Origin of the sequence: Vreelandella andesensis, assembly GCF_003989795.1 — a bacterium.
Classification (GTDB): Bacteria; Pseudomonadota; Gammaproteobacteria; order Pseudomonadales; family Halomonadaceae; genus Vreelandella; species Vreelandella andesensis.
Genome location: NZ_RZHG01000013.1, coordinates 1 through 57671, shown reverse-complemented (window position 1 = coordinate 57671; position 57671 = coordinate 1). Strand labels below are relative to the sequence as shown.

General features: G+C 52.9%; 53 protein-coding genes (1 of these 53 running past the window's edge). 22 read left to right on the top strand and 31 right to left on the bottom strand.

Annotation, left to right across the window (positions count from 1 at the left end; all coding sequences use genetic code 11):
• The 3 genes in view from ELY33_RS07010 to frdD are tightly spaced (at most 32 nt apart) and all read left to right on the top strand, a layout consistent with a single transcriptional unit that may run on beyond the window.
• Nucleotides 1-410 carry the 3' portion of a succinate dehydrogenase/fumarate reductase iron-sulfur subunit gene (locus ELY33_RS07010; RefSeq protein WP_126945958.1) on the top strand. Its footprint begins 358 nt before the window's first position, so 410 of the gene's 768 nt are visible here — the last part of the coding sequence; its start codon lies off the left edge, out of view; the stop codon is at nt 408-410.
• 14 nt (nt 411-424) lie between these two features.
• Nucleotides 425-820, top strand: coding sequence for a succinate dehydrogenase/fumarate reductase transmembrane subunit (locus ELY33_RS07005; RefSeq protein ID WP_126945955.1), 396 nt, complete (start codon nt 425-427; stop codon nt 818-820).
• Between the two features lie 32 nt (nt 821-852).
• Nucleotides 853-1245: a fumarate reductase subunit FrdD gene (frdD, locus tag ELY33_RS07000; RefSeq protein WP_126945952.1), complete on the top strand. Its 393-nt coding sequence runs from the start codon at nt 853-855 to the stop codon at nt 1243-1245.
• A 143-nt stretch (nt 1246-1388) separates the two neighbouring features.
• Here frdD and ELY33_RS06995 read toward each other — a convergent pair whose 3' ends face one another.
• The 5 genes from ELY33_RS06995 to ELY33_RS06970 all read right to left on the bottom strand — a co-directional run bounded on the left by ELY33_RS06995 (nt 1389) and on the right by ELY33_RS06970 (nt 7048).
• Nucleotides 1389-3980 (bottom strand): MSCRAMM family protein, encoded by a 2592-nt coding sequence (locus ELY33_RS06995; protein WP_126945949.1) that lies wholly within the window; start codon nt 3978-3980, stop codon nt 1389-1391.
• Between the two features lie 5 nt (nt 3981-3985).
• Nucleotides 3986-4882 (bottom strand): fimbrial biogenesis chaperone, encoded by an 897-nt coding sequence (locus ELY33_RS06990; protein ID WP_126945946.1) that lies wholly within the window; start codon nt 4880-4882, stop codon nt 3986-3988.
• Nucleotides 4879-5217: a hypothetical protein gene (locus tag ELY33_RS06985; protein WP_126945943.1), complete on the bottom strand. Its 339-nt coding sequence runs from the start codon at nt 5215-5217 to the stop codon at nt 4879-4881. The genes ELY33_RS06990 and ELY33_RS06985 overlap by 4 nt, the downstream gene beginning before the upstream one ends.
• Nucleotides 5218-5534: 317 nt before the next feature.
• Complete coding sequence (locus ELY33_RS06980) at nt 5535-6140, bottom strand: hypothetical protein (RefSeq protein ID WP_126945940.1); 606 nt, start codon at nt 6138-6140, stop codon at nt 5535-5537.
• 698 nt (nt 6141-6838) lie between these two features.
• Entirely contained in the window at nt 6839-7048 is a 210-nt protein-coding gene (locus tag ELY33_RS06970) for a DUF1127 domain-containing protein (protein WP_126945934.1), read from the bottom strand.
• 250 nt (nt 7049-7298) lie between these two features.
• On the opposite strand from ELY33_RS06970, the gene ELY33_RS06965 reads away from it, so the two are divergent.
• Nucleotides 7299-8741, top strand: coding sequence for an aminotransferase-like domain-containing protein (locus ELY33_RS06965; protein WP_126945931.1), 1443 nt, complete (start codon nt 7299-7301; stop codon nt 8739-8741).
• A 19-nt stretch (nt 8742-8760) separates the two neighbouring features.
• Here the strand turns inward: ELY33_RS06965 and pcsA are convergent, their stop codons facing one another.
• The 3 genes from pcsA to ELY33_RS06950 all read right to left on the bottom strand — a co-directional run bounded on the left by pcsA (nt 8761) and on the right by ELY33_RS06950 (nt 10852).
• The gene (gene pcsA, locus ELY33_RS06960; RefSeq protein ID WP_422822286.1) at nt 8761-9483 is read right to left on the bottom strand and encodes a phosphatidylcholine synthase; all 723 of its coding nucleotides are present in this window, start codon (nt 9481-9483) and stop codon (nt 8761-8763) included.
• Nucleotides 9484-9599: 116 nt separating this feature from the next.
• Nucleotides 9600-10310, bottom strand: a complete 711-nt coding sequence (locus tag ELY33_RS06955; RefSeq protein ID WP_126945925.1) for an anti-sigma factor — start codon at nt 10308-10310, stop codon at nt 9600-9602.
• Nucleotides 10289-10852: a sigma-70 family RNA polymerase sigma factor gene (locus tag ELY33_RS06950; RefSeq protein WP_126945922.1), complete on the bottom strand. Its 564-nt coding sequence runs from the start codon at nt 10850-10852 to the stop codon at nt 10289-10291. Before ELY33_RS06950 ends, ELY33_RS06955 begins: the two co-directional genes overlap by 22 nt.
• A 185-nt stretch (nt 10853-11037) precedes the next feature.
• Here ELY33_RS06950 and ELY33_RS06945 point away from each other — a divergent pair, with 185 nt between their 5' ends.
• A complete protein-coding gene (locus tag ELY33_RS06945; RefSeq protein WP_126945919.1) occupies nt 11038-11589 on the top strand; it encodes a fasciclin domain-containing protein in 552 nt (183 codons plus the stop codon).
• Between the two features lie 346 nt (nt 11590-11935).
• Here ELY33_RS06945 and ELY33_RS06940 read toward each other — a convergent pair whose 3' ends face one another.
• From ELY33_RS06940 to ELY33_RS06930, 3 genes are all read right to left on the bottom strand, one after another.
• The gene (locus ELY33_RS06940) at nt 11936-13084 is read right to left on the bottom strand and encodes a histone deacetylase family protein (RefSeq protein ID WP_167470054.1); all 1149 of its coding nucleotides are present in this window, start codon (nt 13082-13084) and stop codon (nt 11936-11938) included.
• A gap of 39 nt (nt 13085-13123) precedes the next feature.
• Nucleotides 13124-14407 (bottom strand): DUF2254 domain-containing protein, encoded by a 1284-nt coding sequence (locus ELY33_RS06935; protein ID WP_208644213.1) that lies wholly within the window; start codon nt 14405-14407, stop codon nt 13124-13126.
• A 195-nt stretch (nt 14408-14602) separates the two neighbouring features.
• Nucleotides 14603-15151 (bottom strand): hypothetical protein, encoded by a 549-nt coding sequence (locus ELY33_RS06930; RefSeq protein ID WP_126945910.1) that lies wholly within the window; start codon nt 15149-15151, stop codon nt 14603-14605.
• A 375-nt stretch (nt 15152-15526) separates the two neighbouring features.
• Between ELY33_RS06930 and ELY33_RS06925 the strand changes: the two genes are divergently transcribed.
• Nucleotides 15527-15976 carry a GNAT family N-acetyltransferase gene (locus tag ELY33_RS06925; RefSeq protein WP_126945907.1) on the top strand — a complete coding sequence of 150 codons (450 nt, stop codon included), beginning with the start codon at nt 15527-15529 and terminating at the stop codon, nt 15974-15976.
• Nucleotides 15977-15995: 19 nt separating this feature from the next.
• On the opposite strand, the gene codA is transcribed toward ELY33_RS06925, so the two are convergent.
• Together codA and ELY33_RS06915 are read right to left on the bottom strand one after the other, a co-directional pair.
• Entirely contained in the window at nt 15996-17243 is a 1248-nt protein-coding gene (codA, locus tag ELY33_RS06920) for a cytosine deaminase (protein ID WP_126945904.1), read from the bottom strand.
• Between the two features lie 79 nt (nt 17244-17322).
• A complete protein-coding gene (locus tag ELY33_RS06915) occupies nt 17323-17937 on the bottom strand; it encodes a TetR family transcriptional regulator (RefSeq protein ID WP_126945901.1) in 615 nt (204 codons plus the stop codon).
• Nucleotides 17938-18084: 147 nt separating this feature from the next.
• Between ELY33_RS06915 and ELY33_RS06910 the strand changes: the two genes are divergently transcribed.
• From ELY33_RS06910 to ELY33_RS06900, 4 genes are all read left to right on the top strand, one after another.
• Nucleotides 18085-19182: an efflux RND transporter periplasmic adaptor subunit gene (locus tag ELY33_RS06910; protein ID WP_126945898.1), complete on the top strand. Its 1098-nt coding sequence runs from the start codon at nt 18085-18087 to the stop codon at nt 19180-19182.
• Nucleotide 19183: 1 nt separating this feature from the next.
• Entirely contained in the window at nt 19184-22228 is a 3045-nt protein-coding gene (locus ELY33_RS06905; RefSeq protein WP_126945895.1) for an efflux RND transporter permease subunit, read from the top strand.
• Between the two features lie 533 nt (nt 22229-22761).
• Entirely contained in the window at nt 22762-22893 is a 132-nt protein-coding gene (locus ELY33_RS18220; protein ID WP_279629873.1) for a hypothetical protein, read from the top strand.
• 197 nt (nt 22894-23090) lie between these two features.
• Nucleotides 23091-24809, top strand: a complete 1719-nt coding sequence (locus ELY33_RS06900; protein ID WP_340148108.1) for a putative bifunctional diguanylate cyclase/phosphodiesterase — start codon at nt 23091-23093, stop codon at nt 24807-24809.
• A 56-nt stretch (nt 24810-24865) separates the two neighbouring features.
• On the opposite strand, the gene ELY33_RS06895 is transcribed toward ELY33_RS06900, so the two are convergent.
• From ELY33_RS06895 to ELY33_RS06875, 5 genes are read right to left on the bottom strand one after another with little or no spacing between them, the layout of a single operon-like run.
• Entirely contained in the window at nt 24866-25900 is a 1035-nt protein-coding gene (locus tag ELY33_RS06895) for a CobW family GTP-binding protein (protein WP_126945892.1), read from the bottom strand.
• 3 nt (nt 25901-25903) lie between these two features.
• Entirely contained in the window at nt 25904-26911 is a 1008-nt protein-coding gene (gene moaA / locus ELY33_RS06890; protein WP_244208576.1) for a GTP 3',8-cyclase MoaA, read from the bottom strand.
• Nucleotides 26908-28161, bottom strand: a complete 1254-nt coding sequence (moeA, locus tag ELY33_RS06885) for a molybdopterin molybdotransferase MoeA (protein ID WP_126945889.1) — start codon at nt 28159-28161, stop codon at nt 26908-26910. Before moeA ends, moaA begins: the two co-directional genes overlap by 4 nt.
• The gene (gene mobA / locus ELY33_RS06880) at nt 28158-28853 is read right to left on the bottom strand and encodes a molybdenum cofactor guanylyltransferase MobA (RefSeq protein WP_244208575.1); all 696 of its coding nucleotides are present in this window, start codon (nt 28851-28853) and stop codon (nt 28158-28160) included. The genes moeA and mobA overlap by 4 nt, the downstream gene beginning before the upstream one ends.
• The gene (locus tag ELY33_RS06875) at nt 28850-29707 is read right to left on the bottom strand and encodes a formate dehydrogenase accessory sulfurtransferase FdhD (RefSeq protein ID WP_126945886.1); all 858 of its coding nucleotides are present in this window, start codon (nt 29705-29707) and stop codon (nt 28850-28852) included. Before ELY33_RS06875 ends, mobA begins: the two co-directional genes overlap by 4 nt.
• Before the next feature lie 146 nt (nt 29708-29853).
• Between ELY33_RS06875 and ELY33_RS06870 the strand changes: the two genes are divergently transcribed.
• The 11 genes from ELY33_RS06870 (at nt 29854) to ELY33_RS06820 (ending at nt 40537) form a co-directional block, all read left to right on the top strand.
• Nucleotides 29854-30294, top strand: coding sequence for a DUF3305 domain-containing protein (locus tag ELY33_RS06870; RefSeq protein WP_126945882.1), 441 nt, complete (start codon nt 29854-29856; stop codon nt 30292-30294).
• The gene (locus ELY33_RS06865) at nt 30291-30929 is read left to right on the top strand and encodes a DUF3306 domain-containing protein (protein ID WP_126945879.1); all 639 of its coding nucleotides are present in this window, start codon (nt 30291-30293) and stop codon (nt 30927-30929) included. The genes ELY33_RS06870 and ELY33_RS06865 overlap by 4 nt, the downstream gene beginning before the upstream one ends.
• 187 nt (nt 30930-31116) lie before the next feature.
• Complete coding sequence (locus ELY33_RS06860; RefSeq protein WP_126945876.1) at nt 31117-32835, top strand: 4Fe-4S binding protein; 1719 nt, start codon at nt 31117-31119, stop codon at nt 32833-32835.
• 4 nt (nt 32836-32839) lie between these two features.
• Nucleotides 32840-33466 carry a TorD/DmsD family molecular chaperone gene (locus ELY33_RS06855; protein ID WP_126945873.1) on the top strand — a complete coding sequence of 209 codons (627 nt, stop codon included), beginning with the start codon at nt 32840-32842 and terminating at the stop codon, nt 33464-33466.
• A 55-nt stretch (nt 33467-33521) separates the two neighbouring features.
• The gene (locus ELY33_RS06850) at nt 33522-33722 is read left to right on the top strand and encodes a twin-arginine translocation signal domain-containing protein (protein WP_126945870.1); all 201 of its coding nucleotides are present in this window, start codon (nt 33522-33524) and stop codon (nt 33720-33722) included.
• A 24-nt stretch (nt 33723-33746) separates the two neighbouring features.
• Complete coding sequence (locus ELY33_RS06845; protein ID WP_126945867.1) at nt 33747-36599, top strand: molybdopterin-dependent oxidoreductase; 2853 nt, start codon at nt 33747-33749, stop codon at nt 36597-36599.
• A 66-nt stretch (nt 36600-36665) separates the two neighbouring features.
• Complete coding sequence (fdh3B, locus tag ELY33_RS06840; protein WP_126945864.1) at nt 36666-37280, top strand: formate dehydrogenase FDH3 subunit beta; 615 nt, start codon at nt 36666-36668, stop codon at nt 37278-37280.
• 11 nt (nt 37281-37291) lie between these two features.
• Complete coding sequence (locus ELY33_RS06835; protein WP_126945861.1) at nt 37292-38392, top strand: formate dehydrogenase subunit gamma; 1101 nt, start codon at nt 37292-37294, stop codon at nt 38390-38392.
• An 87-nt stretch (nt 38393-38479) separates the two neighbouring features.
• Nucleotides 38480-38806 carry a DUF1244 domain-containing protein gene (locus ELY33_RS06830; protein WP_126945858.1) on the top strand — a complete coding sequence of 109 codons (327 nt, stop codon included), beginning with the start codon at nt 38480-38482 and terminating at the stop codon, nt 38804-38806.
• 11 nt (nt 38807-38817) lie between these two features.
• The gene (moaB, locus tag ELY33_RS06825) at nt 38818-39339 is read left to right on the top strand and encodes a molybdenum cofactor biosynthesis protein B (RefSeq protein ID WP_126945855.1); all 522 of its coding nucleotides are present in this window, start codon (nt 38818-38820) and stop codon (nt 39337-39339) included.
• The gene (locus tag ELY33_RS06820) at nt 39332-40537 is read left to right on the top strand and encodes a molybdopterin molybdotransferase MoeA (RefSeq protein ID WP_126945852.1); all 1206 of its coding nucleotides are present in this window, start codon (nt 39332-39334) and stop codon (nt 40535-40537) included. The genes moaB and ELY33_RS06820 overlap by 8 nt, the downstream gene beginning before the upstream one ends.
• Here the strand turns inward: ELY33_RS06820 and ELY33_RS06815 are convergent.
• The 13 genes from ELY33_RS06815 to ELY33_RS06755 form a co-directional block, all read right to left on the bottom strand.
• Nucleotides 40526-40936: a hypothetical protein gene (locus ELY33_RS06815; RefSeq protein ID WP_126945849.1), complete on the bottom strand. Its 411-nt coding sequence runs from the start codon at nt 40934-40936 to the stop codon at nt 40526-40528. The genes ELY33_RS06820 and ELY33_RS06815 overlap by 12 nt on opposite strands.
• A gap of 3 nt (nt 40937-40939) precedes the next feature.
• Nucleotides 40940-41530 carry a chemotaxis protein CheW gene (locus tag ELY33_RS06810; RefSeq protein ID WP_126945846.1) on the bottom strand — a complete coding sequence of 197 codons (591 nt, stop codon included), beginning with the start codon at nt 41528-41530 and terminating at the stop codon, nt 40940-40942.
• A complete protein-coding gene (locus tag ELY33_RS06805; protein ID WP_126945843.1) occupies nt 41527-43299 on the bottom strand; it encodes a diguanylate cyclase in 1773 nt (590 codons plus the stop codon). Before ELY33_RS06805 ends, ELY33_RS06810 begins: the two co-directional genes overlap by 4 nt.
• Nucleotides 43300-43353: 54 nt before the next feature.
• Nucleotides 43354-43710 (bottom strand): response regulator, encoded by a 357-nt coding sequence (locus tag ELY33_RS06800; RefSeq protein ID WP_126945840.1) that lies wholly within the window; start codon nt 43708-43710, stop codon nt 43354-43356.
• Nucleotides 43711-43735: 25 nt separating this feature from the next.
• Nucleotides 43736-45898: a hybrid sensor histidine kinase/response regulator gene (locus ELY33_RS06795; RefSeq protein ID WP_126945837.1), complete on the bottom strand. Its 2163-nt coding sequence runs from the start codon at nt 45896-45898 to the stop codon at nt 43736-43738.
• Complete coding sequence (locus ELY33_RS06790) at nt 45898-47262, bottom strand: CheR family methyltransferase (RefSeq protein ID WP_126945834.1); 1365 nt, start codon at nt 47260-47262, stop codon at nt 45898-45900. Before ELY33_RS06790 ends, ELY33_RS06795 begins: the two co-directional genes overlap by 1 nt.
• Nucleotides 47259-48326, bottom strand: a complete 1068-nt coding sequence (gene cheB, locus ELY33_RS06785) for a chemotaxis-specific protein-glutamate methyltransferase CheB (protein WP_126945831.1) — start codon at nt 48324-48326, stop codon at nt 47259-47261. The genes ELY33_RS06790 and cheB overlap by 4 nt, the downstream gene beginning before the upstream one ends.
• Before the next feature lie 10 nt (nt 48327-48336).
• Complete coding sequence (locus tag ELY33_RS06780; RefSeq protein ID WP_126945828.1) at nt 48337-50364, bottom strand: methyl-accepting chemotaxis protein; 2028 nt, start codon at nt 50362-50364, stop codon at nt 48337-48339.
• Between the two features lie 388 nt (nt 50365-50752).
• Nucleotides 50753-51607 carry a carbohydrate ABC transporter permease gene (locus tag ELY33_RS06775; RefSeq protein WP_126945825.1) on the bottom strand — a complete coding sequence of 285 codons (855 nt, stop codon included), beginning with the start codon at nt 51605-51607 and terminating at the stop codon, nt 50753-50755.
• Entirely contained in the window at nt 51604-52488 is an 885-nt protein-coding gene (locus ELY33_RS06770) for a carbohydrate ABC transporter permease (RefSeq protein ID WP_126946091.1), read from the bottom strand. The genes ELY33_RS06775 and ELY33_RS06770 overlap by 4 nt, the downstream gene beginning before the upstream one ends.
• A 62-nt stretch (nt 52489-52550) precedes the next feature.
• A complete protein-coding gene (locus ELY33_RS06765; protein ID WP_126946088.1) occupies nt 52551-53834 on the bottom strand; it encodes an ABC transporter substrate-binding protein in 1284 nt (427 codons plus the stop codon).
• Between the two features lie 10 nt (nt 53835-53844).
• Nucleotides 53845-54984: an ABC transporter ATP-binding protein gene (locus tag ELY33_RS06760; protein ID WP_126945822.1), complete on the bottom strand. Its 1140-nt coding sequence runs from the start codon at nt 54982-54984 to the stop codon at nt 53845-53847.
• 114 nt (nt 54985-55098) lie between these two features.
• Nucleotides 55099-56517, bottom strand: coding sequence for a sigma-54 interaction domain-containing protein (locus tag ELY33_RS06755; RefSeq protein WP_126945819.1), 1419 nt, complete (start codon nt 56515-56517; stop codon nt 55099-55101).
• 201 nt (nt 56518-56718) lie between these two features.
• On the opposite strand from ELY33_RS06755, the gene speB reads away from it, so the two are divergent.
• Nucleotides 56719-57669 carry an agmatinase gene (speB, locus tag ELY33_RS06750; RefSeq protein WP_126943425.1) on the top strand — a complete coding sequence of 317 codons (951 nt, stop codon included), beginning with the start codon at nt 56719-56721 and terminating at the stop codon, nt 57667-57669.
• Nucleotides 57670-57671 lie beyond the last annotated feature (2 nt).

Below are 57671 nucleotides of genomic sequence, written 5' to 3'. Positions count from 1 at the left end.
ACTTGGCGGCGGTGAAGCCCTACCTGATTGACGATAACCCGGCCAAACCTTACGACCCGACGGCGCCGGAAACCTATCAACAGTCCCCTGAGCAGCTGGCCCGCTACAAGCAGTTCGCTAACTGCATAAACTGCGGCCTGTGCTACTCGGCCTGCCCGCAATTTGGGCTTAACCCAGAGTTCCTCGGGCCGGCGGCGCTAACCCTGGCCCACCGTTACAACCTGGACAGCCGCGACCACGGCAAGAAGCAGCGCATGGCTGAACTTAACCGTCATGAGGGGGTGTGGAGCTGCACGTTTGTAGGCTTCTGTTCGAAGGTATGCCCAAAAAACGTTGACCCAGCTGCTGCGGTCAATCAGGGCAAGGTCGAAGCAGCCAAACACACACTCATCGCGCTGTTTAAAGGGTAAGGGGAGGAAAGGTTATGGATAAGTCATCATCGCACCGCCTGCTACCGCTGAAACGCAACTGGTGGCTCAAACACCGCTTTTTTAAGCTCTACATGTTGCGCGAAGCCACAGTGCTACCGCTGGTGTTTTTTATACTCTGTTTACTGGCTGGCATGGTCGCCCTATTGCAGGGGGCGGAAAGCTGGCAGGGGTGGGTTGACTTTATGGGATCGCCCATTGTGCTAGTGCTGAACCTTCTTGCGCTGGCCGCCAGCCTTTTCCACGCCGCCACCTTCTTTGTATTGTTCCCACGGGTAATGCCACTGCGTATTGCTGGTCATAGCCTGCCTGATCAAGCCATTGTGGCTGGGCAGTGGGCCGGTGTAGTAGCCGTTGCGTTGCTGTTTTTCTGGCTACTGGGAAGGGCATAAGCATGGAAAAAATAGCCACGAGTAAACCAGCCATGAATAAGCATAAACCACAGCACGAACTACAGCACAAACAAGCTTTTGACGAACCGCTCTGGTGGGGTCTATTCAGTGCGGGCGGCGTCTGTTTCGCTGTTTTGCTGCCCGCCGTGATTCTCTTTATTGCCGTGCTATTGCCCCTTGGGCTGCTGCCTGCCAACGCACTGAACTATGAGCGGGCATCTGCGCTGTTGTTCAGCGTTCCTGGCTTTCTGTTTGTTGGAGCGGTGATCTGTTTGCCGCTATTTCATGCCGCCCACCGCCTACGCCATGGGCTGTTTGATATCAGCGTGGGCAGTGATGCGCTCAACAAAAAGCTGATGTACGGCGGCGCCGCGCTGCTGAGCGTTTTCGCACTAGGGTTGGTAATAGCAGGCATGCTGAGTTGAATAACGCTTCCCTAGTTCGCTTAATCAGCCTTTTTGGATGTCGTTTAGCGCTAACCATGATTTTCGTGCCAAATCGCGCATGATTGGCCGTGCTTAGGGCTATCACGGGGTGAGCACTTCTGGGCCCAGGTAGATGCGTTTTTTTAGCTTCCCGATACCTCAAGATCTTGCTGGAACACAAACTCATCCACTAGTCGCAACGGCCGTTGCCCCATGAGTTTGTCACCATCATGAACTTCAATTTGGTAGTCGCCAGGGGATAATCCATCGGTACGCCAGTAGCCAAATGCATTCGTATTAGCATGTGCAATTGGCTGTTCATTGGCATCAATGATACGTACGCTAACGCCTGATAAGCCTTCTTTGTTAGCTCTATCAGTTATTTGCCCTGCAGCGCCGAGAAGGATCTCGCTATCGAATGCAACCGATGTTATTGCGCCTGCTGCTACTTCAGCATTGATCACTTGATTTTGAGCGGATAATGCCAGGGGAAGCCCCTCTTGATCTAAATCTACTTGGTAAATGCCGGGCTCGAGATTGGCAACATTAAAGCGGCCGTGTGCATCTGTTCGGGAGCGGACTTGGCCGTTTACTCTTATCGCTATATCAGATAAATCGAAATGGTTTGATGGTGCATTTAGCTGGCCGCCCAGGGAGCCACGGCCAGGGCGGCTGGAGCCAAAACGAGTTAAACCGCCGCCGGTTAGGCCGAAGTCCCAAGCCACAACCACGCTAGCCGTTGTATCTTGGGGGGGCAATGAGTGGTGATTATGGACGGGAGTGCGTGCTGCTTCGCCACGAAAGCGTAAACCCGGTATCAGCTCTCGACCAGCCTGCATAAGAAATCCAGCTTTATTATCACCATGAAGTACGTTCAGGTTCAGAACCCATCCAAATGGGTTTTGTTCTTGCCAGCGGGTGCCAATACTGCCTTGGGTTTGTGATGCATGGCGAGAGTGCGAAACCGACGCTGAGCTGCTCCATTGGGATGACCAGCGATGAATTAGGCTTAGCTGGTTAGCACTGCTGTCGTGACGTGCTCTCAGCCGGGTATTACGCTGAACTATCATGTGAGCTTCATGCTGGTAGTCACCAGCAAGATCTGGACGACTCGTTAGTGTCAGGCTGGAAGTAGGCCGATAACGCGCAGCAGGCAACACATAGGAAGTATGGCTACTGGTGCCAAAGCGCTCTCGACCTATTAGGGCGAGTTCCCAGTGAGGCCTGCGTACGCCAAATTGACCATAATGGTCGCGTTGATCAACATTAGTATTTCGACTGAAGCCATCATCGCTGTCTCTTAGGCTTGCGCGCCAAAACCAGTCGTTTTGATCGCCCTCCAGTGTTATCAGTGTGGCTTGTTTTCGATTGCTCTCGGCAATCGAGGCGCTGGCAATGCCAAGTGGTCCAAGTGCAGCGATAATGCCAGCGGCTGTCTGGTTTCCGTGTTGGCTATTTTGAGCGGCGCCCTCAAATGTGAGTGAAGCACCTAGCGCTTGGCGTACATTGAAAACGCTGCCACTGTCATGGCTGGTTATTTGGTTGTCCAGGGGGTTCCCTTCCTGCCCGAAGCCGGCATAAAGCCGAGTGGCACCGCTGGGAAGTATACTTTGACTGGTTCTAGCGCTGACATCGAGTGTTTTAACGGGAGTGTTGGGTGCAAAAGGCTCAAATAAATTAATTTCAACTTGATTCAGCCCAGCCCCAATCTCGATGTTGGTAAACTCAAATAGCCCATCCAATGAAATACGCTGTCTTTCTATCGTTGCACCATTGATCAGCAGCTCGGCAGTGCCGCCCGGCGGCCCTTCTCCTGCATAAGAGCGTATTGGGCTAAGGCTGTCATTAAAAAGCTGTGTAGCCCCGCTATGTGTTAGTAAATCTGGCCGGTTAGACCAGGCTGCTTGCGCGCCTGTTAAATGCATGACGGGCAATAATGAGTGACTGGATACTTGCTGATGACCGATTAAACTTGCCCAGTTATCTGATCGAGTCTGAAAATGGTAGTTAGTCAGGCGGTCTAGCCCTTGGGAGCTACGTTCATGGCGGGCCTGCCAGGTGGCGCGTTCGGCGCGACCAGAAAGCTCAGTGAAACTCCAGCGCTGAAATTCCTGGTTGTCATGCCTGAATCGAGCCTCTCCGCGAACCCGGGAAAGGCTAAAACGCGGAGGTAGGACGTCGGGTTCAACGGTTTCAAAAGACGTTGTCGCTATATTTCCGTTAGCGTCCCAGACTAATTGAATGAACCAAGCGAATTCGCTTGGATTCCATGTGATGCGGGCAGAAAGACGCTCTGCCAGTAACGAGGGTTTTATATAGTTAGCGCTGTCGTATTGATAGATCTCATCAGGGTTGAGTGTAACGCGGCCTTGTGGGGTTGTGAGTTTGACCGACTGCCCGGCGGCATCGCTGTCTATCGCCAATAGAGGTAACAGGTCATCTAAAGGTAACCGCCGTGTGTTGTCATCAAGCGTGATGTGCACAATGCCCATTGCTTGCTCGTTGCCGTTAATAAACAAGCCTGCCAGCTCTAGGGTAATGTCGTCTCTCAGACGATTAGCATTAGGCGTGGTGAGGCGATTGTGGGAGTCGACTTCATCGGCCCAAGACAGGGGGTAGGTCGAATCGTTGGCTAAGCTGTAAGGCGGTGCTGCTAGCAAAAGCAAAACACACCCACACCCTTTAGCTATCCGTTTTGCCCAGCCTTGAATAACGTGCTTAACTTCGTTGGTCATTGGTGTTATCGAACGGCTGATCCGACTTGTAGCTGGGTACTGATCTGTATGGGCGAGTCGCTGAGTTGGCCCTTGAGTTCTAGGTGGTATCGGCCAGGTTGAAGGCTCTCGCCAATGGGAATACGCAACCAGCGTTTGGCATTAGGCATCACAGGATTGGCGGATAACTGCCCATGCCGAGCTGGTGGCGGGGTAAGTGGATTAGCCTGTCGGTCACTATTTGTCAGCTCTAGCCAATCAAGCCACTGATTACCCTGTGTGGCGCTATACTGCGAAGCTGGCCATAAAGCCCAGTCACCTGAAAGTCGAACATGGCCGTTGCCCGTGTTTTCGACTTGGATCCATAGGCTGTTACCCGACAGCCGCACATCATGGTAATGCCCTGTACGCTCTACATGGCCGACGGTGGCATAGATGGCGGTCTGTAACCTAAAAAGCGATTTGAATACCATGCTGGCATCACTTGACGACGCGATTGGCAGCTCTTCTTCTGTTGTCGGCAACTGCTGAAAAATCATGGCGGTTCTATGTTCACCTTCGGGCAACGCAATGGCTGGCCGGATGGAGAAACGCACTACCTGTGAATCACCAGGGGGAATTGTTAATTCCAGTGGGTTTACGATGATCCAGTTTTCCAAGGATGTTTCGGTAGGAACGATGGGGACTACTTGGTTATCTTCATCGAGTTCGAATGACATTAAATCAACTTCAATGCGAATAGGACTCTGGCCCATGTTCATTAGGCGGTAAGCATGCACTTTTCCGGGGTTATCTAAGTCAACGATAAAGTTTTGCGGGCTGATACCCACCTGTCCCTTAAGCGTATTGCCAGCTAGCAAAGTTGAATAACAGAAAAAACAGAAAGCGATGCTAGAAATCGTTAAAAAGCGTCGAATAGTCATTGGATTAGCTCAATACGCAGTTCGCCGTTGATAGGAGTGGCTTGGTGCAATGCATCAGTGAGAAGACGAATAGCAGCACGACCTTCCCACACTTCACCAGACTCGCTTGTACTCACCCGCCAAGGGGCAGTTAATACAATTTCAGGGGCAGGCATCTCACTAGTTTGATAGCGTGTGTTAAGCGAGTGCCAGCTCGCTACTAAACGAAAATCTTGAACATGCTCATTCGGTTCAAGGTGTAAGCGCCACACTAGCGGGAGTTCTCGCTCGATATAGGCAGGAAGTGCGTTAATTTCCGGAGAAGGCAGGTCGACACGAAGCTGGTTGCCTTCCATATATGCGTTTCCATGTGCGTATGTTGGGGCAGTTGAGATGAAACCATCACGTGTAGACTGTTGCGTCAGCGCAAGTTCATGCAGGGTAATATCTTCCAAGTAAATAACTGAGTCAGATTGGTCGGTGAGATGGGAGCTTAAAGAAAGTTGAGCTGCTGTAGTCACACTAGAAGTGCATAGCAAGTAGCATAACCCTGACAGCTTAACAAGCAGGCTGGAGTTTAGCCTGCCCATGGAACAACCCGCCAATTACATACGATAATACGCCGAACTTCTTCTCGCATTGATAGTTCACTCAAGCGCATATTTCTTTATAATTAAAGAAGGTTAACGGTGAGAGTATAAGTGCTTTGGCCTCCGCCATCATAATTGCCTACAGCAGTAGCGTCGCTCAAGTCTAGATTAAGTCTAACGTCACCCTTAAAAGCGTTATTAGGATTCATCCCTGGGGCAGCGAAGGCTGCTTGAGGCACATTAGGGTTAGAAGTCACAATGCTGGCAGCACCATTAGTAAGTGTTTGCTGGTCACCCGCGGCTGCAACAACTTCGATATCTCCGTTATTAATACCCCGTACAGACCAGACGTTCTGTAGCAGTAGGGTAATGTTAGTAAAGTCGATAGTAGTGGGTTCTGTTACATCTATGGCAAAGTCTGCCTGAAGCTCACCAGCATTTTCAGTGGCAACGGCAGCGGCTGTGCCTTCTTCAAATGCCTGGGCATCCCCTGCTACTGTTCCACCAATTAAGGCAGTCAATGCCGCGGCAGGAATGTCAACTTCGACTACTTCGTTGTAGTTAAGAATAGCTATGCCAGGCATGCCAATAATGACTTCTACCCCAACTTGCGCTTGGCTATTTATAGGCAGCATTGTGCCTAAAGCAACAAACGATGCAAGAGTGATTTTATTTAATTTGGATTTCATATATTGTTACCTATAATTAACATAGCAAGATAATAGCTGTTAACCGATTTGTGTTGATATTAGCATGGCTTTTGTTTGTGCGTATGTGCGTTACTTTAGTTTTTTTTGCGAATGGGATGTAGATTTTTATGAGTAGTATTAAATAACGTTAAATTGCGCATTGGCTGATTTATAAGTCTATGAATATTGAATTTTTTTTATTAAGTTATTTTTATAATGTTTTATATTAACAATTGTTAGCGCGCTGTAGAGTGATTAGCGAAATGGCATAAAGGTTACTTATTGTTTTGGGTCTAGGGTATACGTGAAAATCAGTAACAAAGAGAGTGCGCTATCCACGTCAGCTTTTGGCAGGGAGTTAGGAAATCTCTGATTAACTATTGCGCTTGGTCATGCTGCGTTAAAAAATCGCCTCGTGCGCGAGTACGATCAAAATGTCCATTTACAATCCGTAAACTCCGCTTTTTCGTTGATTTTTGCCTGCCTGCTCTATCACATGCAGGTATATCTGATCCGCGCTGCTGGGCGCGACAGCCTTGGCCCAACTAGCCACTGAGATGCACACGCTATCTAGGGCGTCCTGATCTGCGAGTTCAATCAAGTGATAAGGTAACCCGCAGGAGGCTATCACAGGACCACCAACCAACTGATGGCTCTCAAGACCTAGCAATTCCACTGCGGCGGCCTGGTCATTGGCACTATTGATCATCATGGCAGGCTGGGCGGTGGTATTTGAAAGATGGACGTTGCCAAAACCGCTTATGCCCCTCTTTGCGTGCTTCGGCGCGGGTGATGCCGATATCCGCCAACAGTCGGTCATCGAGAGTTAGCAACTGGCGGCGGCTACGACGGCGCTGATGATAGTGGCGTAACTGGCAGCGAATCTGGGTGAGGCTGAAGCGTGGCATGGCGGTTCTCCTTGATGGCGATGTGCTCAACCAGATTACGCAGCCGTGCTTCAGCAATACAGATATAGACTTTTCTATTTTCAAGATACAGTTGGCCTGTGTAATGCCTCTGTATGCTTATTAGTGATGTGATCTGTATTGTTTGGGAGATTTTATTTAAAACTGTATTGTAGGCTATCTTTAAAACCGTCTTTAAGACTGTCTTTAAAACCGTCTTTACAACATCGACAGATAGACAGGAGTCAGGGAGATGACGCGCTACGAGGAAGTTGCTGGCATTTTGCGGGAGCGCATTGAGCACGGTATTTACCGCGTGGGCGATCGCCTGCCTTCTATTCGAGCGGTATGTCAGGAGCTTGACGTTGGTATCTCGACCGCTCAGGAAGCCTACCGGCAACTGATGGATGTGTCGCTGATTGAGTCGCGACCTAAATCGGGCTACTTCGTACTTCCCAGCAGAGTCCCTTCGGTGCTGCCTTCTGTCTCTCGTCCGGCGCAGTGCCCACTGGATGTATCCCAATGGGATCAGGTATTAGAGCTAGTCGCTACTCAACGCGATGACGCCCGGCTGCTGCTGGGGCGCGGTGTGCCGAACTTGGCCTACGAAACGCTTAAGCCGCTGTCGAAAATACTGGCGGGGCTGCATCGCAGCAATGATTTGAATGGTTTTAACTACGACAAGCTGAGTGGCAGCCCTGAACTACGTCAACAGGTAGCACGGTTGGCCATTGCGTCCGGCTGTTTGCTGCACCCTGATGACATCATCATTACCACTGGCTGTCAGGAAGCGTTATCGATTGCGCTGCGCACCCTTACCCAGCCCGGCGATGTGGTTGCCGTGGATTCGCCCAGTTTCTATGGCACCATGCAGATTCTTAAAGCCAATGGTCTAAAAGCATTGGAAATTCCCACTGACCCGCAAACGGGTGTCAGTTTGGAGGCGTTGGAAATGGCCCTGGAACAGTGGCCAATCCGTGCCATACAGGTCACCCCGACCTATAACAATCCGCTGGGCTACACTATGAGCGAGACGCGCAAACAGGCGCTGTTTAAACTCGCTCAACGCTTCGACGTGGCTATTATTGAAGACGATATCTATGGGGATCTTGCCTATACCCACCCTCGGCCACCTACGATTAAATCTTTCGATGACGATGGGCGAGTGCTGTTGTGTAGCGGTTTTTCGAAAACGGTGGGGCCAGGGCTGAGAGTGGGCTGGATGGCGCCGGGATGTTACCGAGATAAGGCGCTGCATATGAAGTATGTTTCTACCGGTGCCTCGGCCACATTGCCGCAGTTGGCGGTGGCAGAATTCGTTGCCAAAGGGCACTACGAGCGCCACCTCCGCTATGCTACTCGTCAATATCAGCGCCAACGGGACATGATGATCAGCTGGGTGCAGCGCTATTTTCCTAAAGGCTCGGGCATTAGCTATCCGCAGGGCAGTTTTTTATTATGGGTAGAATTACCCGCCGCTGTGGACTGTGTTCGCCTAAATGAACGCTTGGCTCAGCGCGCTATCCATGTGGCACCCGGCTCGCTATTTTCAGCCTCGGGCAAGTTTCGCCAGTGTTTGCGGCTTAACTATGCCTTTACGCTAACTCCAGTCATTGAAAGTGCCGTGCGCACCGTGGGCGAACTGGCCGCTGAGATGGTGGAAGAAGCCCAGCGGCATGAGGGGGCGCTGAAGTGAACGCCATGCTATCGCTGAATCAAAATGCTTCTTTAACGGTGCGCCATACGCACATACCAATGAAGTAAACGGATGCAATGCCCCAACCCCATAGTGCCCAGGCGGCGTGCTCGGGGCTTGAGAGGACTAACGACGTTGTGCAAATGCACCAGACTAGTGTGACGGCGATATTGAACAGCATGAACTGGCGCACCCGAAACGGATGAAGGAACTTCATCTTTGTCACGGTGAGGATCGCTAAAAAGACGATAGCGGCAAAGGTGATGAACGGCGGTAAATCGAGGATATAAAAATAGGCGGCGGCGATATTCCAGGCAGCAGGAAAGCCAACGAAGTAATTATCCTGGCTTTTCATGTTCGTGTTGCAGAAGCAGAACATTGAAGACAGCAGAATGATGAACACTGCCAATAGCCCAAAATTAGTCGGTAATTCAATGAAGTAATAAATGAAAAGGGCGGGAATGAAGGCCCACGTCAGATAGTCGATGACCATATCTAGCGTGGAACCATCGAAATGAGGCAGTAAGGCTTTTACGTCGTATTTGCGCGCTAAGGTACCGTCGACCCCGTCGATCATCATTGCGGCACCTAGCCAGAGAAGGCAGGCAACGGGGTTGTTGTCGACCAGCGCGAGAAGCGCCATCGTGTCGAGCAATACGCCGCTGGCGGTAAATACGTGCACGCTCCAAGCCTTACATAGTGAAGCGCGGGATTCTGTGTGCGAAGAGAGCGATTGGACCACGTTAACCCCATTGGGAACGTGATGTCCCCTTGCTGTTCGGTGTATAGATGCATGTGTAAAGCTTATACCCTACTACAAGAAGGCACACGGCGAATACGCAGATCGTCTAAGAAGTCTCACAAGTTGAGCGTGTTACCGCGCATAGGTGTCAAACGTCCGGAATCGATGATGGGGCCAGTGGGTTGACCTTCAGGTGCGCCGCCGTGTGGCTCAACACTAACGGCTAGGTCAGCAGTGAATAATTGTGCTCGTAGCGCGTCACTGGGGTGTAAGCGCTGGTTACCCTGGGCGGGTAGCAGGCCTAGCGAAACCGGCGTGCCATCGGCGATCAACCAGAGTTCGCCGGTCTGGTTCTGGCCGACCTGAGAGGGTTGGATCGTTTGGACAATCAACTCGCCTTGCTCGGTTGCGCTAATAATCCAGCCTGGCGTGCGCGATTCATCCTGAACCACAAATACCGCTTCGCCTTGAAGAGGTATGGTCAATTCAGCTTGCTGCCAAAGAGCGCCGAAAACTATTGCGACTACCCCAAAACCGGCAGCGATAGTTTGCCATGCGCCAAGGCGTTGCCACCAAGAGAGAGGCAGTGTCCCGGTTGCCTGGGTAATACGCTGCCAAACCTCTTTAGGCGGCGTTTTAGGATCCAGCTGTTCGTTGAATAACTGCAAATACTCCCGCCAACTATCCACGTCATTACGTAGATCGTGACTGACGGCTAACAGCGCTTCAAAGCGCGCTTTCTGATCGCGGTCCAACACCCCGAGGACGTACTCGCCCGCCGCTAGGTGGCGTTCATCAGGGTTGGTTAAATCCCATTGGTTAGACATGTTTTTAACCTCTCTAGTCCACGGCGGATCCAGCTTTTAACGCTGCCCAGCGGTTGGGACAGAGAGTGAGCAAGCTCGCTATGCGTTAACCCCTGAAAATAAGCCATCTCCATTAACTGGCGCTGCTGAAGACTTAGGGTGTCCAAACAATCATTAAGCCGATCATTTTTCTGGTGGCTGATACTGTCACCTTCTGGGTCTTCGGTACCTAACAGCGTTGCTAATAGGGGTTCATCAGTGGTTGCGTCTTGTGGCTTCTGTCGGCGTAGCCAATCGATGCCGGCATTGCGCGTCAGTGTTGAAAGCCAGGTCATCGGTTTGGCTCTGGTGGCATCGTACTGACTGGCAACGCGCCATATGTTGATAAAGACATGCTGTAGGCAATCCTGTGCGGCGCCCTCGTCTCTTACTATACGCATCAGTTGGGCATACAGATGCGCACTGGAGGCACGATAGAGCCTTTCAAATGCAAGGCGGTCGCCTTGGGCGCAGCCATTAAGCTGGTCAATAAGGTACTGTTGGCGTTGCGTGGCATCTTGCATTCAGACATCTCTGCGCGGTAAACCGAATTACCAGTCTTGGGTAGCGTGGCGTTGAAGGCAATAGACACCATATTCAGCGGCCCATAAATTTTTTGAAAAAAATGCATCCACCTGGGTATTCGCTCCGTAAGTGTTAATGAGCTCGCATTGTTGAGCCATTCTAATGACAACCAGGAGATGCCCACATGAAACTCAAACTTCTTACTGCTAGCCTTTGTGCCGCTGCCCTTTATGCAGGTACTGCCGCTGCTGATCATGGCTCTACCATGGTGGGCGGGGCCAACATGCTTCCCGAGCGTAATATTATCGAAAATGCCGTTAACTCTGGTGACCACAAAACGCTGGTGGCGGCTGTGCAGGCGGCTGAGCTAGTTGATGTGTTGCAAGGCGATGGCCCTTTCACGGTATTTGCCCCCACGGATGAAGCCTTTGCGGCGCTGCCCGACGGCACCGTTGATGTGTTGCTACAGCCCGAGAACCTCGAGCAGTTACAGACCATTCTGACGTATCACGTAGTGCCAGGTAACTTGACGCGTGAGGCCCTGTGGGAAAATGTCATGGAAAAAGACGGCACAGTAGCTTTTAAAACCGTGCAAGGAGAGCACCTCTCCGTCGTGCGCAATGGTAATAACTTGATGGTGATGGATGCCCAAGGCAACAGCGCTAACATCACGGTGATTGATGTAGCACAGGCGAACGGTGTCATCCACGTGATTGATAGTGTGTTGATGCCTTAACCAAGTACATCTGGCGAATTCATGATCATTCGCCCAATGTTTGGTCATCCCACCGCCTGGAGCTTTCAGGCGGTGGGCTTGTCTAGGAAGTAAGGTCGATGGAAAAGACGATGGGTAATATTCATTGAAAACGCATAATTCGTTCAAATAGCTCTATCAATGCTTATGAATAATAAGCTGTGTCACAAAGGTCGTCTAACGGAACGAAATTACTGCCGAACGAGTTCGGCAACGTTCAACTCACCATAATTCGCTCGGGTGATGAATTGAGCTCATACCCAACGCCTTTACGCGTAAGTGCAGGAAGCTCTCCCTTCGAGAAATAAACGTTGCGATATTTCCGATATCATCGTGAAGGTTCGATCTTAAGAATGCCCCGTGCACGCTGAATGTTCAGCTCTTGATGAAACTGGGCGGCATCCGCCACCGCCCTGCAACCAGGGTCATCCGGCATGATATTGCACGCAGTTACTGGGTTCCCCGCCAGCACCTTTACAACAGCATGGGCACTATCAGCCAAGGCCTGGGCGTTGTAGCCGCCCTCAAGCAGCACCACCAGACGGCCCTCGCATAGCTCATCTGCCAGGTCACTCATGCGCTGGGCGAGAATGGCAAAGCCGGTCTCATCCATAGCGCAGACCATATCGAGATAATGACAATCAAAACCTGAGGAAACCAGCAGAATATCGGGTTGGAATGCTTTTGCCGCCGGCTTCACCACCTCGTCAAACACCTTCAGCAATGCCGCATTGCCGCTGCCCAGAGGCAGCGGGACGTTGATTTGAGAGCCAACTCCCGCTCCTGCCCCGGTTTCAAGCAGTAGGCCGCTGCCCGGATAGAAGGGCGCCGCACAATGGCTATCAACCACCAGCACGGAAGGATCGGAATAAAAAATTTCCTGAGTGCCATTACCGTGGTGCATATCCCAGTCCCAGATCATCACTCGTTGATAGCCAAGGCTCTCACGGGCATGAGCAGCGGTAACCGCAAGATTGTTGTACAGACAAAAGCCCGAGGCATGGTCTGAATGGGCATGATGGCCGGGTGGTCGCACGATACAGAACGCCCGCCGTGCCTCACCCGCCGAGATGGCCTCGACAGCGCTGATTCCCGCGCCAGCAGCCAGGCGAGCCGCTTCCACACTACCCGGTGATACCGCCGTGGTATCTTGGGCCAGCCAGCAGGATTCACCTTCCAACGACTCAATATGAGCAACATAGGTCTTGTCATGAACCCGCTCAAGTTGAGCGCGGCTGGCCGCCGTCGGCAGCATCCAGCGGACCCCGTCGATTGGATCAAGCATCAGCCGGTCAACGATCGCCGTCAGTCGATCTGGGCGCTCCGGGTGACTGTAGGTTTCCAGGTTGCTGCCGGGATATTGCAGTGCAATCATCGCCTTGACAGCGTCGGTCCAGGCCGGATGACTGGGGTCCCATCCGTGCGGATTGTGACCAAGCATCCGCATGTCGTAGTAGGCCAATACTGGTGTTGTCATTGCTATCATCCGATTTGGAGCCGCTTGCATGAACGGCGACTAAAGGGCCGAAAACGCAGCCTCTGTGCGTACCGCATCGATATCGTCGGAAAGTGTCAGGGCGGCTTCCGAATAGGCTAGCGCCCTCCGTGAGTGTTTTTTAGCGGCCACGGCTATCTGGGTGTCGTCGGTTTCGGCCAGGGCGCAAAAGGCTTTCTGCAGCCGAATAGACACCTCAACCATACCCGCGCCATCACGGGCGATGGCGGTGAAGGCGTCATCGAATAAATCATCGACCACCAGCTCAGGAACCGACACACGGTCGTAAGTGATGGTCTGAACTTTTTCTTTTTCAAGTGGGGATTGCCAAAGCGTAAACAGGCGTAACAGTGTGCCAATGACATTGATAGCGGTTCCCGGGTCATTGATGCCAGGTGACAGCGCTTTGTCGGCGATCTCGGACAGCGCAAGCAGCCCAAAGCGTGGATCATCTTCAAAGGTGCGGTTTGAGCTGATGGAGAAAGCGCTGGATAAAGCGTTTGGCTCGGTCCCCTCACGCGCCTTGATATACTCTTCTGCGCACCCTTCAATATGAAGCAGTGGAAGGTGGGTGTGAATAAACGTACCAGGCAGTGCCGTTACCGTCACGCGGCAGTTGAGTGCTTCAGCGCTGGATTGTAGGGTCTCCAGATCGATGTGCTGAACATAACCAACCGTTGGCGAAAATACCGGCACTCCTTTGCCCTCGACCTGGTTCGGGGACGCTTTCAAAGCACCCAGCGTCGGCGCATGGCGGCGGCGATTCAGTGCATCGCTGGCTGCCTTTTCCACTTGTTCAATGGTGTTCACCACACGGCCCAGCCGGGCGATCCTGTCCACCCAGCGAACGAATGTGATGATGACAATGGCAAACACCAGAAGGGTAAGCACGAAAATCGCAAAACGGCCCGCGGATTCAAACAATTCATTCTGGATGGCTATCAGGGAAACAATACTGAAGATGAAGGCGCCTATAAACGCAGACAATGCGTTCTGGGTAACGTCATCGGCAATAACCAGTGGTATGGAACGAGGTGTTGCACCGGCACTGGCGGATGCATAAGCAGCCACCATAGAGCCCACGGCAAACGTAGCGATCACCAGCATGCTGGATGCCATGATGGATAGTAGGGATTCGACGGATTTCAGAGTGACATCCGGTAGCATTCCAGAAAGGCCTACATCGTCAGCCAGTCTGGCAACGAATATGCCACCGACAGACAGCACGCAAAGTGCCAGTGGCTTGACCCACAGCCGCTCTTTAATCCGGCTGAAAAAAAAGCGTAGTTTGTCTGTGCTTAACATTAGCTTGTCTGTGTTTAACATAGTAATAACGCTGATATTGTATCCTTGGTCATCATGCGTAGGATCCCTCAAGGATTGCCGGGCTAGAGAGGGTGCGCACGGCATACAGCATTTTTAGGAGCATCGGGGCAGCGACAGTTAACGCGTCACCGGCACCGCCCCCTCCATCATATTGAAACAGTACTATAACCGGGTTCAGAAGTTATAACCCAGGCCTAAAGTGTAGGCCCAAATGCCGTCCTCCTGGAACGCATCGGTAGCATCGCTGGTGTCGCTGAACAGGAATTGATACTCCGCGCGTGCTAGGAAATAGGTCTTGGGCTGCACGTAGTACTTTAACCCCGTTTCCAGGCCAGCAAAGGCACTGTCCTTGACGCCGTCGCCATAGATGCTGCCAAGACTGGCACCGACGAAAGGTCGTGCGCGGTCGTTGAGAAATTGGTAGTTGAGGTATCCACGGGTTGAACCGTTCCAGAAGTCATCTGTGACACCTTCACCCTCAATATCGGCGTAATTCAAACTCTGGCGGACCCCAGCCACCATATTATTCTGCAAATACCAGCCCAGATCAGCGGTCACGCCGAAGTTGCCGCTATTGAAATTCCGGTCGTTGCTGCCAGTTCCTGAGAGGGAGAATTCACGGTCTCCCTCGCGTGGGCCAAACTCAACAGATTGTGCGGATACTGCCAAGGGCAGGGCCCCTAAAAGACAGAAAGTGATCGCCGCAGTCTTGACTCTACTCATGGGAAGCTCCTTGTTCACATTATGCAAATTGCATTTCCGTGATGCGCCCATTCATACCGGACGCGGGTTGAAGCGCAGCAAATGGTGGTACAGTTTTCGATGCCAGCGCACACCTATAAGATGGGGGGGTATCACCCGCCCGTCTGTTCGCAAGCACACAGATGCTCTGCGCGGTAACCTACATGGCCCACTCGCGACACCTGTTGTTCGATTGCGTCCTAAGCGAGGCGATTCGTAGCTAGATCGTGACGCCATGCTCCAGCAGGCAGCGTCTCAAAATGTATTGCCTATGCTGTAGTTCGTTGTCGATACATTGTTTACGCAACATGCAGACGAAGCCGACTCGATGAAGAATGCTTTTAAGGAGGTGTCACAATGAACACAATTCGCTCAGCGACCATTGACGATCTTGATGTCTTAACCGAACTGTTGGATGGCTATCGGCAGTTTTATAATCAGCCGAGCGATATCGGTGCGGCGCGTGACTTCTTGCGTCAGCGCTTTGGGCAGGCGGACTCGCGTATTTTAGTTAGTGAGAATAGTGGCGGTAACCTCACCGGCTTCGTGCAACTTTATCCTGGGGTTTCCACGGTGGGCTTGAATGCCCGTTGGACACTAAATGATCTTTTTGTGTTGCCAGAGTGTCGCGAGAAAGGCACGGGTAGGGCGCTTATGGACGCTGCCACCCAACTGGCTCGCGAGCACGGCGTCGCGCGGTTGATCCTTATGACCCAAGTAGAAAACGAGCCTGCACAGCGGCTTTATGAATCATTAGGCTGGCAGCGAAATACCGCGTTTTATGGCTATCTACTGGATGTGACATAAGAGGGTGTTATCTGCCTGTTCAGCCAAGCCACGGAGGGGTGATGATCTTGGCCGGCTCGCGCTGCATGATCACCTCGCCGTGGCGCACGGAAAGTAGCACCTCGCCCTGGTTGCGCAACACGCTGTAGTCATCCTCGCCGTCCAACAGGGTGAAGCTGGCGGGTTTGCCGACCGCGATGCCGTAATGCTCTTCAATATTGAGCGTACGCGCGCTGTTATCGGTAATCAGTGAAAGGGCCTGGCTGAAATCCTGATAGCCCATCATTTGGCAAATATGCAGACCAAAATCCAGCGTTCGCAGTAGCTTGCCATTTCCCAGGGAATACCAGGGATCAAAGATGGAGTCCTCGGCAAAACAGACATTAATGTCCGCTTCGTTGAGTTCTTTGACGCGGGTAAGGCCGCGCCGTTTTGGATAAGTGTCAAAGCGCCCCTGAAGATGAATGCTTTCGGTTGGGCAAGACACAAAGTTGATGCCCGAACGCTTGAGTAGTAGAAACAGCTTGGAACAGTAGGCGTTATCGTAGGAGTGCATCGCCGTGGTATGGCTGGCGGTCACGCGGTTGCCCAGGTCATTGAACAGTGCTTCGCAGGCCAACACTTCAAGAAAGCGCGAGTTGGGGTCGTCGATCTCATCACAGTGCACATCTACCAATCGGTCGTATTTGATGGCTAGCGCTATCACTCGCTTAATGGAAGCAACGCCTAGCTCGCGGGTGTATTCAAAGTGGGGAATGCCACCGACAACATCCGCGCCGATCTCGAGCGCCTCTTCCATCAGCTTGTCGCCGCCAGGGTAGGAAAGCAGGCCGTCTTGGGGGAAAGCGACCACTTGGATAGTGATTTTATTTTTCAGTTCGTCACGCAAGGCACACAGGGTTTTAATGCCGATTAGGCTAGGGTCGCTGGTGTCGGCGTGGGTGCGCACAAACTGAACACCGTTGCTAATCAATAAATTAAGCGTTTTTAGCGCGCGCTCGCGAATATCTGCTTCGGTAAGCATGGGCTTGCGCTCGCCCCAGCGCTCAATGCCTTCAAACAGCGTACCGCTTTGGTTCCAGCTTGGCTCACCCGCCGTTAGCGCGGCGTCTAGGTGAATATGCGGCTCAATAAACGGTGCGCAAAGCAGCTTGCCGCCCGCATCAATCTGGCCTTCGCTCGCGGTTAGCGGCGCGTCTTGGGCGGTAATCGCTGTGAACGTGCCGTTCTCAATCTCAAGTCGGTAAAGCTCAGGGCGCTGGCGAAGACGGGCGTTAATGATCTGCATGTGGTGTCCTCTCATCAAGTAAATCGGCATCTTCTAGTGATGCAGCAAGCCGCGTGCAGCCCATCGACTCCTAGCCCGCTTACTCCACCAACAGACCCCGCATCAGCGTCTCGACCATGCTTTTGTACTCGTCTGCCAATGCAAATTGCTGCGGGTCTTGTAGCCAGTCAAAGCAGATGCCGATTAAAAAGCTATGAAACTGACGTCGGGCACTTGCGGCGCTAAGGCCCTGGCGTAATTGGCCACTTAGCTTAGCCTGTTCGAATAGTTGTTCGACTCGCGCTTTAGAATACTCTGACAACTGCGTAATCATGCTGATACGTGGGTGGTCATCTTCTAATTTTTCGCAGCGGTGTAGCACGATGGTGGCGGCTCGTTGCAGGGGGAGGTTGTAGCAGATAGCGCTAAGCGCACCGTGGGCAATCTCCTGCAAGCACTGGGTGGGGGCGTGGCCTAAACGAAGCACTGCCTCATCGACAATGTCATCGAGGGGCACGCGAACACGCTCTAGCAGGGCATCGAATACCGCCGCTTTATCCTCAAAATGCCAGTAAATCGCACCGCGAGTAACGCCAGCCGCTGTGGCAATATGGGCCAAAGTAGTGCGCGATACGCCTTGAGCGAGAAACTGGGTTTCTGCAGCATCAAGAATGGACTCGCGGGTGCGTTCAGCCTCAGCTTTGCGGCGCGACATAGCAACTCCTTAAAAAAGTACCCACATATTGGCATTACTGAATGGCAAAGTCGCCAGTGGCCTATTAGTATACACTTTCACTGACATTCATGAATGTCAGTATAATTCTCATAACTGAGTATTGATAACACCGCCGAGGAGTCCGCTGTGCGTAACCCTGTAATTCGATTGCTTCCAGCAGTGCTGGCCTTGCTGCTGGCAGCAGGTGATGCTTATGCAGAAAGTCACAATGAATCTCCTCCCCGGCCGGTGAAACTGATCACACTGGAAGCGTCTGGTGCCGCACTACAGCGACAGTTCCCTGCGCGTGTAGAGGCCACCACCCGCAGCAACCTGGCGTTTCGCATGGCGGGTGAGCTTTTAGAGCTTAACGTGAGCCCAGGCCAGCGGGTAACGGAAGGCACTCTGATCGCACGTATTGATGACCGTAATATGCGCAGTGAATTGGATAGCGCCCGTTCGCGGTTAGAGCTGGCGCGGGCAACCCATGAGCGCATGCGCTACACCCTAGAGCGTGGCGCGATTAGCCAAGCGCGGTTTGATGAGTCGGAGGCTGAGCTGCGTGCCGCAAGGGCGACCTTTGAACAGGCCGAAGAGCAGCTAGAAAATACGCAACTGCGCGCCCCTTACGATGGTGTGATTGCCCAAGTGCCGGTGGATAACCGACAGATTGTCCAGGTGCAGGAAACCGCGGCGGTGATTCAGCAGCCAGGGCAGCTTGATGTGATTTTTCATTTACCGCAGCAGATCGTTCAGCAAATACCGCGCAATGACGACGTAACGCCGGTTGAAACGGCGATGGCGTTTGAAGTGCGGTTTGGCAATAGCGAAAAGCCCTACCTTGCGCAGCTGGCGTCTTATACCACCCAGGCCAGTGCCCAAAGCCTTGCCTATGAAGTAACGCTTCGGCTACCGCAGCCAGACGATATCACGCTGCTTGATGGTATGAGCGCCATCGTGCGGCTTGATTTAGGCCAGTTGTTACCAGCGTCCGAAAATTCTGTTTGGCATTTGCCGCCCGAGGCCATTAGCTACCCAGGTGAGAACCCAGAGCAGGCCGTGGTGTGGCGTTTTCAAGCACCTGATCGCTTAGAAGCGGTGCCGGTCGAGGTAGGGCGTTTAACGTCAAAGGGGTTAGAAGTGAGTGGCGAACTAGCCGCCGATGATCGTGTGGTCGCGGCAGGCGCTCATCGCGTCAGTGCTGATATGCGGGTAACACCATGGAAAAAGGAACAGGGGCTATAGAATGGTTGATTACTTCTTACGCCACCGGGCCGCTAGTTATTTAATGACCGTGGTACTGCTAGTGGGCGGGTCACTGGCTTTCACCGGCATGGGGCAGCTTGAGTTTCCTGAGTTCACTATTCGTAATGCGCTGGTCACTACCCAGTATCCTGGCGCTACGCCAGAGGAGGTGGAGCAGGAGGTCACCTCGACGCTGGAAGAAGCCATTCAAGAAATGCCCGCCATTAAACGCATCAGCTCGGTGAGTTCTGATGGGTTTTCTCAAATCACGATTGAACTGCAAAGTACGGTGCAAAACGATGAGCTTCAACAGCTGTGGGATTCACTACGCCGCAAAGTGAGTGATGCTCAAGCGGCCTTGCCGCCTGGGGCGAGCCAGTCACGGGTTAACGACGATTTTGGCGATGTGTTCGGTTTGATGATTAACCTAACCGGTGACGGCTATGCCATGCCTGACCTGAAAGGCCACGCCGAGTTTCTGAAGCGTGAACTCGCCTTGGTTGATGGCGTTGAAAAGGTCTCGTTGGCGGGGGTAAGAGAGGAGCGCATTTTCATTGAAGTCGACCGCGAGCGGCTGCGTGCGCTGAACATCCCGTTAAGTTCACTTCAGCAACTGCTTAATACGCAAAATGCCGTGGTGGATTCGGGCCACTTGAAGCAGGGAGGCCAGCGTTTCCGGGTAACGCCTTCGGGTAGTTCCGCGAACATCGACGACTTGCGCGCATTAATCGTTAGTGAAGGCAACGGCGAGCTGGTGAGGCTGAGCGATATTGCAGAGGTATCCCGCGGCTTAACCGAGCACCCACAACAGCTTTATCGGGATATGGGACGGCCGGCTATTTCTTTGGGCATATCGTTTGAAAGCGGCGTTAATGTGGTTGAGGTAGGTGCCCGCCTTGATCAACGGCTAGAGGAACTAGAAGCACGGACACCGTTAGGGATGGAACTCAACGTGGTTTATGACCAGCCGACCGTTGTGGATGACGCGGTATCCGGTTTCCTCGTCAGCCTGATTCAGGCGGTTGCGATCGTTATTGTGGTGTTAATGCTGTTTATGGGCTGGCGCAGCGGCCTGCTGATGGGCTTTATTCTGCTGATTACCATTATCGGCACCTTTATGATGATGCGCATTCACGGTTTGCAGTTGGAGAAAATCTCGCTGGGTGCGCTGATTATAGCGCTGGGCATGCTGGTCGATAACGCCATTGTGGTGACTGAAGGCATGCTGGTGGGCTTAAAGCGTGGCCAAAGTATTCGTGATTCAGCTTATCAGGTGGTTCGGCAAAACGCTTGGCCGCTGCTGGCGGCAACGTTGATTGCGGTGGCCGCCTTTGCCCCAATTGGGTTGTCGCCGGATACCACCGGTGAATTTATCGGCTCGCTGTTCTATGTATTGCTGTATTCACTGCTATTGAGTTGGCTGACGGCGCTGACGCTAACGCCTTTCTATTTCAAACTGCTGTTTCGTAATGTGGCCCCGAGCAGCACAGATGAAGACCCTTACAACGGCGTGGTGTACCGCTTGTTTAGCCGCGTGATTGTGGCGGGTATTCGGCTGCGTTGGCTAACGCTTGGCCTGGTGATGATCATACTGGCAGTCGCGGTTGTCGGGTTTGGATCCGTCAAGAATGCCTTTTTCCCTGCTTCGAATACGCCTATTTTCTTTGTCGATTACCGCACGCCAGAAGGCACCGATATTCTGGAAACCCAGCTGCGGGTGGCTGAGCTGGAAGCGGTGGTCATGGACATGGACGGTGTTCGCCATCTCACCACCGTTGTGGGCGGCGGTGCCCAGCGCTTTACCTTGACCTATGCGCCGGAAGACCGCTATGCCAGCTATTCACAGCTGATTGTTGAAACGGATGACAAAGCTGCGCAGCAAGCGCACATGGCGGATGTCGAGGCGGTACTCAAACGTGATCACAGCGATATCGACTACAAAATTGCCCCATTGGAAGTGGGGCCAGCGCCGAAAGCCAAGATTGAAGCAAGGCTGTACGGCAGCGATCCCGACGTATTACGCCAGCTAGGTGATCAAGTCGCGGCATTGTTTAGTGATACGTCCACTATGGTCAGTGTACGCACCAACTGGCGTAACCGTGTGCAGGCCGTGGTGCCTATTTTCGCCGAAGACACGGCGCGACGCTTGGGTGTCACGCGTGAAAACCTGGCGGCCACACTGGCACTGAGTACCAGTGGTAGCCAGGTGGGAATCTACCGTGACGGCAGTGACCTGATTCCGATTGTCGCCAGAGCGATACCGGCACAGCGCAATGATATCGACAACCTGGGGTCGCTAAACGTGTGGAGCGCCGAACAAGGGCGTTACATCACGGCCGATCAAGTGATGCGTGATGTGACGACCCAGGTAGCGGATCCGCTGATAATGCGACGCGACCGCGAACGCATGCTGGCGGTGTATGGCGAACCCGACCCGCTCAGCGGTGTGACAGCGGCGAGCGTATTGGCTCAGGTCCGGCCGCAGGTAGAGGCGCTTAAGCTACCGGCCGGTTACCGGCTTGAGTGGGGCGGTGAATTTGAGACCTCCGGTGAAGCCCAAAGCGGCCTGTTTGCATCGTTGCCGCTTGGCTTGGCGATGATGTTTATTATCACGGTGGTGCTGTTTAATAATTTCCGCCAGCCGCTGGCGATTTGGTTTTTGGTACCGCTGACCATCGTTGGGGTGGTGGCTGCGCTTCTGTTAACCGGGTTGCCTTTCTCGTTTATGGCGCTGCTTGGCACGCTCAGTTTGATCGGGATGGTGATCAAGAATGCCATTGTTTTGGTAGAAGAGATCAATGTGCAGCTACCGCTTCATAAAGACCGCTATCATGCGGTGGTGCGCGCCGCCATTAGCCGTGTTCGGCCAGTTTCAATGGCGGCGTTAACCACCATGCTGGGGCTGATCCCGCTCATTAGCGATGCGTTTTTCGCCAGCATGGCCGTGGCATTGATTGGTGGGCTCGGTGTTGCCACGCTACTCACCCTTATCGTGCTCCCGGTGATCTATTGCGTGCTGTACCAGATCAAAATTCATGGGGACTGAGGCAGCATTTGTTGAGTTATTTTGCGCGTTTTAAACATACGTACTAAGCGTATTTCGTAGCGACTCATTTGGCCTAACGATGCCATGGCAGTTGCCTGTGAAGTAAGGTAACAACGTTAGATAAGCAGGTTTGCTGAAACATACAAAACCAGCCACGCCACTATCCAAAGACGCCTATGGGGAGCCTGCGGTGTATCTTTCAACGTTATTTTTATACTGTATCAAGTGTACTGCGAGATATCTGTATAAGGTTTACGTATAATGCCGCTACCTCGCAGTGATTGATTAACCAAAAAAAGCCAGATAACACCTGATTTTCGGCGGCAAAAGCGGCGAGTTATTACGATTTATATTTTGTTGTTATAGAGGTTTGCGCTGTCTGGCTGGTTGCTCGACACCCAACACCTCGTGAGGGAATCACCATTGGTAGCCAAATTGATGCGCCTACTGGGCAGCAGTGGCTAGACAATGGCAGTCTTGCTTGGACGCTAATCGCGATCTCACCCCTTGACGGGCGCAATCGTTTATTCCATTTGCAACGAATTAGTGACTATCCGGTGTTTGTTGTGGTTGGCGTTGATCTTCATACACTTCTGACGGGCTGGCGCCAGCGTTTGCTGGTGTTGTTGTCAGTTGTTGGCTTGATTGGGTTGTTAGCAGCCTGAGGCGTTCGTCATTACCTGAATCGCCTTGCGTTAGCTGTTCAGCTACATGAGCGAATAAAAGAGCGTGAGCTAGCGCGGGCATAGGCCCAGGCGCGTGGCGCTCGCCTGTTTCCCCTAGCTAACGCATTTGCTGCCATTTTCATGCCACCGTGAGCCCGCTAATAAGTAGTGCAGGACAATTTGAGGGAGTGCTATCGGTGAACCGTGATATTACCGAAGCGAAGCGCGCAGAAGTAGAGCTGCAAATCGCCGCGGCCGCTTTTCAAGCCCACCTAGGCATTATGGTGGCAGATGCGCGAGGCAATATTTTAAAAGTTAATGAGACGTTTAAGCGCATAACAGGCTACAGCGATGCTGAGGTGGTCGGTAATAACCCGCGTATGTTTAGTTCTGGTCACCATAACGCAGCGTTTTACCGGCGTTTATGGAAACGAGTGATGGCAACGGGTAGCTGGGAAGGAGAAATCTGGAATCAGCGCAAAAATGGCGAACTGTTTCCCGAGTGGTTAACAATCAGTGCTGTTTATGATGCAGACGGTGTGCTCACTAACTACGTTGCCACCATGAGTGATATCAGCGAGCGCAAAGCTGCTGAGGAGGAGATCCATCAACTCGCGTTTTACGATCCATTAACGAGCTTCGCCAATCGGCGTCTGTTTATGGATAGGATGGAGACAGCGTTAATAGAGCTAAACCGCCACCAGCGATGCGGGGCGTTGTTGGTGATCGATATTGATCGTTTTAATCATATCAACGATACCTTGGGGCACCTCGCTGGCGATCAGTTGTTACAGCGGGTTGCTCAACGGCTTGGCAAAATGTTGCGCGATACCGATACGTTGGCTCGTTTGGGCAGTGATGAATTCGCTGTGCTTGTTGAAGGCGTCGATGTAAGCCCGCGCCAGACACGGCGCTTAGCAGAACATATTGCTCAGAAACTTTTGGTTGCGCTTGATGAGCCGATTAAGTTTGCTAAAGAGCAAGTCATGGTGACTGCCTGCGTTGGCATTACGATCATATCCGATAGTCAGCGAAGCGCCGAGGACTACCTTCAGCAGGTCGATATGGCGTTATTGCAAGCGAAGGCAAATGGACGTCGCGTCATACGCTTTTTTGACCCTTCGATGCAGGCTACGTTGCTGATACAGGTGAAACTTGAAGCCGATTTGCGTCAGGCGTTGAGACGCCATCAATGGCGTCTCTATTACCAACCTCAGGTCAATCGCTTTGGCCATTTTACGGGGGTTGAGGCACTGCTACGCTGGCAGCATCCAGAACGTGGCATGGTCTCTCCTGGGGAATTTATCCCACTATTAGAGAGTAGCGGGCTGATTAATGAGGTCGGTGAGTGGGTCATTGAGGATGCGTGCCGTCAATTAGCCCGCTGGGCAGCAACGCCATTTTTACGTGAGTTGACGATTTCTGTGAATATCAGCCCACTACAGTTTCGCGATAGCGATTTTTTATCCCGCTTACAGCAGATTTTTATTCGTACAAAAGCACCGCTTGAGCGCCTGAAGCTTGAAGTCACCGAGACGCTATTTGTGGAAGCGCGGGACGATGCCCGTGACAAAATGCTAAGCCTGAAAGCCCAAGGCGTACGCTTTTCTCTGGATGATTTTGGAACCGGTTATTCTTCGCTGGCGTATCTTGCGCAGTTGCCGCTCGATCAGCTAAAGGTCGATCAGTCGTTTGTACACCAAGTGTTAGAAAGCAGTGCCAATGCGGCTATCGTGGAAAGTACGATCGCTCTGGCAAAAAGCTTAAATCTTGATGTCATTGCCGAAGGGGTAGAAACGGAGCAACAGAAAGCGTGGCTGCTGGCTCATGGCTGCAATACTTTCCAAGGTTATTTATTTGGCCGCCCCATGCCGGTAGATGCTATCGAAAAAGCGCTCATGGTTCAGCCTTCTTAGTCATCATTAACTTAATCATCATTAACTTAATCATCATTAGCTTAATCATCATTAACTTAGTCATCATTAAAAAACTGCAACAGCACCTCTGATGAGTGTAGCTCTGTCAGCAACTTCGTGTGGGTGTCGGCGTCATTGTCAGAGGTGATCACCTCAAGCCGTGAATCCTGCCGCCAAGCGCTGCTTCCGACGCTGAGCGTTCCATCGGCTCGATTAAGCTGCTTCCAGCCCTGATCGGTATGAAAAACGCCTTTTACTCGCGCAGTCGTGGGAAGTTCACCTATGTAGATGGCTAAACGGTCAAAGTCAAAGCGTTCATTGGGGTGCCAACGAAGGCCGGTGCTGGTATAACCAAGAGCACTGGCGGTCTTTTGCTGAGGTTGGCCAAGCGGAGGTGCAACATCAAAAAAAGCGCCTTCCAACGTTGGGCTTGCGATCAGCTGACGATGCGTATCAGGAACAGTTCCGACACCGTGAGCACTGGCTTGTCCGCTGTCCATGAGCAGCGATAATGGCATCGTGCCATGCTCTATGCGATGCACCCACTTTCGCGGTGGCCAGAGGGTGGCCACAAACTGCTGCGCATGCGCGTGTTGTTCGGTACTTGCCTGTTCACCCATTGTGATAGCAATGGCATCGGCCATGGCTAACTGGTCTTGAAAGGTTTCGTGTTGGCGGACCCGAGACTCATCTAAACGGCGCGGATCTAAGGTGGCAATAATATCGTGCACGGCCACGACCTCTTGAAAGGCGTCGCCGCGCAGCAAGTCGAGTAAACCTGCTGGATGGCCTAGCCCTGAAGGCTCAATAATGACTCGGTCTGGCTTGTTGCGGGCGAGTAAATTGACCAGCGCCGCCTGCAGCACAAAGGCCAGTTGGCAGCATAGGCATCCACCGGGCAAGCCTTTCACGACGACATCGTTACGCTGCTCAAACATCGCTTGGTCAATGCCAATCTGGCCAAATTCATTGACCAAAATAGCCCATTTTTCATCCACAGGCTTTTGTTCAATAAGGCTGTGGATAAGCGTGGTTTTGCCGCTGCCGAGAAAACCCGTAATGATATGCACTGGCACGCGATTGGCTGACAACGTTTAACCCCCTGTCATGTTCATAAAGCGCACCACCTGTACATCGCCGTCGGTAGTGAAGTGGTGGCGCTCGGGTTTGAGCGGCAAGGCATTAATAATGGCCGTTTTCAATGCCTGCATATTGCCAGGGTGACGGCGTAATACGGCACGTAAATCAACAGAGTGTTCATTGCCCAAACAGAGTAGTAAACGACCCTCAACGGTGACCCGTACTCGGTTACAGCTATCGCAAAAGTTGTGGCTGTGAGGCGAAATAAAGCCAACCCGACTGCTGCTGTCGGCCATTTTGAAATAGCGTGAAGGCCCCGGTGTGGTTTCCGTTGTGGGCACGAGCGGGTAGCGCATTTCGATTAGCGCTTGAACGTCGTCACTGGAATAAAACGTCTCTGCCCGTGAGTGATCGGAAACATCGCCCAGCGGCATCTCTTCGATAAAGCTGATATCCAGCCCTTCTTGGCGGGCGAATTCGACGAGATCGAGCACTTCATCATCATTGCGCCCTTTTAAAATGACAGCGTTGAGCTTGATGCGTGAAAAGCCAGCGTCTTTGGCAGCGTGAATGCCATCAATCACCTTCGCTAAATCGCCTGTTCGGGTGAGCTGCTTGAAGCGTTCCGGATCAAGGGAATCAAGGCTGATATTGAGTCTGCGTAGCCCCCCTTCATAGAGACGCTGAGCGTGTTTACGCAGGCTGGCTCCATTGGTAGTCATAGTGAAATCGTTGAGCCCTGGTAGTGCACCAATGTCATCTACGAGCTGCTCAATGCCCTTACGCACTAATGGCTCACCCCCGGTTAGACGAATTTTTTCAACGCCTAGCTCGGTAAACGCTTTGGCCACCATGGCAAGTTCTTCCAATGTCAGCACTTGAGCGCGTGGCAGGAAGGTCATCTCTTCGCTCATGCAGTAAACGCAGCGAAAGTCGCAGCGGTCTGTCACGGAGATGCGTACATAGCTGACACGGCGGCCGAAATCATCAATAAGTTGATCAGCAATTGGTTGTTTAGTCATTGCCACCTCGTCAGTGGTTGGATGCAGACTGCGTCGCCTGGTTGGGCGCCTTCTAAATCATCGCCTAGCTCAATCAGACAGTTGGCAGTTACCATCGAGGTCAATATCCCCGACCCCTGAGCTCCGGTGCTACGGACGTGTAACACGCCTTGGGCATCGCTTGTATAAATGCCGCGTATAAAATCGGTGCGCTTTAGGCGGCTTTTGAGCGGGGTTTGGGTAATGGCGGTTAAACGCCTCGGTGCGTAGGGCGTTTGCCCTTGCAAATATTCTAGTAATGGCACCACGAATTGGCTAAAGGTTACCATGACCGCCACCGGGTTTCCGGGTAAGCCTACAAAAGGTTTGCGCGATTCTCCCAGCCAACCACAAGCCATCGGGCGGCCAGGGCGCAGTGCCACGCGCCAGAAAGCCAACTGCCCTAAGGCTTCCAGCGCTTCTCTCGTGTAATCGGCGTGGCCGACAGAAACGCCCCCACTGGTAATCACTAAATCACACTGTTCGGCGGCGACCATCAGGGCGTTTTGGATGACGATGGGGTCATCGGGCAATATGCCTAGATCCACCACCTCGGCACCTTGCTCGGAGAGCAAGCCCGTCAATGTAAAACGATTGGTGTCGTAAATACCTGCGCTAGGCAGTGCTTCGCCAGGAGAAGTGACCTCATTCCCCGTGGAGAAAATAGCCACCTTAGGGCGCTTGAAAACGCAGACGTCACCGTAGCCCAGTGAGGCTATTAACCCTAAACAGGCGGCGTCTAGCCGTGTGCCAGCCACCACTGCCACATCGCCTATCGCAATATCTTCGCCTGCTTGGCGTACGTGTTGGCCATGGTTAACACGGTCGGGGGCATCGATAATGACACTGCCGCTATGCTCACTAAGCTGCTCGCGCATGATAATGGTGTCGGAACCCGGCGGTAAGGGAGCACCTGTGGTAATGCGCACGCATTGACCGAGCGGCACGTTACCCTCAAACGCTTGTCCGGCAAAAGCATCGCCTGCAATCGGCCATTGGGTTTGATGGTGTTGACCTTCTGGCCATGCCAGGGCAATGCCATCCATTGCTGCGTTGGTGTTCTGTGGCACGTTAATTGGCGCGGTGATGTCGGTGGCAAGCCGCCTGCCATAGGCTTGGCTAAGCGAGACGGACTCTGTCGTAACAGGCTGCTCAATCAAGGTTAGCAGTGCATCCCGCGCGGCATCAACGCTGAGCATTTGCTCACCGAGTTCGAAGCACGACAGACTCATGGTACTTCCTTCGAGGCAGGATTTTTAGATGCAGAGCCCTTAGAAACTGAGCCCTTAGAAACTGAGTCCTTAGAAGCCGAGCCCTTGGAAACCGAGCCAAAGGCTAGCTCCAAACGAGATTTTTCTTCCTCGGTATTGAGGTTGGCAAACGTTTCCGGGCAATCTGACATATCTACTTTGCACCACAAATGTCGAGCGTACCAACGGTCGATTTTTCGTTCTCCCTCAGCTAACGCGTTCGCCAGATCATCGGCAAGCGAAGTGCGCAACAGCGCAACAACGGGGTGCAATCGCTCACCGTCAAACGCAACCGCGATATCGTGCTCGCCATTCTCTGTGGTGATGCCCGCCACCATACGAGCGACAAGATCGAGAGGCAGGGCAGGTGAGTCGCAGGGGGCCACCAGCAACCAGGGTGTTTTAGCCGCACGTAGCCCGCTGTAAATGCCCATCAGCGGGCCTTTAAATCCTCCCTCTGCATCCTCAATGACCCGTGTTGCAAACAGGGCATAGGCATCTGTGTTGCGATTGGCATTGATCAACAACTCGGATACATGGCCATCAAAGCGTTTAGCCACGTGGGCAATCAGTGGCAGCCCAGCGAAGGGTTCAAGGCCTTTGTCACGCCCCCCCATACGTCGACCTTCGCCGCCCGCGAGAATCATGCCAGTGAGGGTTTGAGGTGTGATCATATACCGACCTCCTTAGATGAACGTGCGCTGGGTGGTTTGGCGGGAATGGCATCTAGCGTTAAGCGTTTAGCTGTATTAATAGCCTGAAAGTTTTTACCTTTCGCCCGAGCAATCAACATCACGCCGAAGCGCTCGGCAAGCTCAACACCTTTTTGGGTAACCCCAGAACGAGAAACCAGCACGCTGATGCCCATTTGCGCCACTTTCAACACCATTTCAGAGGTCAGGCGACCAGTGGTATAGAAAACGTCAGCACTGCTGCTTTCAGCCTGATTGAGCCACTGGTGGCCCGCCAAGGTATCCACCGCATTGTGACGTCCAACATCTTCAACAAAGTCGAGCACGCGGCTCTGATGGCATAGCGCACAACCATGCACGGCACCCGCGCTGCGGTAGGTATCATTATAAGTATTCAAATTGGTGAGCAATTGATAGAGCGTTGACTGGGAAATCCGTGTTTCTGGCAACTCAGAAAGCGCTGTCTGTTCTAGTAATTTGCCAAATACGGTTCCCTGACCACAACCTGTAGTGACGGTGCGTGTACTCAACCGACTCTCTAAATCGTCAGGTAAATAACCGGTCACAACGGCGGCGGCTTCCACCTCCCAATCCACCTGTACCACCCGTAAATCTTCCGCGCGGCGCAGTAACCCTTGGTTACGTAGGTAGCCCACTACAAGCGCTTCAGGGTCGTCGCCCAACGTCATTAGCGTGACAATTTCGCGCTTATTGAGATAAACCGTTAGCGCGCGCTCTGCGGCGATGGCCTGTTGGCGAGTGTCGCCGTAAGCATCCATCACATCGATTGTTGTCGTGGCCGGTAAGCGGGCTCGGCTTAGCTGAAGGGCGGGCATCCGCAATCCTCGTTGGAACCTAATGAAAAACCATGTAACGCATACATGTGATTTATAATAGTTGAGTAAAATACTCTGAGTTGACGATGATGGCGCTCAAAAGGCTTACTTGTCTACCCGTTCAAGGTCTAAGGTGGTCTATCCGTATGAGTGATAATCTGCGCTCTTTGAGCATTACCTTGGTGGCTGAGCCCAAACAGGTGAGAGGCTTCACCTTAACGCAATGGCGTATTGCCGAGCTCGCCCCAGGCGAGCAAGGTGACTATGTGCTTGGTCTTCAGCTTTATATGACTGAGCGTGCGGCCTACCGTTTTAACCTCACCTCAGCAACGCCTCGTCTGTTTGTTCGCGCTGGTTTTACCGGCGAAGCACCAAAACCAGACGCTATTACTGCAAGCCAAGATGTTGCGGCGGGATGGCTAGATGGTGAGCAACAGGTACTTGAAGCACCAATGCCAATGGCAGTTCAAGTATGGTTGGAAAGCTATTTGGCACGCCATGGGGAAGCACCGCCGGAAAGGCGCAAAAAGAAACACAAGGGAGCCGGGCGCGCCAAAGAAACCCCCACCAAGGAGCAGCCCCAGTGAGCCGATTCGAACGCTGGTCACGTAAAAAACGTGGCGTTGAAAGCGATGAAGCAGACGCTGCATTAGACAATCCCGCTGATGGCAATCTTGCTGATGACAATGCAGCACAAAGGTTAGAGGCCGATACGTTAAGCGCTGCTGTCAGCGACGATGAGTCGCTGGATGCAGAGGCTAACGTTGAGAGCTCGCCCCCGCTCCCCGGCAGTTTAGATCACACCTTACCTGACCCTGATCACTTACCGGCAGGCAGTGATTTCAGCGCGTTTATGGTGCCTGGTGTTAGCGCTGCACTCCGTCGGCGTGCCCTGAAACGGCTATGGGCCACTGGCAACTACAACGTACGCGATGGGTTGGATGACTACGATGCTGATTATCGTCAGCAGCTAAAGCCTATGGCCACGGAACTGGCAGGCAAGCTTCGCCGCTGGGCGAATAAGGCAGAAGAGGCGTTAGAACAACCAGCAGAGACACATGATGAAAACGATGAAGCAGGCAGTGCCGACAGCACTATTTCTACGCCATCAAACGATGTTAATGCCGGTACAAGTAACGCCGACATTGCACAAAAAACGCCACTAGACGACCAGTCTGATTCATCTGACGGCGAGGTAGACAAATATATGAAAAACAGTTAATTAATTTAAAAACAATGGCTTACTGTATATTTGGTAGTGGTGCGTTGACATGCTGGGGTGCTTAAGGGTGGCAAAAAAAGCGCAAGCACCATACGCTCAAGATAAATAAAGCGCTAAAATGTGCCCTTAAAGTAAAAAATGATAATTTTTAATTATAAAAAAAACGATTCCCTGACCGTGAGAATGCATGAACCAACGAATCCAACTGGCATCGGTAGATGACCAGATCAATGCCACTGCTCGCGAAGCGGTGCGTCAGCGTATCTCGTGGCCGGTTAACTTAACGCCAGCCAACGTGACTTATCACAGCCGTGGCCATGCGCTGCTGGTGGGGAACGCGCACGAGGTTAGCCAAGCCGCCCTAGCGTTACAAGGCCGTGGGTTGGCATCCCTGACGCTGCTGACAACTGATACCGCGCTCGATTTGTCAGCCGCCAGCGAGCCGCTCATTTGTCAAACGCTTACCCATACCCAGCAAACCCAGCTGCGTATTACCGGTTATCTGGGTGCATTTCAGGTTGATGTTGTGCTCGACGATAATGGCACGCTCAATTTAGCCCAAGCGCTGATTGAGCGTGACGCGTTTGACGTAGTGCTCGACTTAACGCCAGCAAGCGTGCTGAGCAATTCGTCGTCGTGGGAAATTCCACCGCCAGGCTATGTGCGCCTGAACTGGATGGCTCAGGAAGCCCAGCGCGGCGAGATTCTGGAAAGCATTGTTGAGCTCGTTGGCGAGTTCGACAAACCACGCTATTTTCAGGTTAACAGTGATATCTGCGCGCACTCCGCAAGTGGCAATGTCGGCTGTACGCGCTGTTTAGATGTTTGTCCCGCTGATGCTATTTCCAGCGTACAGGGACGCATTGAATCGCGTATTGAGATTGATCCATTTCTTTGCCAAGGGGTGGGCAGCTGTACCAGTGCTTGCCCAACCGGTGCGATAGAATTTCGCCTGCCGGAAACTCGTCGTCAGCAAGACACTTTAGCGACGTGGCTGGCCGCTTACCGTGAGGCGGGTGGCCAAGTGCCTGTGATGCGTTTTATTACCCATGATTGCCTTGATGCTGAGCGCAACGCTGATGTCGTTACACCAGGCCATCTGCTTGATGTCCCGCTTGAAGAACTCGGGGCTGCTGGCCACGACCAGTGGCTGACCGCGTTAGCGAACGGGGCGGCTGAAGTGCGTATTCAGTTGCACGATGATATGCCGCCTCGTTTAACCGCTTTCATTGCTCATCAAATCGCTCAGGCCCACGTACTACTTGAGGCGCTGGGGCATGATACCTCACGGGTTAAGCTGCTAAAGCCGGAACAGGTTGAAGAGCGCGATGCACTTCCTAATCTTATGCCGTTAATCGGCACAGCGCTGACCTTCACCGAGCCTTACAAGCGTGCTCGCTTCAATCAAGTGTTAGCAACACTAGCGGCATTAGGGGCACCTAGTAATGATCGACATGTTATGCCTAAAGGGTCGGCTTATGGCGGCATTCAAGTAGACCGCGAAGCTTGCACGCTTTGCCATGCCTGCGTTAGCAACTGTCCGACACCGGCGTTGAAATCCGGGGGCGATACGCCAGCGTTAAGCTTCCTGGAGGCTGACTGTGTACAGTGCGGGCTATGTGAACAAGCGTGCCCTGAAGACGCGATTACGCTGCTCCCAGGCTTTTTGGCTGCGTCGGATCGCGACACACGGCATATCTGCCACGAAGAAGCAGCCTTTGAATGTATTGGCTGCGGTAAGCCGTTTGCCACCGCCAGTACGATAGCAACGATCAAAGCGAAGCTAGCTGACCATCCGTATTTTGCGGGCGATGCGCTAGCGCGGCTAGAGATGTGCGAGGACTGTCGGGTCAAAGATGTATGGAAAACCATGATTCGTGACCCTGATGCCCAACTGAAGGTGTAAAGCAATGAGTGATGTAATGCCCACGCTAAGCGATACCGATGCACTTCGGGCCGATATTTATCAGCTTTTAGCCAGTCTGCTACGCCAGGCACCCAACAGTGAGTTACTAACGTGGCTTGCCAACGTCGACATTGAACAAGACGGCAGCCGATTGGCTGAGTGTTGGGCAGCACTGTCGGCCGCCGCTGGTCAAAGCAGCTCAGACAGCCTTCAGCGTGCGCACTTTCGTCTTCTTGTTGGGGTTATTCAGGGCGAGGTAGTGCCTTACGCGTCTTGGTATCGTAACGGAGAGTTGATGGAAGCGGCGTTGGTCGCCTTGCGTCAAGATCTTCGCGCACTGGGATTTGAACGAAATGAGCATATCCGTGAGCCAGAAGATCATTTGGCTGCTATATGTGAGGTCATGGCGATGCTTATTGCGGCGCAAAGCAGCGAGCAAAGCTACTTCTTCCAGCAACACATTGCTCCCTGGGCGAAACGCTGTTTTGACGATCTTACTAAAGTAGATACTGATTTTTACGCATCGCTTGGCCAGTTAGGCGGCGCGTTTATGGAAAGCGAACAGGCAATGTTGAGCGAAAGAGCGGCCTATCAACCGGTGCGTATGATGAGTGAGCGCGCGCAGCGGTAAGCGAAAGGGCCTGCGGGCCATGCATAAGAAAAAAGGCATGATAGAGGAGAAACCCATGCAAGAGTCACACAACCCTGATCGCCGTCGGTTTATGAAAACCGTTGGCCTCGGTACCGCTGCTGCTGGCGCGGCCGCCGCAGTAGGTCACGTCACGTTAGCTCAAGCTGATAACACCACATCGGTTGAGCCCAAAAAAACAACGAATTACCACGAAACCGACCATATTCGCGCTTACTATGCGTCGCTGCGTGACTGACGGCACAATGCCAGGAGTACTGCTATGCGTCTAACTCGCAAAACTACTACCTCCAACGCTTCAGGGCTTGGAATCTCCCGCCGTCAATTTTTAAAGCGCAGTGGCGTCGCCACCGGTGGCGTGGCAGCTGCAGGCTTTATGGGCGCGCCAATGATGCAGCGGGCCGAGTCGGCAGATAAAACCCCCGTACTCGACTCGCCAGTCGAAACAAAACGCACTATTTGTTCTCACTGTTCAGTGGGTTGTGGCGTTTATGCAGAAGTTCAAGAGGGTATTTGGACAAAACAAGAGCCTGCCTTTGACCACCCGATTAACCGCGGTGCTCACTGTGCCAAAGGGGCTTCACTACGCCAGCACGGTCACTCCACCCGTCGCCTAAAATATCCGATGAAGCTAGTGGCCGGTGAATGGCAACGGCTGAGCTGGGACGACGCGGTTAATGAAATTGGCGATAAGCTGCTTGAACTGCGTGATGCCCACGGCCCAGACAGTGTTTATTGGCTTGGCTCAGCCAAGTTCAATAACGAGCAGGCGTACTTGATGCGCAAGCTGGCCTCTATGTGGGGCACCAATAACACGGATCACCAAGCGCGTATTTGTCACTCAACCACTGTCGCAGGTGTTGCTAACACCTGGGGTTACGGTGCGATGACTAACTCGCTCAATGATATGCAGAACAGCAAGGCGATTCTGTTTATCGGTTCCAACCCAAGTGAAGCCCACCCGGTAGCAATGCAGCATATTCTCATTGCTAAAGAGCGTAATAACTGCGAAATCATCGTTGCGGATCCGCGCTTTACGCGTACCGCCGCGAAAGCCAATAAATATGTGCGTCTGCGCCCTGGTTCAGACGTTGCCTATATTTGGGGCTTGTTGTGGCATATTTTCGAGAACGGCTGGGAAGACAGTGAATATATCAGCCAGCGCGTTTATGGCATGGATGAGGTGCGGGCAGAGGTTGCTCAGTTCACGCCGAGTATCGTAGAAGATATTACTGGCGTGCCGGAAGCCGACATGTTTGATGTCGCTAAGCGTCTTGCCGACAATCGTCCGGGCTGCGTGGTGTGGTGCATGGGCGGTACCCAGCACACTACCGGCAACAACAATACGCGGGCGTACTGCATTTTAGAGCTGGCGCTAGGCAACATTGGTAAATCTGGTGGTGGCGCCAACATTTTGCGTGGCCACGATAACGTGCAGGGTGCCACCGACCTCGGCCTTGGTTGTGATTCGCTGCCGGGCTATTACGGCTTGGCGGAAGGCGCGTGGCAGCATTGGTCCCAGGTATGGGATGTCGACTATGAGTGGCTTAAAGGTCGCTTTGACGATACCGAATATAACGATGGCAAACCAATGTACTCCAGCGGTATTACCGTTTCTCGCTGGGTAGACGGTGTACTGGAAGAAGACGAAAACATCTCCCAGCGCACGGCGCTAAAGGCGATGTTTTACTGGGGGCACGCGGTCAACTCGCAAACCCGCGGCGTGGAAATGCAAAAAGCCATGCAGAAGCTTGAGATGATGGTCATTGTTGACCCTTATCCCACGGTTGCTGCGGTTATGCATGATCGCTCTGACGGCGTTTACTTACTGCCAGCAGCGACTCAGTTTGAAACCACGGGCAGTGTAACCGCGACAAACCGCTCGCTTCAGTGGCGCGATAAGGTCATTGAACCGCTGTTTGAATCAAAGCCTGATCACGAAATTATGTATCTCTTTGCCAACAAGCTTGGTTTTGGCAATGAGTTCGTTAAGAACTTTGAGATGAACGGTAATGAGCCGCTAATTGAAGATATTCTGCGCGAAATCAATCGTGGTATGTGGACTGTGGGCTATACCGGCCAAAGCCCTGAGCGTCTCAAAGAGCATCAAAAAAATTGGCACACCTTTAGTTTTGAGAACCTCCGTGCTCAAGGTGGCCCCGCCGATGGTGACTACTACGGCCTGCCATGGCCATGCTGGGGAACGCCAGAGTTTAAACATCCAGGGTCGCCCAATCTCTATGACACTAGTGTGCCGGTCATGGAAGGCGGTATGGGGTTCCGCGCTCGGTTTGGCATTGAGCGCGACGGCGTCAATTTGCTGGCTGAAGGCTCCGCGCCCGTAGGTGGCGAGATTGATGACGGTTATCCCGAGTTTACCGACCAACTGCTTAAAGACCTTGGCTGGTGGGACGACCTAACCGCTGTTGAAAAAATGGCTGCTGAAGGTAAAAATTGGAAAACCGACCTCTCAGGCGGTATCCAGCGGGTGGCGATTGGTCGTGGATGCGCGCCTTATGGCAACGCGAAAGCGCGCGCCGTGGTATGGACCTTCCCCGATGCTGTGCCAAAACACCGCGAGCCGCTTTACACCACGCGTCGCGATTTGGTCGAGCGCTATCCCACGTGGGACGACTTTGACTCAATTATGCGCCTGCCTACGATGTACAAAACCATCCAGGATCGTGATAACAGCGCCGAGTACCCGATTATTCTCACCTCGGGCCGACTGGTTGAGTACGAAGGCGGGGGCGAAGAAACACGCTCCATGTCGTGGCTGGCCGAGTTACAACAAGAAATGTTTGTCGAGATGAACCCCGCAGATGCCAATGATATTGGCGTACGCGATGGTGACGACGTATGGGTAGAGGGTGCTGAAGGTGGCCGTGTGAAAGTGAAAGCATTGGTCACTCCTCGGGTTGATCGCAAGGTAGCCTTTATGCCGTTCCACTTTGGCGGCATGTTCCAGGGCGAGAGCCTGCGGGATCGTTATCCGGACGGGTCTGACCCGTACGTCATTGGCGAAGCGGCCAACACCGCCACCACCTATGGCTATGATCCGGTGACACTCATGCAAGAAACCAAGTGCACCATCTGCCGAATTGAGCGCGCTTAAGCCGACTCGACCGACCTGACAGAACCCAGCGCGGGTAGACGCCCGCGCTGGTGAGAGGAGAACACCATGGCTCAAATGAAATTTATGTGTGACGCCGAGCGCTGCATCGAGTGCAACGGCTGTGTCACCGCCTGTAAGAATGCCAATGATGTGGAGTGGGGTATCCAGCGCCGCCGAGTGGTCACGCTCAATGATGGCGAAGCGGATGAAATGTCGATTTCAGTGGCGTGTATGCATTGTGACGATGCGCCCTGCATGGCGGTATGCCCGACTGACTGCTTCTATAAAACCGATGACGGTATCGTGTTGCACGATAAAGACCTGTGCATTGGCTGCGGCTACTGCCTTTATGCGTGCCCCTTTGGCGCACCTCAGTTCCCGCAACAAAATGCATTTGGCGAGCGCGGGAAAATGGACAAGTGCACGTTCTGTGCAGGCGGCCCAGCAGAAAGCAAAGAAGAAGAGTACCAAAAGTATGGCTCCAACCGCATTGCGGAAGGCAAGTTGCCGCTATGTGCGGAAATGTGCTCTACCAAAGCGCTGTTGGCTGGTGATGCCCAAGACGTGGCCGACATCTTCCGTCAGCGCGTAGTGCACCGTGGTCATAAAGATGGTGCTTGGTCCAACAACCCTCAGGCCAGTGCCGATAACCTAGCCTACGATGCTGCCCGTAAAGGGTGAGGAGGCGTGTCATGAACCTGTTGACTGCACAGGCACCCATCAGGGTGCCGCGCTCAGGTAAAGGGCTCGCCCTGGGCATTTGGCGTTTTTTGGTGGTAGCGCTCGTACTGATGCTTAGCCTTGGTTTCACCCAGTTGGCGGTGGCCCAGGCTGAACCTGATCGTGAAATGCGCACCGCGGCGCCCAGTATTAGTGCTGACCAGTGGCGTCAGGTGCGTAGTGGTGAGACAGACGCCAATTTCCGCGATTCTCGTTTTGACAGTAACTACAATCTCATCAATTCGAGTGGTGAAACCTGGCGGCAACTCCGTAACCGTTGGGTGTCGCCGTTTGGTTTGATTGCGATTGGTGGAATGATCGCGGTGATTGCGCTGTTCTACTTTATCGTTGGGCGTAAACGTCTTGATGAACCGCGTACAGGACGCAAGCTCTTTCGCTGGTCGCTGCTAATGCGTTCGCTTCACTGGACCGTCGCTACCTTGTTTATCACCTTGGCGTTAACAGGCTTGAACCTGCTGTTTGGTAAGTTCGTGTTCCGTACGCTGTTTGGCGATGCCGTATGGGCGTGGATGATCTCAGCGTCTAAAGTGCTGCATAACTACCTTGGCCCGATATTCGGTGTGCTACTCGTTGTTCTGTTAATCAGCCTGCTGAAAGACAACATTCCCAAGAAGCATGACTGGGTGTGGTTTAAAAAAGGTGGTGGTCTGGTAGGTAAAGGGCACGTGGATGCCGGTTTTGCCAACGGCGGTGAAAAAGCCTGGTATTGGCTATTAGCCAGCGTTGGGTTAATAGTTGTCGCTAGTGGTTTCGTGCTGGACTTCCCCAACTACGGTCAAGGCCGCGATACCATGCAGTGGGCGAACATTATCCACGCTATCGGGGCTTTAGGGCTAACTGCTGTGTCCATCGGCCATATCTATATTGGTACCTTGGGTACGGAAGGGTCGATAGAAGGCATGACGACTGGCTACGTAGACGAAACCTGGGCCAAAGAGCACCACAACTTGTGGTACGAAGAAGTCAAAGATCAAGCCATGAGTGAAGAGGAAATGGCGGCACAAAAAACCGGCAGCAACAGTGGTGGAGCTTCCGCCACCAAGCCTAGCTAGCCGGCTTGTGTAACTGCCACTCGACACCGCCCTCGGGCGGTGTCTTTTGTTATGCTGCTCTACCGTTACTTGACGAAAGGATCGCTAATGTCATCGTTTAATGAATTAGACCAAACCACGCGTACGGAGCTAGAAGCCGCCGCGTTTCGTCGTTTGTTACAGCATTTAGACGACAATAAAGAGGTGCAAAATATCGACCTGATGATTTTGGCGGATTTTTGCCGCAACTGTTTATCGAAATGGTTGGTGTCTGCCGCTGAAACGCGCAATGAAGCTCTTAGCTACGAAGAAGCCCGGGAGTATGTTTACGGCATGCCTTATAGCCAATGGAAGGAACTCTATCAGCCGCCTGCGACGGCAGAGCAAAAGGCGGCTTGGGAAGCGCACGATGCCAAAAAGAAAGCAGCCAAATAGGGATGACGCTAATGAGTGAGTCAATGGTACCCCTCAATATCGCTGTGCTTACGGTTTCTGATACACGCACGGAGGAAACAGACCGCTCGGGCCAAACGCTGGTAGAGCGTTTGACCGACGCGGGGCATATCCTGACTGAAAAGCGCATCGTGCCGGATGATGTCTACAAAATCCGGGCGGTCATCGCCCAGTGGATTGCCGACACAGACGTACAGGTCGTGATCACCACGGGCGGTACCGGTTTCACCGGTCGTGATTCAACGCCAGAGGCGGTGTCGGTGCTGCTCGATAAGCGCATAGAAGGCTTCGGCGAGCGCTTTCGACAGCTGAGCGGCAATGAGATTGGTAGTTCGACTATTCAAAGCCGCGCGCTAGGGGGCTTCGCTAACGCCACTGTCGTATTCTGCCTGCCAGGATCAACCGGCGCCTGCAGGATGGGCTGGGACGGTATTTTGGCCGAGCAGTTGGATAGCCGCCACAAACCCTGCAACTTCGCCAATCTGGTCATCCCAGGCCGAGGTCAGCATGGCTGATTTGCAGCCGATTTCAGTCGCGCTTGAAGCGCTGCTGTCAGACGTCCGTGCACTTGAGCCAGAAAGCGTGAGCCTTGAAGCCGCCGCGGGCCGCGTGCTGGCTGAAGCGGTGACGGCGCAGTTAGATGTTCCGCCATTTGATAATAGCGCGATGGATGGTTACGTCCTGCGTGCCAGTGACGCAGGCAAGTGGCTGCCTATCAGTCAGCGTATCGCGGCGGGCAGCCCCGCTGTGCCGCTGGTGGAAGGCAGCTGTGCGCGGATTTTTACCGGCGGTGAAATTCCTCCTGGGGCGGACTGCGTGGTCATGCAGGAGCGGGTAACGCAGGAGGGTGATCGGGCTCTGATTCCCGATGCGCTCCCGGTTGGCGACAATGTGCGCCGTCAAGGGCGTGATGTAAGCCGTGGAGAATTGCTGTTGTCCGCTGGTGAATGCTTGGAAGCTGCCGCGCTGGGGCATTTGGCTGGCCAAGGGATTACTCAGGTGAGCGTGCGCCGTCAGCCTCGGGTAGCGCTACTGTCGACCGGTGATGAGATCATCGACCCTGGCACACCGTTAAAGCCAGGCCAGCTCTATAACTCCAATCGTCCAATGCTCAAGCGGCTGCTGGAAAACTATGGTGCTGAAGTGGTTCAGCTGGTCAGTGTACCTGACGATTATGCTCAAACGGCCATGCTATTAACCCAAGCCGCATCGGTAGCCGATGTGGTTGTCAGTACTGGTGGAGTTAGCGTGGGCGAAGAGGATCATGTCAAGGCCGCGCTGGCGTCATTAGGCCAATTAGATATGTGGAAACTGGCGATTCGCCCAGGGAAGCCGTTAGCACTGGGCCGCTTACCACGTGAAGACGGCAGTGAAGCGCGCTTTGTAGGCCTGCCGGGAAACCCCGTTTCTGGATTTGTGGGCGCTTGGCTGTTTTTACGCCCGTTGATGGGTGCGTTACTTGGCTGCCCTGCGTTGAATGCCTTACCGGCGTTGACGGCCACCGCTAACTTCACGACCCAGACAGGCCCGCGCCAACACTATATGCGTGTGGCGCTGCGCTTTAGCGAAGAGGGCATCATTGCTGAGGCGTTTGAAGACCAAAACTCTGGGGTGCTTTCATCTTGTATTAGTGCCGATGCGTTAGCGGTGATTGATCCGCATCAACAGGTAGAGAAAGGCGCGCTGGTCCGGTGCCTGTGGTTACAGCGTTAGGTCTGGGCTAAGCGCTCCTCCATCAAATAATAGGCGTACTGTTTGATTGGCCAACGTTAAGCCTCGTAGAGCAGGGCTTACGTGTCGTGCGGCAATCAAAGAAGGTAAGGGAAACAGTTCCGTTATTGGTATGTGCGCTAAGGCGACGTCGCCAGAGACACCCAACTGCCAAGCGCCTTGGGCATCTTGAAGCGTGAGCCAGTGAGTCGGTGCTTTATTCAATAATTGAGCGTTAAGCAGCAGGTACTCCGCATTCGCGCAGCGCGATAGGTGAGCCGACTTCGTTAATCCCGCAACGTGACGTGCTTCGATGGCGGCAAGCGTATAGCCAGCACTAAACAGCACTAAAGCAACGTGGGTTGCGGAATCCGAGGCGGGCCCTGGCGTGCCACTTTCCATGGCTTAGCCTAAACCTTGCTGATACGCATTGAATAAAGCGTCTGGATCCAGCAGAACAATGGCAGTACGTTCTACAGAACCGCCGTTGGTCTCTTCTTTGACACACTTACGCTCTTGCGGCGTTACTTCGGGTTGCCATAGGGCAGCCACATAAGGCATCAGCTGGCTGGAAAGGGTGTCGGGTGCGGGTTTTAGTGCGCTGATTGGAATATCGCAAACATCGTCTAAATAATCGATACGGACGGCGCTGCGAATGCCTGCGGCGCTAACTATTAGCAGCATGCCCGTTTGTTCAGCCGGGGGAAGGTCGAGAAGTGCGTGTAGGGTAACTACCGATTCAATATTGCCGCGTAAGTGAATCACACCTTCCGTAGAAGCGGGCAGACCGGGTACGAAATAAACAGGTTGATCACCGCTCAAAATCTCATTAACTGCTTTTCCTGGCAAGGCGAACCGTTGCCCTGCCAGCCGAAATAGCACCCATTGCTGGCAAGGCTCCTCTACGTCGATAATCCTGTCATCGTTACCCTGGCGGGCCAATGCGTCTTCTAGTGAAATAGGCTGATCATCACGCTGTTGATGGGTGTCGGTCATTGTTTTTCCACACCGTGTTGCCCTGGTTCACTATACTCTGCGCCGTTATCGTTATTGATCACCACTTGATTACGACCTTGCTGTTTAGCTAGATAGAGGGCTTGATCCGCGCTTAAGCGCAACGCTTCAGTGGAAGGTTGGCTGGGGAAGCTGCTAATGCCAGCACTGAAGGTGCAGCGAAAGCGTTCTCCGCCGGCATGGAAATCTACCCGTTCGAAATCGTGGCGCAGTTCGTCAATAAGCTCGGCTGCGCGCTTTTCAGTGATCCCTTTTAGTAAGACCACAAACTCTTCGCCGCCATAGCGTCCGATGATGTCGGAGATGCGCAAGCGCGTTTTTAGCAGCCGTGCCAGCGTGATAATGACCTGATCACCCGCTAGGTGACCGTAGGTATCGTTAATCGCTTTAAATTGATCAATATCCAGCATGGCCATGGCATGTTGGCTGCCGTCGCGATAGGCCTGGGCGAGTGTTTTGCCGATAAGGTCAGTGGTGGTGCTATGGTTATAAAGCCCCGTCATGCTGTCCTGGGTCATCAGCGAGCGAAGTAGATGCAAACGCTCGGCGCGCAGCCGCACCGCAGAAACAAGTTCATCAGGAGTAACCGGCTTGGTAATAAAGGCTTCTACACCTGCCGTCATGGCCGAGAGCTGCTTTTGGCTATCGGTTTCGCTGGATAGATAAATGATGGGCAGGCCAATATGCGCGGATTGCTGGCGGATAATCGTTGCCAGCTCTTCTCCAGAACAGACCGGCATGTACACATCAATCAATAGTAAATCAGGGCTAAAGCAATCTAAGGCGCTTAGCGCGTCCGCAGGGTGGTTAACCTGCTGAACGATCATACCTGCCTCTTCAAGTATCAACGAGTGGTAGGCCGCGGCCTCAGGTTCATCATCAACGACCAACACGCGCAGCGGCTCTTCATTCAGGGGGGTGGTAAGTTCATCAATGGCTAACATCAAATCCAAGGGTTTGATGGGCTTGGTAAAGTACCCATTGCAGCCAGCTCGAACGGCACTCAGCCGTGAATAAAAATCGCCGTAGGACGACAGCACAATAGAGGGCAGTTGCTCACCGGTTAATCTATTCAGGCTGGTCAGCGTTTCAGTACCCGCGGTATTACCTTGGGGAAACTGCACATCCATAATGACAGCATCGGGACGGCGGGTAATAACCGCATTAAAAAACGACTCGGTATCTTCAAAATGAACCACTTCATGCCCGAAACAGCGCAGGTGATGTAGCAACTGACCGACTTGGTCGGTCTCATCATCACACAGATATATAAGCCGCTGGCGTTTGCTGCGTGCTGTTGGCGCTACTGACGAAAATTCGGTGCTGTTGAGTGATGCCAACACAGCTTGTTGGCCATTCTGGGACTGTAAATACGCTATCTCTTCATTAAGCTGCTGAAAAAGCTGAGGGATCAGGCTGTCTATGTCAATAAAAGCAGGGTCAATAAAGGCAGGGTCAGCAGAAGCAGGGTCGGCAGAAGCAGGGTCGGCAGAAGCAGACGTTGCCTTAAGGAGTTCTTCGCCTTGGTCGGCCAACATGGCGATTCGTTCAAAGCCCAACGAACGTCCGGTACCTTTCAAACTATGGAAAAAACGGTGAAAGTCGGGGGCTAAGCGTGACTCGGCCTCCGCTGACAGGCGGCTTTGTTGCCACTTTGTTGCGGTTTTCTGTAATCGCGCTGGTAGCTGTTCAATAAAGCGTTGGCGCAGCTGGTTCAGCTTTTCGTGCAGTGTCGGGGCAGTTGATGACATCAGGCTACCTGTTCATGTGGGCGAACGATGCGCTGTAACGTAACTGGCACATGTTCATCCGTTGAGCGCTTGAGTCACGGCATTGCTTAACGTGGACGCTAACTCTGCATTTTTTTGCAAGCAGGCATTTAAGCCTGGTGTTTGCATCAGGGTTGAGTCAGGAGAGTCGCCAGTGAGCAAGATAAACGGCAGGGTAACGTCTTGTTCACGCAACATTTCTAGTAACTCTATCCCATTGATGAGCGGCATGTGCATATCGCTGACAATAAGCCCGATGCTGTCTAGGCTATCTAACTGTTGCGTGGCTTCCATGGCATCATTGGCCATGACCGTTTTATAGCCCTGGAACTCTAGCAGCGTTGCTGTCATTTCACAGGCTAACGGGTCGTCATCTACGACCAGTATTTGCATGATTAATCTCCGTCATGGCGCGTGTTTAACCGAGTAGAGCCTTTAGCGTGTCCACCAAATTATTTTGATCAAAACTGCCTTTGACAATATAGGCATCAGCGCCTACTTCAATGCCGCGCCGGCGATCCGCTTCTTTTTCTCGTGAGGTAATAATGATAATAGGCTTATAACGGTAAGTTTCATTTTCTCGTAGACTGGCGGTCAGCGCGAAGCCATCCATAACAGGCATTTCAACATCGGTAAGCACTGCATCAAACGAATCAGCCAGTGCTTTATTAAGGCCATCCCGACCATTTTCTGCCAGTGTGACCTGATATCCCCACGCTTCTAATACATCCTTTTCAATTTCCCGGGTGTTCAGCGAGTCATCGACAACAAGAATACGATGCGCCTGGGAAGGTTGAACCACGTTAGCTAGCACCCTAGGAGCGTAGCGGCGTGAATAGTCCAACAACGTCGGCACATGCAATAGGCTGACCAGCGTATTGCGCCCCAAGGTGACCATGCCTGACACCAGTGGCAAATGGCGTAAATGTGCGGGCAACGGCTTAATCACCATATCGCGTTCATCCACCAACGCATCAATAATTAACGCCAATTTTTGATGTCGTTGATGTACGACAAGTAATAGTAAATTATTAGACGCATTGGGCGCGTAAGAGAGCCCCAATAAGGCCGCAAGTGAAACGACCGGCACAAATTCGTTACGCAGGATGAGTGTTTTTTGCCCAGCCGCATCGATAAAGTCAGTTGATGCATGCTCTACAAGCTCTGACACGTAGGGCGCTGTTACACCTAACGTGACAGTGCCCACGTTGATCAATAAAACGCGCATCATGGCCAGCGATAAAGGTAGCCGCAGCGTGAAGCACGTGCCTTTACCAGGATGACTGGTTAGACGTAAATCACCGTTGAGTTCGTCAATGACCGTTTGTTTGACGACATCCATCCCCACGCCTCGGCCTGAAAAATCGGTAATCAGAGGTTTGGTTGAAAAGCCGGGCAAGAAAATAAGTTCTAAGGTTTCCTGCTCGGTTAGGGTAAGCAACTGCTCTTCACTAAGCAGCTGCTTAGTGAGCGCCTTTTGGCGTACCGCTTCCAAGGAAATACCTGCGCCGTCATCGTGCATTTCAATCACTACCCAACGGCCGTCTTGCCATGCCTCTAGCGATAGCTGGCCCCGGGTAGGTTTGCCTGTCGCCTGACGTTCTTGGGGGGCTTCCAAGCCGTGATCTAGCGCATTGCGCAGTAGATGAATTAGTGGGTCTGACAAACGGTCTATCATTTGCCGGTCAAGCTCGATTTCACTGCCGCGAACACGGCAATTAACTTGTTTGCCTAGCGAGTGGGCAAGGTCTCTAGCCATTTGGGATAGCGGATCAAACACCACGCTAAGCGGCAACATACGCATCTGCAGGGCGCGGTCATGAAGATCGCTCATTAGGCTGTCGTGGGAAAGCACACTGTCCTTCAATTCGCGGCTAAAGGCATTAAAGGGTGCCTGCTGATCGCTGGGTAACGAAGCGCCGAGATTCCGTGCCTGCTCAACCAGTGAATGTAAATGATGGTGCCCCGATAGTACTTCTCCCATCAGGCGAATAACGTCATCCAGACGGTCAAGACGCACCCGAACCGTATCCGTCAAACGCAACTCTTGAGCGGCAAGCGCTGCGTTTTTTGTTGCAGCGCTTTTTGTTACAGCGCCTGGAGTTACATTCTTGGTGTTATCGTTCTCGGTTTTATCGTTCTCGGCGGCGGCCGTTTGAGGAAGAGAACAGAGAGTGGGAGACAGCTTTCCCGCAGCGGCGTTTTCCAGGGCTTGGCAAAGTTGCTGGTCGGCCTCGGGTAGCTCTGCTGGAGAAACACCCTGGGCAAGTTGGCTAACCAGATCAGACAGCGCATCCGTGGCTTGATTAAGAAGGCTCGTGATATCAGGCGAGGCGGTTTGCGTCCCGTCGCGTAGTGCGCTTAGCAGTTCTTCCGTGCTGTGGGCGATCGCTGTAATGGGCGCCAGCTTCAACATACGTGAAGAGCCTTTCAGCGTATGAGCAGCACGAAATAGCGCATTGATACGTTCTTGATCGGTATCGCCTTGCCCAAGCGCCTCGATACCTTCTCTTAGCCGTGGCAAGTGGTCTGACGCTTCTTCAACAAAGCGCTGAATAAAGCGTTTAATATCCAGTGCCATTAACCCACTCCCTGTGTCGTTGCTTGTGCACTAAGGTAGCGAGTTGCCAGAAAGTAGGCATCTCCCGGGGGAATAGGTGGTGTAATAACGCTCAATCCGCCATTGGCCTGTTTTGAGGCATCCAGCAGGCGAATAACTGCCGCATAACCACGCTGTGGTTGTTCGGGGGCATTGCTAAGCTCGCCTAGCCGAAAGAGTTCCGCTTGAAAAAAGTGAGCTGGCCAGCATTCTGGGGCGATATAGATGGCTCGTTTAAAGTAGTCGAAGGCCTCAGCAAAGTTCTGCTGCCAACGAGCGACTAAGCCTGCCAGCAGCAGCGCATCCACATTCCAAGGCTGTTGTGTTAACAGATTAGAAAGTAGGGCGGTTGCTTCTGAAAATGCGTTCTGATTCAGCAGCTGATGTGCCTGCTGCAAGGCAGTGTTAAACGAGGCTATCGGCTTGGACTCAGGTTCGTTCTCAGGTTCGTTTTCAGACGGTTGTGGATGAGTGCCTAACAATGCGGGTGGGGCTGGCCATTGATCGCCGTCAGCCAGTGGTTCATCGTCGGCAGGTGGGGCGCTGGGAAGCGTATTTTCCTGGAAGAAGAACACTCCCTGGGCCTGCTGCAGTTCCAAAACGCCTAAGTCGTTGCCCAATGTTTCCGTAACACCACACACCAGAACCCCGCGTGGTACCAGCAGTTGTTTCAAGTGGCGCTGTATATCGCGACGGGTCGTTTCGTCGAAATAAATGGATACATTGCGGAACAAGATAACGTCAAAGGGACCGATGTTATTGGCGTCTGGGTGTAATAGGTTGAATGAGCGGAAAGTTACCCAATGGCGAAGCGTGTCATCTATTTTGAAGCGTCGGCCTTCTGGGTGAAAATAACGGCGTTTAAGCGTGGGATTAAGGGCTCGAAACGACATACCGGTGTAAATGCCGTTTTGGGCTTTACTCAGTACCTGCTGATCAACGTCGCCACCGGTAATTTGAAACAGTTGTTTGGCACGCTCACCGTAGCGCTCAAACAGCGCGATAGCGACACTATAAGGCTCTTCACCCGAAGAACATCCGGCGCTAAAAATAGCCAATGGCTTACCTTTTTCAGCCAGCCGCTGGGGAAGGTGTGCATCGGCTAACCAATGGAGTGCCTCAGGTTCGCGATAAAAGTAGGTTTCGTTCACCGTTAACTGACTAATAAAGCGATCAAACATCGCGTCGTTTTGCTCTAGTTGCGCAATGAGCGACGGTGTGTTGGTAACGTTGGTTTCTGCTTTAAGTGCATCAATTGCTTTTACTAGGCGGGCTTCAGCAAGCCCCTCTAAGTGCAAACCGCAGCGGCGATGGACTAGCTCCTTGAACGGTGTTAGCGAACTCATAACGGTTTCGTCCAGGTAGCCTGCCGTTGCCCATTGGTCTCACGAATGAGTCTGCCAGGTAGCTCATCAAGGGAAATAACATGCTGGATAACACCGGCACTAACCGCTTCTTGGTTCATGCCATAAATAACAGAACTGGCTTCGTCTTGGGCAAAGGTATTGCCGCCGGATAAGTGAATAGCGCGCATGCCGTTGACACCATCGCGCCCCATGCCGGTTAAAATGACCCCAATCGCTTCCGGTCCGTAAGCATCAGCAACGCTGGTTAACAGCGCATCGCAACTGGGGCGATAAAGCGAGTTATCCGGACTCTGCTGAAGCTGGAGGCGGTGATATGGGGTGACATGTAGGTTACTCTCCGATGGCGAAAGATAAACACAGCCCGGCCTGAGCGGTTCTCCATGTTGAGCAACGCGCACCGGCATCGCACAGAGCGATGCCAGCCAGTGTGCCATACCTTCAATGAAACCATGGCTGATATGTTGGGCAATTACCACGGGAGCAGGAAAGTTGGCCGGCAGCTTGCTAAGTAAATGGGCGAGCGCTTGTGGCCCACCGGTTGAACAAGCAATGGCGATGATGCGCTGGAAAGCTTTCGGCACAGTAGGGTGATGGTTAGGCGGTGCGGTTACCGACACTACCGGCATGGCGGGGCTTGATCGGCGTCGTAGGCGGGTAATAACCGCTACCCCCGAAAGAAGTCGAACACGCCCGAGTAGTCGTTGTGCATCTTCGTCATCTAGATTCGGTTTCTGCATCACCTCTAGCGCGCCAACATCGAGTGCGCGGTAGGCTGTCTCTGCATCAGAACGGTCGCTTACCACTAGGATTGGAACCCCTTTGGTATGCATGATTTCTTCAATGGCGCTGAGACCGTCCATTACCGGCATATTCAAATCCATTGTGATCAGTTGCGGCGATAAGCGACGGGCAAGCTCCACCGCTTCACGCCCATTGCTGGCTTCACCAACAATCACAATGTCGCCATCGCGGGTGAGGATGTCGCGCAGCACATCACGTGCTAGTTGGCTGTCGTCCGCCATCACTACCCGAATTGCACTCATCGCAGCATCCTCACGAAGGGCGTTGGTGGTTTGTATCCTGTTGAGCCAGTTTAAATTCCTGCACCAGTGCATTTAACGCTGCTGACATGCTGATCATATCTTGGCTGATCTCGGTAATACTGCGTACTGACTGTGCATTACGCGAACTGGCTGTATCGATATCCCGGAGCGCAATGACTACCTGATTACTGGCTGTTTTTTGCTGCTGGGTTGATAGTGATATCTGTTGCGCTGCGCTACTGGTTTGGCTAGCCGCTTTGAGTAGTGCATCCAGGTCTTGGGCGGTATGAATACTGACTTCAACGCCTTTTTCTATCGAAGAAGCTCCCTTTTCAGAGGCGACAACTAAACGGTTAATCGCGTTTTGAATGTCTTCGGTGTGGCCTTCTATCTCTTGGGTTGAGTCAGTGACGCTATCTGCTAAACGACGTATTTCGTTTGCGACAACGGAAAAACGGCGGCCTGACTCGCCCGCACTTGATGCTTCTAGAGCTGCATTAAAAGCAATCAGTTTGGTTTGCGCAGCTAGCGTGTTAATCAGCTCCATGACCTTGCTGATTTGTTTAGACTTAGCACCCAGCGCCATGATTTCTGCCAAACTCTGTTCGCTATCGCTGCGGATATCCTGCATTTTTGACTGAAGCATCTGCATCGCCGTGCTGCCCTTACGGCTGCGCTCCAGCGTTTGATTAGCGACCTCCACCACCGATTGCGAGTGGTCAGCGATTTGTGTGGAGGAGGTTGAAAGTTCTTCCATGGTCGAGGTGATTTCAGCGACGGATGACGCCATTTCTTCTACAGCGGCGGCCATTGTTTGGTTTGCTTCATGGCGGATGTCACCGCCTTGAATACCCGATAGCCCCGCCGTTTGCGCAAGGCGATCTGCTACTTGGGTGAGAGCCAGTGCGTTTGTGGAAACCGCCATAATGGTACGAGACAACCGCGCTAATAGTTCGTTAGTCTGATTCGCTAAATCGCCAATTTCGGCCTGGTCATCTGTTTCTAAGCGGCGTGACAGATCAAGGTTGTTGGTAATCTCTTTGAGTTGGCGCTGAAGTCGAATTAAAGGTCGAATCAAGCTGCCGGTGAGTGGGTATAAAATTATTAGCCCAGCCAAGAGAATCAGCAACCCGATGCCGGTAGATGCAAAGAAGCGCTCTCTGATGGGGCTTAAATATTCCTCTTTTGAGACTTCAATCATCAAATAGCGCTGCAACTCGGGTAACCAGCGGGTAGAGACTAAAAGGGTTTGGTTATCGCGTTGGATCTCGCGCACACGAAGTTCAAGGTCGCCTTGCAGCAAATCACCCGTCTTTTGGCTTTGAAGTGCCGCAAGTGATGTCTCATCGCTGCGAATAAGCAGCTCACCTTCCTCATTGAGTAACGCGGCGCGGCCTGTTTCACCTAATCGGAAGTCTTCAATTAGCTGCGCCAATCGAGAAAGATCTAACCCTGCACCCGCGACTATAAGTGGGCGGCCATTGAGTGCTTGTTCACGGCTACGAAAATTTAAAAAGACAAACGCTTCTTCAGGTGAAAATGTATCGCTGTCTAGGTTTAGATCATAAGCCATATCGCTGTCGGTAAATTGATAGTACCAATCATCATCGCCGCCAGGCGCTTGCAGCGTACGCTCTAGAAATTCTCCATCTCGGTACTGAAAGTAGTAGCCGCGACCTTGATATTGAGCAGCGATAAACAACAGTTCGGTATCGAGTTGTGCCATCAAGCGAGACAAATAGCGCATGATATCTGGCTGCTCGGTGTCTGGTAGCCCATCGCGCGCCCACTGCTCAATGAAGTAGCTGTCGGCTAGGCTCTCTGACAATGCTAGCGCTGGGCTCAGTCGAAGGGTTAGCCGTGTGGCAAGGCTTTCTACTTGGTTAGGCAATTCTTCGTTTAGTAAGTTTTCTAAGCGTTCCTGGCTATATGAGCGGGCCTGCAGATAAAGCGCTAGCAACATAGCCAGTGCCAATACCGTTCCAAACGAGATAAACAGTCGTAACCGTAATGGCAAGGATTTCCAACGCGCTGTCATTATCGCTTCTGCTCCAAGTTAACCGTTGACGCTAGTCAGTAGGAAAGTACTAATGCTGATTACCTAGTATTAAATAACGTTACTAGTTATAGATTATAAGACGATTTCAGCGGCTTTTATGAAGGTTGTCCAGTTTTCTCATTAACGCTACACCACGCCGCCGCCAAAAAATGTGGCTAAGGGCCGCACTATTGAATGAATTCAAGCGTTAAGAATGGTCGCCAAAGCGGCGCAAGTGTGGCGTGGCTGCGTGACTAGCTGCATTAGCGCCTTGTGAAAAAGCGGGGTAAGTAGTCGAAAATCGCTAATATTGTTATATTTTGTTACTAAAAATAGTAGATAAATCGATTAACCTCTAACTCAATGGGCGGGCGGTAAGGTAGCGGTCTTATCGAATCCCCGCCCTTAAAAACGACTGCACGAATTGGCGCTGGAAGAGCAGAAAAGCGATGAGTAGTGGAGCGATACTTAGCAGCGTAGCGGCGCTAACCGTGGCCCAGTTCACGCCGGTTTCTGGGGCAGAGAAAACGCCCAAACCGACGGTTAATGGGCGGCTTTCTACTGAATTGGTGACCACCAGTGGCCACAGAAAGTTATTCCAATGGTGGCTGATGGAGACCAGACCGTAAGCGAGGTAAGTAGGTTTGGCGAGAGGAACGTAAACCTTCCAAAGAATTTCGAGCCAGTTACAGCCTTCAATGCGGGCTGCATCTTCGAGTTCCCTGGGGATCGTTTTAAAGGTTTGGCGCAGCAAAAAAATGCCGAAGGCACTGGCAACATAGGGCAGTCCAATACCGGTAATGGTATTGATGAGACCCAGTTCGCTGGCGATTCGGTAGTTTTCAACAATCAGTACTTCGGGAAATACAAAGAGCTGAATTAACACCAGCATAAACAGCACATTTTTGCCGGGAATAGGAAAACGCGCAAAGGCAAACGCCGCCAACGTGCACACGATAAACTGGGCAAGCACCACCGTTGTGACCAGCATGAAGGTGTTTAGGTAATAACGAGCAAAAGGGGCTTGCCCCCAGGCGTCAGCGAAGTTCTCTAACGTTAATGGCGCAAACAGCGTAAAACTCACCATAAATTCGCTAGGGTGAAACGCCGCCCAAAAGGCGTACAGCAGCGGAAAAATCCAGATGAGCGCCAGCAACCAAGCCGCAATGGTTTCAAGCGATGGCACTGAAAAAAAGCGCGCGCGGGGCGGGTGTGTTTTTGAATGCGACAAGGTTGAACTCATTGGTAATGTGTCCTGCGGTCGAGAACAGTGAACTTCAGCGTGGCCACTACCGCGAGCACAAGCAAAATAACCACGGTGATGGTGGCTGCCATGGTGCGGTCGAAGAATGAGAATGCGTTCTCGTAGACGTAATAAAGCAGCAGGTTAGTGGCGTTATTCGGGCCGCCCTTGGTCAAAATAAACAGATGGTCGACGACCCGTACGGCATTAATCAGCGCATTGATCAGCACAAATAGCGTGGTGGGCATCAGCAGCGGAAACGTTACCCGCCAGAAGAAGCTCCAGCGGCTGGTGCCTTCAAGGTCAGAAGCCTCCTTCAATTCTGGCGGAATTCCCTGCAGCGCCGCCAGATAAAAAATCATAAAAAAACCGGCTTCTTTCCATATCGACATCACAATCACAGAGCCAAGCGCCACGCTTGGATCGCCAAGCCAATTCACCCCGGAAAACCCGAGTATGCCAAGTAGCTTGTTGAACAGGCCGATTTGCGGCGCGTAGAAGAACATCCAGATATTAGCGGCAGCGATCATCGGCAAAATGGTCGGTGTGAAATACGCCATACGCACAAAGCCACGCCCGCGCAATTTGCCATTCACAAACAGCGCCATTGCCAATGCCAACGCTAGAGACGTAGGAATCGTGCCGAGCGCATAGAGTAGGTTGTTACGGGCGACCTTCCAAAACGTCGGGTCTGAAAACAATACCTGATAGTTTTCTAGCCCTACAAATTGAGTGGGCGCACCCCGAAACCCAGGTAAAAATAAGCTGTTGACCACAGTGGCGATAGTGGGCAAGTAAGCGAAGGTGGCAAGCAATAGGGCGGCGGGCAACAGCAACAGTGCGCCATAAAGCTGCATTTTGCGGTGGTCGGTGAAGGACATAATTACATACCGCTCGTTGAAAGCGCCGGGGCGAACCCCGGCGAACGGATCCATGAAGTACGTTAGCGGGCGTAGCGACGCAGCACGCTGTCGGCTTCTTGCTGCGCTTGGTTCAGCGCTTCTTCTGGTGAAAGCTGGCCAGTGAGTGCCGCTTGAACGGCGTTATCCAGTGCGCGACGAATACGGCCACCCTGGTAAGTAGAAAGTTCTGCCGTACCATGTTCCAACTGGTCGCGGGCAACGGCTGCCGGTGGGAATTCTTCTACATAGCGTTGCAGTGCGTCGGTTTCGTACGCAGCGGGGCTGACACCCATGTAGCCGGTTTCAATCGACCAGGCGGCAGCGCGCTCAGGGGCGGTCATCCAGCGAATAAAGGTCATCGCCGCGCGCTGCTCTTCTTCCGTCGTATCTTCAAAAATGTAGAAATTGCCGCCGCCGGTAGGGCTGCCGCGCTGGGTGCTCATTGGCAGCATGGCGACGCCAAAGTCGAACGCTGCGTCACTTCGCACGGCAGTCAGGTTGCCGGTGGTGTGCCACATCATCGCGGTGGATTGTTCGAGGAAGTTCTGGCGTAAGGTGCCCCACTCAATGGTGCCGCTTGGCATGGCTTCATGTTCTGTGGCCAGCGACACCCAGTATTCAAGCGCTTCAATGGCGGCAGGGTCGTTAAAATATACCTCGGTACCATCGTCACTCATCAAGCGGTGGCCATTTTGGAAGGCGAACGCCTGAAACATCCAATAGGGGTAGCCGGTAGAAGGCACCATCACACCCCACTGCTCGCCATTAGAGGCTTCGCGCACGGTAGCGGCCATGTCGGCCATCTGTTGCCAGTTTTCAGGGGGCGTTTCTGGGTCAAGACCTGCCGCTTCAAAAGCGTCCTTGTTCCAGAACAGCACAATGGTTGAGCGCTGGAAGGGGATGCCGTAAGTTTTACCATCCAACTGGCCATTTTCCATCAGGCCTGGGTAGAAGCTGTCGAGCCACTCACGCTCTTCATCGGTTTCGACCAGATCGTCGAAGGCGACAATAGCGTTTTGCTCAATTAACTCGTAAAGATCAATAGAAAACAGCACCGACAGTTGCGGCGTATCGCCTGCTGCGATGGCCGACATCGCGCGTACGCGGGTGTCATCATAATTGCCAGCATAGATCGCTTCTACATCGATATCTGGGTGTTCGCTCTCAAACTCTTCAACCAAGTCATCGACCACATCGGTAAGCGTACCGCCCACCGCGACGGGGTAGTACATGGTGAGTACAGTAGGGTCGTTGGCGGCGGCCTGACCGGCACTTAGCAGGCCAGCGGTAAGTGCAGTAAGAGCAAAGGGGATACGGGCACGCATGGGAAATACCTCAACGTTGGGGTTGGAGCTGCGGGTGGGGCGAAGCGCTTTCCGCTGACAGTGCAGCGGCAGGTAGTAGCGAGTAAGCGGTGAGGTCATCACGGCGCAGACCGTCCCCACCAAATAAATGAGCAGCCTCGGCTGTCCAGCCGATCCGACACTGCTGGCCAGCCAGCCTGTGGCGGCCGCTGAGACGAACCCGCAGGGTATGATCACCTATCGCTAGGTGAGCAATGGTATCGGCACCCAGGTATTCATCGCTGACCACCAGTGCGGGCACGCCAGTCGTTGACGTGGTGCTTAGCGCGATATCCTCGGGGCGGATGCCTAACTGTCCGCCGACGGCTTCTAATGGCGCCACCGATGTGTGCGGCTCACCTACGATAACGGCCCCCTTTTCGCCTGCTTCCAGCGGCAGTAGGTTCATGGCCGGGCTGCCAATAAAGCTAGCGGCGAAGGCGCTGGCCGGGCGGTTGTAAAGCTCGTCAGGTGTGCCGTCTTGAACAATTTTTCCCTGCTGCATCAAAATCACGCGGTCGCCCATGCTCATGGCCTCGACCTGGTCGTGAGTAACGTAAATCACCGTCATATTTAAGCGGCTTTGCAGCGCTTTAATTTCCCGGCGCATATCGCTACGCAGCCGCGCATCTAGGTTGGAAAGCGGCTCATCCATCAAGCAGATCGGGTGCTCGGAGATAACAGCGCGCGCTAGCGCCACCCGCTGGCGCTGACCGCCAGAAAGCTGGGCAGGTTTGCGGTGCAGGTAATCGGTTAGATCCACCAGTTCGGCGACGTGGGCTAATCGCTGGCGCTGCTCGGCCTTGGGTACGTTGCGGCTGCGTAGGCCAAACACGATATTGTCGGCAACGCTCAAGTGCGGAAACAGCGCATAGGACTGAAACACCATGCTCAGCCCGCGGTCGCCGGGGGGAAGGCGGGTAACGTCGCGCTCACCTATATAAATTTGCCCGCTGCTGGCCTCTTCCAAACCTGCCACCATACGCAGCGTGGTAGATTTTCCACAGCCAGATGGTCCCAGCAAAATAACGAATTGCCCAGGCGTGACATCAAACGAGATGTCATCGACAGCGGTCGTCGCGCCCCAGCATTTTGAGACGCGATCCAAACGGATACGCGATTGGTTTGACATAGCACACACATCGTCAGCTGTTGGTTGTTATTGGTTCAGCTTGTATTGCAGGTGTTGCCATTGTGTGACACTTATATGGATGGTTGATTACGCTAGCGGTGTCAAGCGTAAAATTTACTTAGCGACTTTAATGCCATAGCGCTGCAGCCTGCGCACCACGCTGGATTGGCTGATACCTAGCCGCTCAGCGATAGCATACGTGCTGGGAAGCGTTTTGCTTAATTCTTCTAGTGCTTCGCGCTCTAGCCTCGCGAGGTAGTGCTTGAGGGATTCATTTGGTGCTAAAGCGACTGTCGAGGCGGGCGTTGAGGTATTCGCTACGTTCGTGGAAGGCGGCTCCTCATAAGGATGCGTATCAGGTGTTTCGATTTGGTCGGTTGGACTGGACAGCCAAGCCCTTTCCAGCCAGTTTTCAAGCTCGCGAACGTTGCCTGGCCAGTCGCTGCCCATCAACGTTGACCATACCTGGTTATCCAGGATTTTTTGCCGCCCATAGCGTTGGTTAAGACGCGCCAAACAGGCTTCCACAAGATCAGGAATATCTTCTCGGCGGTCGCGCAGCGGAGGAAGCGTGACCGGTATGACGTTAAGGCGGTAGTAAAGATCCAAACGAAATAATCCCGCTTCTACTTGCTTCGCTAAATTCTGGTTCGTGGCGACGACTAAGCGAAAGTCCACTTTGCGGGGGCGCGTGTCGCCTAGCCGAGTAAGGCTGCCGTCCTGAATGACTTTTAGCAGTTTCGTTTGCATTAAAAGAGGCAGCTCACCGATTTCATCGAGAAACAGCGTGCCGCCTTCTGCCTGCTCTAATAACCCTGCTTTTCCTTGACGAGCCGCGCCGCTGAAGGCACCTGGTTGATAGCCAAACATCTCAGACTCAAATAAATTTTCAGGGATAGCCGCACAGTTCACCTCAATAAAGGGGTGGTTATGGCGCCTGCTCCAGCGGTGCAGCTGTTTGGCAAACGCGGTTTTCCCCACGCCTGACTCGCCTAGCATCAATACATTGGCGTCCGAAGGTGCGACGCGTTTGAGCAGTAGGGCGACTTCGCGCATGACGTGGCTTCTCGCTTGCAGGTCATCCAACGCATCGTCCAGCGCTAGTTCCTCGGCATCGGGAGCTGCTTGGCTGCGCTTTAAGTGCTCACTAAAGCGCTTCTGGAGCAGTGCATATTCGTCTTGTAGTAACTGTAAATCGGTTAGGTCTCTGGAACGGCTAATCACACGTTCGAGTTTTCCATTAACAAAGACGGGATAGGCTTCAGCAATCACACGACGTCCGGTGCCGGTTACCTGCATGAGTTGCGCTGGCTGTCGGGTGCGCATCACTTCTAGGGTAATAGAGGGCTTCAATATGCCTGCTTGCTGAAGTTGGTAGACGCTACTGCCTAGCAGCTCTTCTCGAGGCGCGCCATAAACAGCTTCAGCGCCGGGGCTAATATCAAGTACCTGGCCTTCGCCGCTGACAATAAAAAAATGATCGTTAGCGGTTTCAACAATGGTTTTCAGTACGCACTGATCGATCTCACTCACGGCGATTGCCTCTTGAATAATAAATAATTCATTTTTGCATTAATAATTCATTTTTGACTTAATTTCATGTGTTTTTGATTCATTTTTGCATTATTGGTGACTGTAAACCCTACCATCACCACATTCAGAAACTTGGCATGTTCTGTGCAAGTGTTTGTTATCAGTACGCAATGCAGTGTGAACAATTCCAAGGAGAACTGTATGTCTGAACTTAACCAGCCGTTAGGCGGTAATAGCATGCCGCGCTTTGGTGGGCCCGCCACCATGATGCGTTTACCCACCCAGGAAAGTGCCGCAGGCTTAGATGCTGCGTTTATCGGTATTCCAATGGATATTGGCACGTCTAACCGTCCTGGTACACGGCTTGGCCCCCGCCAAATTCGTGATGAATCACGCATGCTGCGCCCTTATAACATGGCCACCCGCGCCGCGCCTTTTGACAGCCTACAAGTCGCGGATATTGGCGATGTGCCGATCAATACCTTTCACCTGCCTAAAAGCGTCGACATTATTACCGCCTTTTACGATGAGGTGCTGGCGCATAACTGTGTGCCATTAACATTAGGTGGTGAGCACACGCTAACGCTTCCTGTATTGCGTGCTATCGCGAAAAAACATGGCCCGGTTGGCTTAATCCATATTGATGCCCATGCCGATGTGAACGATCACATGTTCGGTGAGCCGATCGCCCATGGCACGCCGTTTCGCCGCGCCCAGGAAGAAGGCCTGTTAGCCCACGGCAAAGTGGTGCAGATCGGTCTTCGTGGCACGGGTTATGCCGCCGAGGATTTTGACTGGTGCCGTGATCAAGGGTTTCGTGTTGTTCCCGCCGAAGAGTGCTGGTATCGCTCGCTTGCCCCCTTAATGAAAGAAGTGCGCGAACAAATGGGCGATACCCCGGTGTACATCAGTTTTGACATCGACGCCTTAGATCCATCGCTTGCCCCCGGTACGGGCACGGTAGAAATGGGCGGGCTGACGTCTCCACAGGCATTAGAAATTGTGCGTGGTGCGGCAGGGCTAACGATTGTTGGCGCCGATTTGGTAGAAGTATCGCCCCCCTATGACACGAGCGGCAATACGGCGCTGATCGGTGCCACCTTGCTGTACGAAATGTTGTGTGTACTGCCAGGCGTTAAACGCCGCGGCTAATC

Coding starts and splice junctions, on each gene's coding strand:
- ELY33_RS06955 (WP_126945925.1), bottom strand. CDS start 10,310: ATGTCTAACCAATGGGATTTAACCAACCCTGATGAACGCCACCTAGCG.
- ELY33_RS06765 (WP_126946088.1), bottom strand. CDS start 53,834: ATGCGTGCCCGTATCCCCTTTGCTCTTACTGCACTTACCGCTGGCCTG.
- codA (WP_126945904.1), bottom strand. CDS start 17,243: ATGCAGATCATTAACGCCCGTCTTCGCCAGCGCCCTGAGCTTTACCGA.
- ELY33_RS06915 (WP_126945901.1), bottom strand. CDS start 17,937: ATGTCGCGCCGCAAAGCTGAGGCTGAACGCACCCGCGAGTCCATTCTT.
- ELY33_RS06970 (WP_126945934.1), bottom strand. CDS start 7,048: ATGCCACGCTTCAGCCTCACCCAGATTCGCTGCCAGTTACGCCACTAT.
- speB (WP_126943425.1), top strand. CDS start 56,719: ATGTCTGAACTTAACCAGCCGTTAGGCGGTAATAGCATGCCGCGCTTT.
- ELY33_RS06845 (WP_126945867.1), top strand. CDS start 33,747: ATGCGTCTAACTCGCAAAACTACTACCTCCAACGCTTCAGGGCTTGGA.
- ELY33_RS06820 (WP_126945852.1), top strand. CDS start 39,332: ATGGCTGATTTGCAGCCGATTTCAGTCGCGCTTGAAGCGCTGCTGTCA.
- moaB (WP_126945855.1), top strand. CDS start 38,818: ATGAGTGAGTCAATGGTACCCCTCAATATCGCTGTGCTTACGGTTTCT.
- frdD (WP_126945952.1), top strand. CDS start 853: ATGAATAAGCATAAACCACAGCACGAACTACAGCACAAACAAGCTTTT.
- moeA (WP_126945889.1), bottom strand. CDS start 28,161: ATGAGTCTGTCGTGCTTCGAACTCGGTGAGCAAATGCTCAGCGTTGAT.
- ELY33_RS06930 (WP_126945910.1), bottom strand. CDS start 15,151: ATGAGTAGAGTCAAGACTGCGGCGATCACTTTCTGTCTTTTAGGGGCC.
- mobA (WP_244208575.1), bottom strand. CDS start 28,853: ATGATCACACCTCAAACCCTCACTGGCATGATTCTCGCGGGCGGCGAA.
- ELY33_RS06835 (WP_126945861.1), top strand. CDS start 37,292: ATGAACCTGTTGACTGCACAGGCACCCATCAGGGTGCCGCGCTCAGGT.
- ELY33_RS06870 (WP_126945882.1), top strand. CDS start 29,854: ATGAGTGATAATCTGCGCTCTTTGAGCATTACCTTGGTGGCTGAGCCC.
- ELY33_RS06875 (WP_126945886.1), bottom strand. CDS start 29,707: ATGCCCGCCCTTCAGCTAAGCCGAGCCCGCTTACCGGCCACGACAACA.
- ELY33_RS06850 (WP_126945870.1), top strand. CDS start 33,522: ATGCAAGAGTCACACAACCCTGATCGCCGTCGGTTTATGAAAACCGTT.
- ELY33_RS06855 (WP_126945873.1), top strand. CDS start 32,840: ATGAGTGATGTAATGCCCACGCTAAGCGATACCGATGCACTTCGGGCC.
- ELY33_RS07005 (WP_126945955.1), top strand. CDS start 425: ATGGATAAGTCATCATCGCACCGCCTGCTACCGCTGAAACGCAACTGG.
- ELY33_RS06990 (WP_126945946.1), bottom strand. CDS start 4,882: ATGACTATTCGACGCTTTTTAACGATTTCTAGCATCGCTTTCTGTTTT.
- ELY33_RS06810 (WP_126945846.1), bottom strand. CDS start 41,530: ATGACCGACACCCATCAACAGCGTGATGATCAGCCTATTTCACTAGAA.
- ELY33_RS06790 (WP_126945834.1), bottom strand. CDS start 47,262: ATGAGTTCGCTAACACCGTTCAAGGAGCTAGTCCATCGCCGCTGCGGT.
- ELY33_RS06780 (WP_126945828.1), bottom strand. CDS start 50,364: ATGACAGCGCGTTGGAAATCCTTGCCATTACGGTTACGACTGTTTATC.
- ELY33_RS06935 (WP_208644213.1), bottom strand. CDS start 14,407: ATGTTAAGCACAGACAAACTACGCTTTTTTTTCAGCCGGATTAAAGAG.
- ELY33_RS06965 (WP_126945931.1), top strand. CDS start 7,299: ATGACGCGCTACGAGGAAGTTGCTGGCATTTTGCGGGAGCGCATTGAG.
- ELY33_RS06760 (WP_126945822.1), bottom strand. CDS start 54,984: ATGTCAAACCAATCGCGTATCCGTTTGGATCGCGTCTCAAAATGCTGG.
- ELY33_RS06815 (WP_126945849.1), bottom strand. CDS start 40,936: ATGGAAAGTGGCACGCCAGGGCCCGCCTCGGATTCCGCAACCCACGTT.
- ELY33_RS06985 (WP_126945943.1), bottom strand. CDS start 5,217: ATGGAAGGCAACCAGCTTCGTGTCGACCTGCCTTCTCCGGAAATTAAC.
- ELY33_RS06805 (WP_126945843.1), bottom strand. CDS start 43,299: ATGTCATCAACTGCCCCGACACTGCACGAAAAGCTGAACCAGCTGCGC.
- ELY33_RS06950 (WP_126945922.1), bottom strand. CDS start 10,852: ATGCAAGATGCCACGCAACGCCAACAGTACCTTATTGACCAGCTTAAT.
- ELY33_RS06775 (WP_126945825.1), bottom strand. CDS start 51,607: ATGAGTTCAACCTTGTCGCATTCAAAAACACACCCGCCCCGCGCGCGC.
- ELY33_RS06905 (WP_126945895.1), top strand. CDS start 19,184: ATGGTTGATTACTTCTTACGCCACCGGGCCGCTAGTTATTTAATGACC.
- fdh3B (WP_126945864.1), top strand. CDS start 36,666: ATGGCTCAAATGAAATTTATGTGTGACGCCGAGCGCTGCATCGAGTGC.
- ELY33_RS06980 (WP_126945940.1), bottom strand. CDS start 6,140: ATGAAATCCAAATTAAATAAAATCACTCTTGCATCGTTTGTTGCTTTA.
- ELY33_RS06795 (WP_126945837.1), bottom strand. CDS start 45,898: ATGGCACTGGATATTAAACGCTTTATTCAGCGCTTTGTTGAAGAAGCG.
- ELY33_RS06995 (WP_126945949.1), bottom strand. CDS start 3,980: ATGACCAACGAAGTTAAGCACGTTATTCAAGGCTGGGCAAAACGGATA.
- cheB (WP_126945831.1), bottom strand. CDS start 48,326: ATGAGTGCAATTCGGGTAGTGATGGCGGACGACAGCCAACTAGCACGT.
- ELY33_RS06925 (WP_126945907.1), top strand. CDS start 15,527: ATGAACACAATTCGCTCAGCGACCATTGACGATCTTGATGTCTTAACC.
- ELY33_RS06860 (WP_126945876.1), top strand. CDS start 31,117: ATGAACCAACGAATCCAACTGGCATCGGTAGATGACCAGATCAATGCC.
- moaA (WP_244208576.1), bottom strand. CDS start 26,911: ATGACTAAACAACCAATTGCTGATCAACTTATTGATGATTTCGGCCGC.
- ELY33_RS06940 (WP_167470054.1), bottom strand. CDS start 13,084: ATGACAACACCAGTATTGGCCTACTACGACATGCGGATGCTTGGTCAC.
- ELY33_RS06830 (WP_126945858.1), top strand. CDS start 38,480: ATGTCATCGTTTAATGAATTAGACCAAACCACGCGTACGGAGCTAGAA.
- ELY33_RS06945 (WP_126945919.1), top strand. CDS start 11,038: ATGAAACTCAAACTTCTTACTGCTAGCCTTTGTGCCGCTGCCCTTTAT.
- ELY33_RS06800 (WP_126945840.1), bottom strand. CDS start 43,710: ATGCAAATACTGGTCGTAGATGACGACCCGTTAGCCTGTGAAATGACA.
- ELY33_RS06770 (WP_126946091.1), bottom strand. CDS start 52,488: ATGTCCTTCACCGACCACCGCAAAATGCAGCTTTATGGCGCACTGTTG.